The sequence below is a fragment of the Wenzhouxiangella sp. XN79A genome, from assembly GCF_012272825.1.
GTDB lineage: Bacteria > Pseudomonadota > Gammaproteobacteria > Xanthomonadales > Wenzhouxiangellaceae.
Genome location: NZ_JAAWWS010000122.1, coordinates 1 through 57,671 on the forward strand (window position 1 = coordinate 1; position 57,671 = coordinate 57,671).

Sequence of the window (57,671 nt, forward strand, 5' to 3'; positions counted from 1 at the left end):
CAACGCTGCCGATGCGCCCGCGTCGCCAGGCGCACGATTCGAACCGCCGACCATCAACAATGGGTTCGAACCGAGCGGCGCAGCCGCGAGCTCGCGTGAGTGCAGCGAACGCCATCCCTCCGTCGGCACCATTTCCGGACCCGTCGGTCCGTCGAGGTCAGCGACTGCGGCCTTCCGAAGGTGCATGGTTCTCGGTATCCGCTCCCGTCAGGGACCGCGCCAGCGATCGAACATCGCTCCCGTTCGGCGCCTGGTGCAGTCGAAGTCCGAACCCCGGCAGGACGGCGTAGACGTGGTCGAAGATCTCGGACTGGACGTTCTCGTAGGGAATCCAGCTCGTTTCGTGGCTGAAGGCGTAGAGTTCGAGCGGGATGCCGTCGTCGCCGGCCTGGAGCTGGCGGACCATGTGGGTCAGGTCGGTGTTGATTGCCTTGCGCGAACCGAGATAGCGCGTCAGGTAGGCACGCAGCAGGCCGATGTTGGTCAGGCGGCGGGCATCGGTCGGGGAGTCGGGGTCGATTCCGCGCCGCTCGTTCTCCTCGCGAATGCTGGCGAGCTTCTCTTCGATGTGTTCGGTCAGCAGTTCGGCCTCGCGCAGCCGTTCGATCAGTTGCTCGGAGGCGAACCCGACGCTGCTGGCCTCGATCCGGATCGAACGCTTGATCCGGCGGCCGCCCACGGTTTCGATGTTGCGCCAGTTCTTGAACGAGTTCGAGACCAGCGCGTAGTTCGGAACCGAGGTGATGGTCTTGTCCCAGTTCCGGACCTTGACGGTGGTCAGACTGATGTCGACGACATCGCCGTCGGCGCCGTAGTCCGGCATTTCCAGCCAGTCGCCGACCGACAGCATGTCGTTGGCCGACAGCTGGATGCCGGCGACCAGGCCGAGAATCGGGTCGCGGAAGACGAGCAGGACCACGGCGGTCATCGCGCCCAGGCCGCTGAACAGGATCAGCGGCGATTTTCCGATCAGGAACCCCACCGCAAAGATCAGTCCGATGATGCTTCCGGCCAGCTTCATCCCCTGGAACAGGCCGCGCAGCGGCAGTCGCCGGCTGGATCGTGCGTCTCGGCTCAAGCGCTCGACGCCGTCGAGCAGGGCGAACAGCGCCAGCACGGTGAACAACACGATCCAGAGATGGGTGACGGTTTCGAGCAGGGCGAGCGCCCAGTGATCGGGGTCGAGAAAGGCGCTGCCCATGACCCAGACGACCACGCCCTGGGCGGCCAGAGCCAGTCGTGAAGCCAGCCTGGCATCGAACATGCGGACTTGCGAGTGGCGGCTGGCTTCGGTCATTCGAGTCAGCGCGCGCAGCAGCACGCGATGCACGGCCAGGTGAACCAGTGCGGTCACGAGCGCGATCAGGCCGATGACCGTCAGCGAGTAGATCAGCGAATCGTCGGCCACTCCCCAGTCGGCAAGAAGCGCTTTCAGTGCGTCCTTCATGAATCATCCCGGAGCGGAGCGAACGTCCACCCTAACAAGGATGGCGTGCGTGCTTCCGGAATGTCGTTCAGGCCGTGAAGTCGCTCCAGACGTCGCGGAGGTCGTTCAGCGCGGTTTCGAAGAAGCGCTGGCCGTGTTCGACACAGGCCAGGGTCGGGTCGGACCCGCAGCGGCCGTCGGAGTAGCGCCGTCGGAAGTCGGCCGCGTCGCGGATCGGTCCATCGGGCGCGATCCGCGGCTCGAGCCGTGCCTGGCGCTGCGCTTCCGGATGGGCGAACCAGGTCAGCGAAATCTCCGACGGCGTGGCGTGGCTGCCCTCGGCACTGCCATAGAGTTCGCGGGACAGGGCGCGAACGCCTGGCAGGGTGAACCAGTTGACCAGTTTCAGCGACAGCGGCGAGACCGCTCCGGCATGGCTGGATCGGGCCCAGATCTCCGAGAACGCGGCCTGGACGGTCGCGATGTTTCCGCCGTGGCCGTTCAGGAACAGGATGCGCCGGAAGCCGGTGGCGGCCAGCGATGAAACGACGTCGTCGATGACGGCGATCAGGGTGCTCGGCCGCAGCGCGATCGAGCCCGGGAAGCCGAGATGATGCTGCGCCATTCCGATGCTCAAGGTGGGTGCGACCAGGACGCCTTCGTCGGCCATGCCTTCGGCGATTCGCTGCGGACACAGTGCGTCGGTGCCGATCAGCCCGGTCGGCCCGTGCTGCTCGGTCGAGCCGATCGGCACGAGGATGGCGTCGCTTCGTTCCAGGTAGTTCTGGATGTCGGGCCAGGTCGAAAGCTGGAGTTTCATCGTGGTGTTCCTGTCTTGATCGATTCGTCAGTGGGGTCGTCGAGGGTCAGCGCCTGGCGGAACACGCGCTCGCCTGCCGCCAGCCGCTCGCGGGTGGTCGGATCGTCGAGCGCCTCGGCCAGCGCGCTCACCAGTTCGTATTGCCGGGCGTCCCGTCCGGCCTCGGACAGGGCCGCGACCAGCCCGGCCTGGACGCCGGCATGGACCCGGGCCAGCGGGGCCAGTTGCGGGTGGCCGAGGTGCAGGTCTTCGGGGTGATCGTAGGAGTCTCGACAGGCATCGACCGACAGCGAATGGTAGGCGCGGCAGTTCAGCGGTCGGCCGGCATAGCCGCTGCAACGGCCGTCGACCAGTGCGGGGCAGGGCAGGTTGACGGTCAGCACCTTGTCGACCGGCAGTGCGCGCAGCCGCGACTCGGTCCGGTGGACGCGCTCGACGAAGCTTTCGAAGGCCTCGGCGTCCAGGCGCTGCTCGAGAAAATCGAGCAATGCGAAGACCTCGACCGGCGTGGCCATGACCCGCAGGTGACAGCAGAAGGCGCAGCCGCTTCGGCAGGCCACCGGGCCGCGATCGGCGCGGGGCAGGGCGGCAAGCTCGGCCTCGAGCGCCCGCTGGGTTCCACGCAAAGCGTTCGAGGCCGAGGTCCGCAGGCCACGGCTGCCCGCCTCGCGCCCGGCTTCGGCCGCCCGGATCCGCAGGGCGTCGAGACGACTCATCGGTTCGCTCCGTCGGGTCCCTGCTCGTTTCGATGCGCTTCCAGGTAGGCGCGCAACTCCGCGGCCGCTGGCGCGGACTGCGCGAGCACGCTTTCGATCCGGTTGAAGTGGAGCAAACGGACGTCGTGAATCTCGGGCTTGATGTAGAGGTCGGGTGGATCGCGGAATCGCGCATCGGCGATCAGTGCCTGCTGCATCAGCTCGAAACTCCCGAACAGCAGGTCGGAGAATTCGGCGGCGGCCTGGTCGCCGGGGCGGGGCCGGGCGCCGGAGACATCGACGGCGATGACGCGGGCGCACCCCGCTCGGAGGCGGTCCAGCGGCAAGGGCCGGGTGGTGCCGCCGTCGATCAGCATGTGCGCACCGCGACGAACCGGAGAGAACAGCCCGGGCACCGCCATGCTGGCTTCAACGGCTTCGAACAGCGGGCCTTCGTCGAGGACGACCGTCTCGCCGGTCCAGTAATCGGTGGCGATGACCTCGAGCGGAATTCTCAGGTCGCCGAAGTCGCGTGCTTCCGTGTGCGTGGCCAGGAACTCGATGAACCCCTCGGGATCGATCAGTCCACCGTGCTCGAGGTCGAGGTTCAGGACATCCCGCAGGCCCAGTCCATTGTCGCCATCGATCATTCGGGACAGCGCATCGAGCCCGGAGCCGCCGAATTCGGCGAACAGCGTTTCGATCGAATCGGCATCGAGACCGGCGGCGTACAGTGCGCCGATCACGGCACCGATGCTGGTGCCAGCGATCCTCGAGGGTCGCAGCCCCAGTTCATCGAACACGTTCAGCATCGCGATGTGGGCAAGCCCGGCCGCGCCGCCGGAGCCCAGGGCCAGCCCGATCTCGCAGTCGGTCGCCTCCGAGGCGGCCGACTCGACGGTTTCGGCGGCGACGTGGGCGTCGGGGGCCAGCACGACCAGGAGAAGCAGGGTGGCGAGGAACGGGCGGGGAGGCATCGTGGCGATCCGGTCGGGCAGAGGCACAGCATACTGATCCGCGACGGTTCGGGTCGGACGAAACTGCAGGTTCGTTCTTGCACCCGCAAGAAAAAGCCCCGGCCGATGGCCGGGGCTCGTGCGAACGTTCGGTTCGCGGATCGCGGCTTACGGGCGATCGAGGTAGAAGTCGTAGCTTCCGCTGCCGGAGTACGACCGGATGCGCCAGTAGTAGTACCCGGAGGAACCGTTGTAGCTGATGTCCTCGTCCGAGCTGGCGCTTGCGCTGTTGGCCACGCGGCTCCAGCCACGGCCGTTCCAGCGGTACAGCTCCAGGTCGAAGTCGGCACTGCCCGGCCCGCGCAGGTAGCCGTTGTGGGTGCCGGCGCTCGAGAAGTAGTAGGTGCCGTTCGGCTGCACGTCGGAGTCGCCGGTGCCGCTCAGCGAACCCGTGTACAGGTCGCAGTTGGAGCACGGAGCCCCGCCGCCGCCACCACCGCTCGGCTCGGTGAAGCCGCCGACCAGCGATACGCCCGAGTAGGACGAATAGCCGCGGATCATGACGTGCCAGGTACCGGCTGCCGGGCTGGCGAAGTCGCAGCTCTCGGTGTTGCCGCCGATGTACGGACGGCAGTCGTAGCTGGACGTGGTCGGGGCTGCGCCGAAGCGGACGTACAGGTCGGCATCGCCCGAACCACCGGCCATGTCGAAGGCCAGGTTGGTCGCGCCGGCCGGGACGTCGAGGGTGAAGAAGATTTCCGAGCCCTGTGCGCCGGACAGGTTGCCGACCGGCACGCCGTTGGTCAGCGCGGTCGGGCCGGTTCCACCACCGCCGCCACCGCCGCCGCCACCGCCGCCGCCACCGCCGCCACCGCCGAACAGCGAGTAGGCCATCAGGTTGGGCGAACCGCTTCCGACGTTGGTCAGGGTGTTGGAAATGCCGGCCGCGAAGATCGCGTTCTCGACCTGGGTCGGCGTGGCCGACGGGTTGTCGGCGAGATACAGCGCGGCGATGCCGGCCACGTGGGGCGCGGCCATCGAGGTCCCGCTGATGGTATTGGTCGACGAGTTGCTGGTCCACCAGGCCGAAGTGATCGACGAGCCCGGCGCAAAGATATCGACGCAGGAGCCGAAGTTGGAGAAGCTGGAACGCGAGTCGCTGCTGGTCGTGGAGCCGACCGTGATCGCGGCCGCGGAGCGCGCGGGCGAGACGTTGCAGGCGTTCTGGTTCTCGTTGCCGGCGGCAACGACGACGGTCACGCCGGCGTTGCGCATGTTGGCCACGGCGTTGTCGGTGGTGGTCGAGGCGCCGCCGCCCAGGCTCATGTTGGCCACGGCCGGCAGGACGCGGTTGGCCGCGATCCAGTCCATCCCGGCGATGACGCCGGAGTTGGTGCCCGAGCCGTTACAGCCCAGCACGCGGACCGGCACGATCAGCGACTGCTTGGCGACACCCCAGGTCGAACCGGCCACCGTGCCGGCGACGTGGGTACCGTGCCCGTTGCAGTCGTTCGAGCCGCGACCGTCGTTGATCGAGGTGAAGCCGCTGAGAACGCGACCGCCGAAGTCGTTGTGCGAGGCCAGCACGCCGGTGTCGACGATGTAGCTGCGCACGTTCGATGCGGTCGTGTTGTAGGTGTAGGTGCCGTCGAGCGGCAGATCGGTCTGGTCGACGCGATCCAGGCCCCAGGTGGCGTTGTTCTGCGTCGCGCGGACGGAAACGATGCCGTCTTCTTCGACGTAGGCCACGCGCGGATCCTTGATCAGATCCAGCAGCTGCTTGTCGCTGACATCGGATGCCACGAAGCCGCGCAGCACGTGCGAGTACGACCGAGCGACCCGCAGGTTGTGCGTCCGGGCCATATCGGTGGCCACGCGAGCGACTTCCGGTGCCGCGGAGCGCTCGTTGGCCAGGCGCGCTACGTCGTCTTTCAGAACGACGATGTACTGACCTTCGATCGGATCCTTCGCGATCCGCAGGGCCGCTGACTGGTCCGAACCGGCGAGCAGCTCGGAGGCGGCGACCGGTGCGGCCAGAGCGGCGGCGAGCAGGCCGGCGCTGGCAACGGTGACAGATAGTTTCTTCCAGAACATCGAGTTTTCTCCCATGTGAACTGCTTTTTTCGAGTCCCCTTGCTACTTTCCCCTTTGTGCGACCTCCGATTTGCGTCGGAAGTGGGTTTCGAGGTTGCAACCCGCTCTTTCCTGGCCGCAGTTCCCACGCTGCGACAATTCAGGTTCGGTTTTTGGCCGGAGGCGTTGCGGCCCTCGTCCCCAACAAGCACCCATTGGTTATACGGGAGCCAGCGCGTGAAAATCCAGCGATTTTCCGACCGAATTTACGGAAATGTGACGAATATCACGCAAAAAAGTGACATTTTTTGTCACTTCATGACCATTCGGGCGCGTACGGCGGGGTCCGGAGCGTGCCGGAGTCGAGGTGCTGTCAGGGGGAGATCAGGTCCCGGTGCGCCGCCACCGGAATCCTCGTGCGTGCTCGCCAGCCAGGGCAGGCCGGTCGGCGTGTCGGTCGCGTCGATGAACAGCACCCCTTCGGGTGCGTTCACGCCCGGCGGCTCTGCACCAGCGCCTGCAGACGGCGTCGGGTCGTGGACGAACAAGCTGTCGGCCCGCTCCAGGCCGATGAACGCGAAACGGGGGGTCGACCAGACCGGTCGCGATGCCCTCGGGTTCCGGGTCGGCTCCCGGACATCGGCCCGGTCAATCGGGACGACGAATCCGGAGGTCCGGCCGGCTCATGCGCTCGGCGAGACGGTCGGGATAGTCGGGAGGAACCGCCCAGAGGATCGAGGTGGCTTGCCGCTGCAGTGCGCGCTCGTCGGCATCGAGGTCGCTGCGGATCGCCAGCACCAGGTCACTGCTGGCCCAGGGGTGATCGAACCAGTAGCGGTGGCCGGTGATGTCGAAGCCGCGCTGGTCGGCACCGTAGGACATGTCGATCACCTCCAGCCGCTCGGCGCCCCGCACCGTATCGAGCTGCTCGTCGTTCAGCGGTCGTTGGCGCAGCTGTCCGATCCGATCGTCGCCGCCCATGAATCGACGCGCCATCCGCAGCGCACCGTCGTTCGACGACGACGTGACAACGATCCGTCGAGCGAGTCGATCGATCTTCGGCAGGGCATCGATGAACTCGTTGCCGGGGACGTCCGCGGCGGCAAAGTAGATGGTTCCGAGGCGGAATCGCTCGCGCAGGTCCACGCCGTCGGCGGCGTGACGTGCGTAGAGATCCGAAAGCGCCCGGGTGACCAGGCGACCCCCGGCGCTCCAGGTCACGATGTGGATCCGCCGTGCGATGGAGTCCTGCGCCAGCTGCTCGAGCAGCGCGAGCAGCGCCGAACTGCTGCGGTAGGCACGACGCACGTCGCCGCCCGTGCCATAGGCGATGATGTTCTGCCGGGTCGGCCAGGAAAAGGCCATCGAGGTCATGTCGCGGCCCATGAAGTGGTCGAGCTGGGCGGCGAAGGCGTTGGCGTTGTAGAAGTTCACCTTCGCCCCGTGGACGTAGATCAACAGGTCGCGATCCCGGGCCGCCTCGATCGAGGCATTCAGGTCGGCCATCAGCCAGGACGCCGAGCCGCTCGGATCGACCGCCCGGCCGTGTTCGTCGAGCGTGAAGTGTCCGGCCTCGACCAGGCCGGCGATCGACAGGTCGACGTTCCGTTCGCGCTCGGCGCTGCGCGAGAATTCGTTGAGCTCGGACCAGCTGATGTCGGGACCGCCGAAGCCGATCAGCGACATCCCGACCGAAACCCGATCGCTCTCGTTGTTGTTGTAGTCGATCCGCTGCAGGTCCGGTTCGCGTTCGCGGGTGGTCGCGTAGTACACCCGCCGCGGTTTCCAGCGCTGGTCGGCCGGAACGTGATCGAGCGGCCCGACCTCGAGTTCGGAAAACAGCACCGGCGTGGGCATCAGGGGCTGGACGCGAGGCCCGGCACAGCCCGCGAGGACCAGGCCTGCGACGAGGATCGCGATGCCCTGGAAGAAGCGGTGACGATCAGGCATGGGAGCGAGGGCGAGGGATGGGCCGCCGTCGACTATACCAGCGGCACCGGCGGACGCACGCCGGACGGGACCCGCCCCGGGTCGTTCAGTCCTCGAGGATGGGGCGCAGGTACTTCTGCGCCCGCTCCAGCGGGATTTCCTTGCGCCGGGCGTAGTCTTCCAGCTGGTCGCGGCCGATCTTTCCGACCACGAAGTACTTCGATTCCGGATGTCCGAAGTAGTAGCCGCTGACCGCGGCAGCCGGATGCATGGCGAAGGATTCGGTCAGCTCCAGGCCGATGTTGCCGGGCGCATCGAGCAGGTCGAACAGCTTGGTCTTCTCGCTGTGGTCGGGGCAGGCCGGGTAGCCGGGCGCCGGTCGGATGCCGCGGTAGGTTTCCTTGATCAGTTCCTGGTTGGACAGGTTCTCGTCGGGGGCGTAGCCCCAGAGCTCGCGTCGGACCTTCGCATGCAGTGCTTCGGCCAGTGCCTCGGCCAGGCGGTCGGCCAGGGCCTGGAGCAGGATGCCGGCGTAGTCGTCGTTGTCGGGCAGCTTCTGCCTGGCCTCCTCGATGCCGTGGCCGGTGGTCACGGCGAACAGCCCGGCCCAGTCCTCGACGCCCGAGTCGGCCGGCGCGACATAATCGGCCAGGCACAGGTTGGCCGAAGGCTTGTCGGCCTGCTGGCGCAGACAGACCATGCGTTCCAGCACCGTTTCGCGGGATTCGTCGGTGTAGAGCAGGATATCGTCACCGTCTCGCGCGGCCGGCAGCAGGGCGCAGACCGCCTTCGGCTGCAGCCATTTCTCGTCGACGATCCGTTTCAGCATGTCCTGGGCATCGTCGAACAGGCTGGTCGCGGCTTCGCCGACGACCTCGTCGTCGAGGATGTCGGGATAGCGGCCGGCCAGTTCCCAGGTCTGGAAGAACGGCGTCCAGTCGATGACCTCCACCAGGTCCTCCAGCGGCCAGTCGTCGATGACGTTGAGACCCGGCTTCAGGGGCCTGTTCGGCGTGTAGGCGCTCCAGTCGATCTCGAACGCCTTGTCGCGCGCCGCTTCGATCGGGATCAGCGGCTTGCGCTTCTTCCGGTTGGCGTGCCGCTCGCGGAATTCTTCGTAGTCGGCCGCGATGTCCGCGGCGTAGTTGGGCCGATGGGTCCGACTGGCCAGCTTGCGGACCACGTCCACGGCTCTGGACGCGTCCTTGACCCAGACCACCGGCGCCTCGTAGGCCGGGTCGATCTTCAGCGCGGTATGGGCGCGCGAGGTCGTCGCACCGCCGATCAGCAGCGGCAGGTCCATGCCGCGCTTCCTCATGGCTTCGGCCACGGTCACCATCTCGTCCAGCGACGGGGTGATCAGCCCCGAGAGGCCGACCATGTCGACGTCGTGCTTTTCGGCTTCGTCGAGGATCCGGTCGGCCGGTACCATGACGCCGAGATCGTGCACATCGAAGCCGTTGCAGGCCAGCACGACGCCGACGATGTTCTTGCCGATGTCGTGCACATCGCCCTTGACGGTGGCCAGCAGCACGCTGCCCTTCTTCTCGCCGACCTTCTTTTCCTTCTCGAGGTAGGGCACGAGGTGGGCGACGGCCTTCTTCATCACGCGGGCCGACTTGACGACCTGGGGCAGGAACATCTTGCCGGCGCCGAACAGGTCGCCGACGTAGTTCATGCCGTCCATCAACGGGCCTTCGATGACCTCCAGCGCGGTGTCGTGCTGCTGACGCGCTTCCTCGGTGTCGTCGATGACGTACTTGTCGATGCCCTTGACCAGGGCGTACTTCAGCCGCTCGGCCACCGGTTTCTCGCGCCAGGCTTCATCCTTTTCCTGTTTCTGCCCGTCGCCCTTGTACTTGTCGGCGGCCTCCAGCAGCCGCTCGGTGGCATCGTCGCGGCGGTTGAGCACGACGTCCTCGACCAGCTCGCGCAGCTCGGGGTCGATGTCGTCGTAGACGGCCAGCTGGCCGGCGTTGACGATGCCCATGTCCATCCCGGCCTGCATGGCGTGGTACAGGAACACCGAGTGCATGGCCTCGCGCACCGGGTTGTTGCCGCGAAACGAGAACGACATGTTCGATACGCCGCCGGAGATGTGGCAGTGCGGGAAGCGTTTCTTGAGTTCCCGGGTGGCCTCGATGAACTCCATGGAGTAGTTGTTGTGCTCCTCCATGCCGGTGGCGACGGGAAAGATGTTGGGGTCGAAGATGATGTCTTCGGGCGGAAAGCCGATCTCGTCGACCAGCAGCCGGTGGGCGCGCGACAGGCATTCCACCATGCGCTCGGCATTGTCGGCCTGACCGGTTTCGTCGAAGGCCATGACGATCACCGCCGCGCCGTAGCGGCGGATCTTGCGTGCCTGGTCCAGGAACTGTTCTTCCCCTTCCTTCAGGCTGATCGAATTGACGATGCCCTTGCCCTGCAGGCACTTCAGCCCGGCCTCGATCACCGACCACTTCGAGGAGTCGACCATGATCGGTACCCGAGCGATGTCCGGCTCGGCCATGATCAGATTCAGGAAATCGGTCATGGCCTGTTCCGAATCCAGCAGGCCCTCGTCCATGTTGACGTCGATGATCTGGGCGCCGTTCTCGACCTGCTCGAGCGCGACCTCGACCGCCTCGTCGTACTTCTCCTCGGCGATCAGGCGCTTGAAGCGCGCCGAGCCGGTCACGTTGGTCCGCTCGCCGACGTTGACGAAGCCGAGCTCGGGGGTGATGGTCAGCGGCTCCAGGCCGCTCAGCCGGGTGTAGCGTCGTTCGGGTTGCGATTGGCTCATGCTGCCTTCTTGGTTTCGAGTTTGCGCGGCGGGAACGGCTCGACGGCCTCGCGGATGGCGTCGAGGTGGGCGGGCGTGGTGCCGCAGCAGCCGCCGATGATGTTGATCAGGCCGTCTTCGGCGTAGGTCCTGACGATTTCGGCCATTTGCGCCGGGGTCTGGTCGTACTCGCCGAATTCGTTCGGCAGGCCTGCGTTCGGGTGCGCGCTGACCAGGCATTCGGCGACGCGCGCCAGGTCCTCGATGTGCTTCTTGAGCTGATCGGCGCCGAGCGCGCAGTTGAAGCCGACGCCGAACGGTTCGGCGTGGCGCACCGAGTGATAGAAGGCCTCGGGCGTCTGGCCGGACAGCGTGCGGCCGCTGGCGTCGGTGATCGTGCCGGAGATCAGCACCGGCCAGCGCGCGCCGCGACGATCGAACTCCTGCTCGATCGCGAAGATCGCTGCCTTTGCGTTGAGCGTGTCGAAGATCGTTTCGACCATCAACAGGTCGGCGCCACCGTCGAGGAGTCCGCGGATCGCTTCGCTGTAGGTCGATACCAGGTCGTCGAAGGTCACGGCCCGATAGCCGGGGTTGGACACGTCCGGCGAAATCGACGCGGTGCGGTTGGTCGGGCCGAGGGTGCCGACGACGAAACGCGGTCGCGTCGGCGTTGCGGCTTCGGCCTCGTCACAGGCCGCCCGGGCCAGTTTCGCGGCTTCGAAGTTCAGTTCTTCGGCCAGTTCTTCGAGCGAATAGTCGGCCTGGCTGATGCGGTTGGCGTTGAAGGTGTTGGTCTCGATGAAATCGCAACCGACCTCGAGGAACTCCTTGTGGATCCGCTTGATCAGTTCCGGACGGGTCAGCACCAGCAGGTCGTTGTTGCCCTTGAGATCGTCTTCGTGGTCGGCGAAGCGCTCGCCGCGGAAGTCGTCCTCGTCGAGCACTTCGGCCTGGATCATGGTGCCCATGGCACCGTCCAGCAGCAGGATGCGTTCGGCCAGCGCGTCGCGCAGGGCATCCACGCGCTTCGGGTCGTGCCAGGTGTCTCGGGTCATGTTCGTCTCGCCAGTAGCGTGATGATTTCGAAATTCGGGGGTTTCTTCTCGACCGAGGTGACTTCGCAGAAACCCACCTCGAGCCCGGCGTCGCCGAACAATCGTTCCAGCGCGCGGGGCGAGAAACCGTTGTTGACGTGGCCGTAGGCCTCCACCTGCCGGGTGTGGCGGTGCGACTTCAGCGCAGCGGCGATCAGCGTGCCGCCGTCGCGGAGGACCCGGGCCGCCTCGCGCGCGGCCACGTCCGGCCGGTCGCTGTAGGTCAGGGCGTGAAGCAGCAGCACGGTGTCGAACGTCGCGTCGTCGAACGGCAGGGCATGCATGTCGCCCTGGTGGAAGCGGACGTTGGCGAGGGATTCGACCCGTGCCTGGCCGGCATCGACCACGCGCGTCGACAGATCGATGCAGTCGACCGACTCGGCCCGTCCTCCCAGCAGTTCGCCCATCACGCCGTCGCCGGAGGCGATGTCGAGCACCCGACCCGGCGTGATCAGCTGGACCAGCGCCCGCGCGGTGGACTCCCAGCTGCGACCCGGCGAATAGTGGCGTTCCATGTCGCCGGCCACCGCATCGGGCCAGTTGCGGCCGCGGGCACGCTGCGCGAGCACGTCGGGCAGACGTTCGGCGTCGGCCGCGATGACCGGGTCGTCGAGTCGGCCACGGACCATTGCCCACAGCTGGCAAAGCGCCGTGTCCCGACCATCGGTCATCGAGCGGTAGTAGACCGACACGCCCTCGCGGCGATCGGCCACCAGGCCGGCATCGCGCAGCTTTGCCAGGTGCGTCGACACGCGCGGCTGAGCCAGCCGCATGGTTTCGGCAAGCTCCGCGACGGTCAGTTCCTCGGTGTCCAGCAGTGCCAGCAGGCGCAGTCGGGTGGGGTCCCCGAGCAGCGAGCAGTGGCGGCCTACGCGTTCCAGTTCGATGACCTTATCCTTTTATCTCGATCGAAAGATATATTCGCAAGGATAAAGCCTGGAGGGCCGCTTCGCAACCGCCGGAGCGATTCGGCGCGCGGTCCGGAAGAGGCGGTCGAGCGCGCGGGGAGTCCCGTCAGAACCGGTCCTTCCAGCGTCTCAGCGTGGCGAACACGGCCTCCGGCGTGCCGTCGCAGCCAGCGTCGTGGGCCCGGGCCGCCGCGATCACGGCGGGCGCGCGGGTGCGCAGGAACGGGTTGCAGCGCTTTTCCTGCTCCAGCCGGCTGGGTACGGTCCGATGGCCCTGTTCGCGCAGTTGCTCGACCTCACGGCAGCGGGCGAGCAGGTCGCGGTTTTCGGGCTCGACCGTACGCGCGAACGCGCAGTTGGCGCGGGTGTACTCGTGGGCGCAGTGAACGAGGGTGTCGTCGGGCAGGGCCGCAAGCGCGTCCAGCGAGGCCAGCATCTGGGCCGGCCGACCCTCGAACATCCGGCCGCAGCCGATCGAGAACAGGGTGTCGCCGCAGAACACTCGCCCATGGCCGTGGAAGGCGATGTGGCTGGTGGTATGGCCCGGGGTTTCGAGCACCCTGAAGGCCAGCGACGGGGCATCGACCCGAACGTGCTCGCCCTCGCGGCAGGGACGGTCGACGGCCGGAATCCTCGGGTCGGCCGGGCCGAAGACCGGGCAGGGCGCCTCGGCGAGAAGGGCCTCGACGCCGCCGATGTGGTCGGCATGGTGATGCGTCAGCAGGATCGCGCCCAGCTCGAGGCGCTTCCTGGCCAGGTATTCGATCACCGGCCCGGACTGGCCGGGATCGACGACCGCGGCGTGCCGACCGTCGTCGATGATCCAGATGTAGTTGTCGTCGAAGGCCTCGACGGCCTCGATCCCGAGCTTGGTCATGGCGTCGTCTGCTTTTGTTCCGAAAGCGGGTCCGAAGATGTCCGCGACACCCTACTGTACCCCCGCCATTCATTGTGTAACGCCTCGTGGGCCATCCGACAAATGCAGGTAACACGCCGCCGTCGCACCCGCACCGTAGGCTGCGTTCCGCTCGCTCGACGGCCCGGCAAGGACGCCTGCACTCGCGCGCCTTGCATACGAAGCGGGTGCGACGGCGGCGTGTCACCTGATTTGCCGCATGGCCCACTGGCGAGTCGGAGAGCGTTTGGCTGCAAGGCCGGTCCCGCGGGGAATGGCAGCGTCCTTTCCAGGCGACAGAACGCCGCAGATGAAGGCGCTCCGGCTCGCCCTTCGAGGAGCGCGCCTGAACCGACATCGCGGCCTTGCGTCCCTTGTACAGGGCGGGCCCTTCACTGCGGGCCGCGCCGTGCACTGTCGATTCAGGCGCACTCGATAAGTCACACAATGAGTGGCGGGGTACACTACCGCCGACACCGTACCCGAAGAGTCGTCGATCGCCGTCATGTCCGTTGGCTTCGCATCGCTGCAGCACGCCGAGAACGCCGTGATTCCCGAGCTGCTGCGCGGAGCCGGGGTGGACTGGCTGGTGGAATTCGCGCCGGCCTCGAGCCCGTCGCCGGCCATCGATGTGCCCCGTCACCGGGTCCTGCACGACTCCAGCGGCTGGATCTGGCCGTTCCGGGCGGACGGACACACATTGCCATTCGCCGACGAGTCGCTGCCTGCGGTGCTGGTTCGCCACCTGTTCTGGGATGATCTTGCCCTGGAGCGCTTCGCCGAAGCGCTGCGGGTGCTCGCGCCGGGCGGACTGATCGTTTCGGTCACGGCCAATCCCTGGCATCGCGGCAGCTGGCGTGAGCTGGGCCGCGATACGTTCCGGCTGCCGGCCTGGCCGCGCTTTCTCTATCTGCATGCTCGCCACGACCTGCTGTTGCAGATTCCGACCCGTCGCTACTGGACCAGCGTGCTGCCGGGTCTTTCGCCGCTGCTGCTGGTGGTCGGCCGCAAGCCGCCGCGGGCGGCAACGGTCCGCCGCCTGGACCTGCGCCGCGGTTTCGCGTCGGCGGCACGGGCTGCGCCGACCACCACCTGCCGAGCCGCATGAGAGGGAGAGGCCGGAATGACTGACGAGACGGTCGAGATCTGGACCGATGGGGCCTGCAGCGGCAACCCCGGTCCGGGCGGCTGGGGCGCGGTGCTCCGGTTCCGGGGCGTCGAGAAGGAACTGTCCGGCGGCGAGCGGGACACGACCAACAACCGGATGGAGCTGATGGCCGCGATTCGCGCGCTGGAGTCGTTGAACCGCCCCTGTCGTGTCCACCTGACGACCGACTCGAACTACGTGCGTCAGGGCATTACCGAGTGGCTGCCGCGCTGGAAGGCCAACGGCTGGAAGACGGCGGCCCGCAAGCCGGTCAAGAACGCCGATCTCTGGCAGCGCCTCGAAGCCGCGGCGAACGAGCACCGGGTCCGCTGGTCCTGGGTGCGCGGACACTCGGGGCACCCGGAGAACGAGCGGGCCGACCGCCTCGCCACGAGCGCCGCCCAGCGCGCGGCCTGAACCCCGACCCGAGGAGCACTGCGAACCCGATGCGACAGATCGTCCTGGACACCGAAACCACCGGCCTGGAACCCGAGGAAGGTCATCGGATCATCGAGATCGGCGCACTGGAACTGATCGATCGGTCACTGACCGGACGGCAGTTCCACAAGTACATCAATCCCGAGCGCGAGGTCGACGCCGGCGCGGTCGAAGTCCATGGGTTGAGCGACGAGTTTCTCGACGACAAGCCGCGCTTCGCCGAGATCGCCGAAGAATTCATCGAGTTCATCCGCGGCGCCGAACTGATCATCCACAACGCGGCCTTCGATGTCGGCTTCCTGGACGCCGAGCTGGCCCGCTTGCCGGAGCCGACGCGCGTGATCGAGCTGGCCCGGGTGCTGGACACCCTGGAACTGGCGCGCGAGCTTCACCCCGGCCAGCGCAACAGCCTCGACGCGCTGTGTCGGCGCTACGAGGTCGACAACTCCAACCGCACGCTGCACGGCGCGCTGCTCGACTCGGAGCTGCTGGCCGATGTCTACCTGCTGATGACCGGCGGTCAGGTCGATCTCGGGCTCGATCTCTCACCGGCGGGTTCGACGACGCAGTCGCTCGGAGCGGTCGATTACGACCCTTCGCGTCTGCGGGTCCGGGCCGCGAACGCCGACGAATGCGCCGCCCACGAGCAGCGTCTGCAGGCCATCGAGCAGGCCGCCGGCGAGTCCGGCTGTCTGTGGCGGACGCTGGCCGGCCGGGCTTCTTGAGCGAACCGATGCCGCGGCCGGTCCGGGTACGATCGGCGGTGCCGCCGTGCATCGTCGTGACCGGGCCGACCGCAGCCGGCAAGACGACGCTGGCCTTCGCGCTGGCCGAGCGGTTTCCGTGCCGCCTGATCAGCGTCGACTCCGCCCAGGTCTATCGCGGCCTCGACGTCGGTACGGCCAAGCCGACTGCCGAAGAGCTGCGTGCGCATCCCCACGACCTGATCGATATCCGCGAACCGGAAGATGTGTACTCGGCCGCCGAGTTCGTCGCCGACGCCCAACGCTGCATCGCCGGGGCGCACGCGGCGGGGCGCCTGCCGGTGCTGGTCGGAGGGACGACCATGTATCTGAACGCACTTCGCTACGGGCTCGATCCGCTGCCACCGGCCGATCCCGCGCTGCGCGCTGCGCTGACCGCGGAGGCCGAGCGGATCGGTTGGGCGGCGATGCACGCCCGGCTGGCCGAGCTCGATGCCGAGGCCGCCCGCCGGATCCGTGCCAGCGATCCGCAGCGGATCCTGCGGGCATTGGAAATCCACGGCCTGACGGGTCGGCCGCCGACACAGCTGTGGACCGGACGGGGGCCCGATCGGATGCAGGACAGCCTGATGCTGATCGTGAGCCCGGCCGACCGTTCGGAACTTCATGCACGGATCGATCGGCGCTGGTCGACGATGCTCGCTCAGGGACTGCTCGACGAGGTCGCCGCGCTGCTCGAACGCCCCGGCCTCGATCCCGACGGTCCGGTGATGCGCGCGGTCGGTTATCGCCAGTCGCTGGAGTGCCTGCGCGGCGAGTACGATCGGTCGACGCTGGTGGCGCGGGGGGCTGCGGCCACTCGGCGGCTGGCCAAGCGGCAGCTGACTGCACTGCGCCAATGGGCGGGTGGCCGATGGTACGACCCGTTGAATGCATCGTCGATCGACCGCATAATCAGGCGTACAGGGCGGTTTGCGGAGCGCGTCGGGGGCTGATCCGAGCGCACGGCCCGCAGCCGGCGGCCGCGGAAGTTCGTAGCGCGCGTGGCGTTCACGAATCCGCCGGCATACTGCCTGCGACCCAGAATAACGATACGCCAAAAGGAGAACTCCAATGTCCGGCAAGGGTCAATCGCTGCAGGATCCGTTTCTCAATGCTCTGCGCAAGGAGCGGATTCCCGTGTCCATCTTCCTGGTCAACGGAATCAAGCTGCAGGGCCAGATCGAGTCATTCGACAATTTCGTCGTGTTGCTGAAGAATTCCGTCAGCCAGATGATCTACAAGCACGCCATTTCGACCGTGGTGCCTGCGCGCAACGTCCGGCTCGCGCCGAGCGGGGAGTCGGACGGCGATTGATCGGCTCGGAACCGGCACATCGGCCCGCGGCGAACCGACAGCGGGCCGTTCTGCTCCAACCCACGTTCGGCGCCCCCCTGACCGCGCGTGAACAGGAGGAGTTCTGCCTGCTGGCCGAATCGGCCGGCTGCGACATCGTCGCATCGCTGACGGCGCGTCGTGATCAGCCCGACGCGCGCACCCTGGTCGGCCGCGGCAAGGTCGACGAGATTCGGGACGCCGTGGAGCAGCACGACGCCGGGCTGGTGCTGGTCAATCACCGGCTCAGCCCGATCCAGGAGCGCAACCTGTCGCGAGACGTCGGCGTCGCGGTGCTCGATCGCACCACCTTGATCCTCGACATCTTCGCCCAGCGCGCGCGCTCGCACGAAGGCAAGCTGCAGGTCGAACTGGCTCAGCTCGAGCACCTGGCCACCCGACTGGTCCGCGGCTGGACCCACCTCGAACGTCAGCGTGGCGGGATCGGCATGCGCGGGCCAGGCGAAACCCAGCTCGAAACCGACCGTCGGCTGTTGGCAGGACGCATTCGCCAGCTCAAGCGAAGGCTCGATCGGGTCGAGCGCCACCGCGCACGCGGCCGGCAGGCGCGTGAGCGCAATGCGCTGCCGCTCGCTGCCCTGGTCGGCTACACCAACGCCGGCAAGTCCAGCCTGTTCAATCGCTTGACGGCCGGTGAGGTGGTGGCCCGCGACCAGCTGTTCGCGACGCTGGATCCCACGGTGCGCCGGATCGACGACCTCGACGGCGGCGCGGTCCTGGCCAGTGATACCGTGGGCTTCATCCAGGACCTTCCGCACGAGCTCGTCGCCGCGTTTCACGCCACCCTGGAAGAAACGCTCAGCGCCTCGCTGGTGGTCCACGTCATCGATGCCTCCGACCCGGATCGCGACGTCCAGATCGCTACCGTCGAGGATGTGCTCGACCGGATCGGCGCCGGGGAGCTGCCGCGCCTGCGGGTCTACAACAAGATCGATCTGACCGATGCCGGGCCCGGCGTCGAGCGCGACGAAGCCGGCGACGTGATCCAGGTGCGCTGTTCGGCGCAGACCGGTGCCGGTCTCGCCGAGCTTCGAACCGCGCTGGCCGAGCGCGTCGGCGGCGGTCGGATCCGGGCCCGGGTTGTCCTGCCCGCGTCGCTGCAGCGCTTGCGCTCGAAGCTGTTCGAGCTCGGCGCGATCGCCGACGAGCGCGTTGCCGACGACGGTTCGAGCCGGCTGGTGGTCGATCTGGCGCGTCGCGATGCGCGCGAACTGGGCCGATTGAGCGGTCGGGATGGATCGTGGGTCCACGAACACCTGTTAAAATGATCAATTGTGTCTTTCGAGTCGTTCGGCAGCCTTCGGTGGCCGCCGGATTCACCCAACAGAAACGCAACGGAGAGCGGAATGCCCTGGAATGAACCGGGCCGCGGTGGCGGTAACGGACAGGACCCGTGGAAGGGCGGTGACGGCCAACGGCCACCCGATCTGGACGAAGTCTTTGCCAATGTCCAGAAACGATTGAAGAAGATCATCGGCGGTGGCGGCGACGGCGGCAACGAACCGTCGGGCGGCAACAAGGACATGGGGCCGGGCTTCGGCGGCATCCTGGCCTTGTTGCTGGTGCTGGCCGGCATCTGGGCGGTCTGGAACTCGATCCACATCATCGACGAGTCCGAGCGTGGCGTCGTGCTGCGCTTCGGTTCCTACGACCGCACGCTGATGCCGGGCCTGAACCTGACCCTGCCGGCGCCGATCGAAGCGGTCCGCACCGTCAACGTCGAGCAGGTCCGCTCGATCGAGAGCAGCTCCCGGATGCTGACCGGCGACGAGAACCTGATCGATCTCGGCTATGCCGTCCAGTACCGCGTGGTCGATCCGGAGAAGTTCCTGTTCCAGGTCCAGGAGCCGGAGATCTCGCTGCAGGAGGCGACCGACAGTGCCATACGCGAAGTCGTCGGCACCAACAACATGGATTTCATCCTGGAAGTCGGCCGTGGCCTGATCGCGACGTCGGCCGGCGAGCTGCTGCAGCAGATCGTCGATCGCTACGATTCCGGAATCGAAGTCACCCAGTTCAACCTGCAGCAGGTCCGGCCGCCGAACCAGGTGCAGTCGGCCTTCGACGACGTGGTGCGGGCCCGCGAGGACCAGATCCGCTTCGCCAACGAGGCCCAGGCCTACGCCAACCAGGTCGTCCCGGAGGCGCGCGGTCGCGCCGCCCGTGTTCTCGAAGAAGCGCAGGGGTACCGAGACTCGCTGATCGCCCAGGCCGAAGGTGAGGCCGACCGCTTCATCGCCGTCTACGACGAGTACATCCGGGCCCCGGAGGTCACCCGTCAGCGCCTGTACCTGCAGACCCTGCAGGACCTGTATTCGACCGTGCCGAAGGTGTTGCTCGACGTCGAGAACGGCAACAACATCATGTACCTGCCGCTTGACGGGCTGCTCAACGGGGGTGCCGCTCCGGCGTCCTCCGGCCGCTCGATTCCGCCGCCTCCGCTGATGAACAGCGAAGAGCAGGCACGTTCGACTTCCACCCAGACGCGCGGCCGGCCCGGCCGCGAGGGGCGCTGATCCATGAGAATCCTGATTCCGATCCTGGTCGTGGTCGCCGTCGTGGTCGGCCTGCAGAGCGTGTTCATCGTCGACGAGACCGAGACGGCGCTGAAGTTCCGTCTCGGTGAAATCATCCGCGATGACTACCAACCCGGCCTTCATTTCAAGACGCCGTTCATCAACAACGTGGTCAAGTTCGACAGGCGGCTGATCACGCTGGACATGCCGCCGGAGCAGATGAACACGGCCGAACAGAAGTTCGTCGAGGTCGACTACTACGTGAAATGGCGGATTGCCGACCCGTCGCGGTTCTATACCTCGACCTCGGGCGGTGACTTCGCGATCGCCCGGTCGCGCCTGGCCCAGCTGCTTCGCAACGACCTGCGCGACGAGTTCGCCCAGCGCACGCTCTCGGAGGTCGTCTCCGAGCAGCGCCGCAACATGATGAACACCATCCAGACCCGGGCCAACGAGCGGGTCGGTGATTTCGGCATCGTGGTCAACGATGTCCGGATCAAGAAGATCGAGCTGACCGAAGAGGTGCTGGACTCGGTGTTCGACCGGATGGAAACCCAGCGGACGGAGTTCGCCAACGAGCTGCGCTCGCTGGGTCGCGAACGGTCCGAGGAAATCCAGGCCGAGGCCGATCGCCAGGTCCGGGTGCTGCTGGCCGAGGCCGAGCGTGATGCCGCGCGCATCCGCGGTGAAGGGGATGCGCGCGCGACCGAAATCTACGCCAACGCCTACCAGCGTGATCCGGAGTTCTACGCCTTCCTGCGCAGCCTGGAGGCCTATCAGGCGAGCTTCGGCGGTAACCAGGACGTCCTGCTGCTCGACACCGGCTCGGACTTCTTCCGCTACTTCGACCAGAAGGACTGAGCCGGCCGCGATGTGGAACGATCTGCTGCTGGCGTTCGGCCTCGTGATGATTCTCGAGGGCCTGATGCCGGCAATCAGTCCGCACGGCTGGCGGGAGGCGGTCGACCAGCTCGGCCGCCTGCCGGATCGATCGGTGCGACGCGTCGGCGTGGCGTTGATCCTGCTCGGTGCGCTGGTCTTCCACCTCGCGCGGTGAGCGAAGCACCGCGCCGGGTTGCTTCGAACCGAACTGTTTTCGAACCGAACGTTTAGGGAGTCGATCGATGGCACGATCCGTGGTGATCCTCGGAACCCAGTGGGGTGACGAGGGCAAGGGCAAGATCGTGGACCTGCTGGCCCACGACGCCGATGCCGTGGTGCGTTTCCAGGGCGGACACAACGCGGGCCACACGCTGGTGGTCGATGGACGCAAGACCGTCCTGCACCTGATTCCGTCCGGCATCCTCACCGACCGGGCCCGTTGCCTGGTCGGCAACGGTGTGGTGGTCGCGCCGGACGCACTGCTCGGGGAGATCGCAGGCCTGGAGTCGGCCGGCATCGAAGTGAAGGGCCGGCTCGGCCTGTCGAGCGCCTGCCCGGTGATCCTGGCCTGCCACGAAGCGCTCGACCGGGCGCGCGAGAAGGCGCGCGGCAAGAAGGCCATCGGTACCACCGGGCGGGGCATCGGCCCGGTCTACGAGGACAAGGCGTCCCGCCACGGCATCCGGCTGGCCGACCTGGCCGATCCGGCGCGGCTGGCCGACAAGCTCGGCGGCGTACTGGATTATCACAACTTCCTGCTCCGGCACTATTACGAAGCCGAGCCGCTGGACGTCGCCCGGGTCGCCGATGACGCCGCCCGGCAGGGCGAGGCACTGAAGCCGATGCTGTGCGACGTCACCGACGAACTGCACACGCTCCGACGCCAGGGCCGGGCCCTGTTGTTCGAAGGCGCACAGGGCGCGCTGCTGGACATCGACCACGGCACCTATCCGTTCGTGACGTCATCGAACACCACCGTCGGCGGGGTGATGACCGGTGCCGGGGTCGGGCCGGGCGACATCGACTACGTGCTCGGCATCACCAAGGCCTACACCACGCGCGTGGGGTCGGGGCCGTTTCCGACCGAGCTGGACGACGAGAACGGCCGCAGGATGGCCGAACGCGGCGTGGAGTTCGGCGCGACCACCGGCCGTCCGCGCCGCTGCGGCTGGCTGGACGCGGTCGCGCTGCGGCGCATGGTCCGGATCAACGGGGTCACCGGCCTGTGCCTGACCAAGCTGGATGTGCTCGACGGATTCGCCAGCGTCAAGGTCTGCGTCGACTACGAAGGCGTCGACGCCTTCCCGCTCGGGGCCGAGGAGTGGGCCCGCGCCCGGCCGGTCTACGAGACCATTCCGGGCTGGGAAGGCGATACCCGCGGGATCACCGATGCGGCCGATCTGCCGTCGGGCGCACGCGCCTACCTGGATCGGATCGAGACGCTGGTCGAAGCGCCGATCCACATGCTCTCGACCGGTCCGGAGCGCGAAGCCAACGTCATCTTCCAGCACCCGTACGGCTGACCCGCACCGCTAGAATCAGACCGAACGCCCACGACCACGGACTCCGTCATGCTCGATCCGCAGCTGCTGCGCAATCACCTCGAAGACGTCGCCACCGGGCTGGCCCGGCGCGGCTATCCGCTCGACCGCGAGCAGTACGCGTCGCTGGAGACCCAGCGCAAGCAGCTGCAGACGCGCCAGCAGGAGCTGCAGAACCAGCGCAACACGCGCTCGAAGTCGATCGGGCAGGCCAAGGCCCGCGGCGAGGACATCGAGCCGCTGAAGGACGAGGTCGCGAAGATCGGCGATGAACTGAAGGAGGTCGCCGAGGCCCTGGATCAAGTGCGTGCCGCGCTCGATCACCTGCTGCTCGACCTGCCGAACCTGCCGGCCGACGATGTTCCGGACGGGCGCGACGAGTCGGCCAATGCCGAGATCCGGCGCCACGGCGAGCCGGGCCGCTTCGATTTCGAACCGCGCGACCACGTCGAGCTCGGCGAGCGGATCGGCGGGCTGGATTTCGAACGGGCCGCGCGCCTGTCGGGCAGCCGCTTCACCGTGCTCAGCGGCCCGCTGGCCCGGCTTCACCGTGGGCTGGCGCAGTTCATGATCGACCTGCACGTGCGCCAGCACGGCTATCGCGAGGTCTACGTGCCGTACCTGGTCGGCGCCGAGGCGATGCAGGGCACCGGCCAGCTGCCGAAATTCGAGGACGACGCGTTCCGGATCGACGACGATCCGCCGCGCTACCTGATTCCGACGGCCGAAGTCCCGGTGACCAACCTGGTCGCCGGCGAAATCATCGAGGCCGGCGACCTGCCGCTGCGCTTCGTCGCCCACACGCCGTGTTTCCGGCGCGAGGCGGGTTCCTACGGCAAGGACACCCGCGGCATGATCCGTCAGCACCAGTTCGACAAGGTGGAACTGGTCCAGATCGCGCTGCCCGACGAGGCCGAAGACGCCCTCGAACAGCTCACCGGACACGCCGAAGCCGTTCTGCAGGCGCTCGAACTTCCCTACCGGACCATGCTGCTGTGCGCTGGCGACATGGGGTTCTCGGCGCGGAAGACCTACGACCTCGAGGTCTGGATGCCGGGTCAGAAGGCCTGGCGGGAAATCTCCTCGTGCAGCCATTTCGGCGATTTCCAGGCCCGCCGGATGCAGGCCCGCTGGCGCAACCCCGAGACCGGCAAGCCGGAGCTGCTGCATACGCTCAACGGCTCCGGTCTGGCGGTCGGCCGTACGCTGGTCGCGATGCTCGAAAATCACCAGCAGAAGGACGGCTCGGTCGTGGTGCCCGAGGCGCTGCGGCCCTACCTCGGCGGTATCGAGCGGATCGAACCGACCGGCTGATCGCGCCGGTCGATCGACATCGCGATCAGGTCGTGAAGCGGGCCGGCCCGAGCGCCAGCCGGGCTACCGTCACGACCCGGTCCCGGCCGCTGTCCTTGGCGTCGTAGAGGGCCTGGTCGGCGCGCGCGTACAGCGCATCGAGGTCAGGCTCTCGGACCCGCTCGGCCACCCCGAAGCTCAGCGTGAACTCCGGCTCGTCGCGCGGCCTGTCGCGTCGGATCAAGGCCCGCAGGTGTTCGATTCGGGCGACCGCGGCGTCGGTCCCTTCGTTCGGCAGCGCGACGCCGAATTCCTCACCGCCCAGGCGACCGAGCAGGGCGCCCTCACCGAAGGCCTCGCGCAGACAGGCGCCGGTGCGCCGCAGGATCGCATCGCCGGTCAGGTGGCCGTGCTGGTCGTTGATCTGTTTGAACAGGTCGATGTCGGTGATCACGATGGTGAACGTACGGTCGAGCTGCTGGCTGCGCTGGAACGCCTGGTGGGCCAGCTGGAAGAAACGCGTGTGGTTCAGCAGTCCGGTCAGCCCGTCGCGCTCCGACATCCGCTGGAAGCGCCTGCGGTCACGGGCCGTCTGGACCAGCAGCGCGATGACCAGCGCCGCGGCGATCACAGCGCCGACACCGCCGTAGAGCAGCCCGAGATCGGCTTGCTGGCGTCGTTCCGATTCAAGCTCCAGCGCCCGATTCCGGTCGCGCAGCAGTTCCAGTTCCTGCGCGCGGGCCTCGGTGTCCTGCTCGTTGATCAGCAGGGCGATTCGCATCGCCCGTTCCCGCCGGGAGCGATCGCGGCGCAGGGCGACCGCGCGCTGCAGCCGGTCCAGCGCCAGCCTGCGGTTGCCGTCCCGTTCGGCCAGCTCGGCCAGGACCTGCCAGGCCGCGGCCCTCGCGGCCCGGTCGCCCGGCGCGTCCAGGCGGTCGATGATCGGATCGAGGACGGCCTTGGCGGCCTCGGGCCGGCCTGCGATCAGTGCCCGCTCGGCCAGCACCGTGCGGGTTTCCAGCACGCCCTCGGGAAATCCGGCCCGTTCGAACACCGCCAACGCGTTCCGCAGTTCCGCGTCGGCGCCCGGGTCCTGCTGCGCGCCCAGGGCGCGGCCGAGACCGAGCCGGGCCTGGCCTTCGAACACACGCTCCCCGGCCTCGATACAGGCCCGGGTCGCGGCAGCGAAGCGTTCCTCGGCCTCGTCGGTGCGGCCGGAATTGAGCAGCGCCCGGCCACCGCGCTCCAGCGCGATGCACGCGGTTCGCCCGAGATCGAATTCGCGGGCCAGGGCCAGCGCCTGGTCGGCATAGGTCAGTGCGGTTGCCGTCTCACCGATCCGGTCGTAGAACTCCGCCGCCACGCTGTAGGTGCCGGCGCGCATGCGCGGGTCGGCCACGCTCGGCGCACGGTTCAGTGCGCGGCGGAAATAGCGGAAGCCGGCGTCGAACCGATCGTTGACGACGAGCACGTTGGTGGCCAGGTTCAGCGCACGCTGGGCCAGGTCCGGATCCATCCGTTCGAGTTCGCCGATCAGGGCGACGATGGCGTCGCTGGCGCCGTCCAGGTCGCCGGCACGCGCGGTGTGGCGGATCCGGATCAGCTCGAAGCGGTCGCGCTGATCGGGGGTGGCCGAGGCGACCCGGAGTTCGATTTCCCCGATCAGCCGCTCCACGTCCTCGCCGCTGGAGGCCACGCTGAGCGCATCGGCCCGGTCGAGCAGCGTGTCCAGCGAGTCGTTTCCGTCCTGGCCGGTGACAGGAACGGTGGCGACAGCGAACAGGAGTGGCAGGAACCGGACGTTGAACTGCGGCATGCGAAGCGGGACCGGGTGGGAAGCAGGACACCTTCGAGCATAGCGAGTGCGACGCGGATTGGAAAGCGGCCCGGTGCGACAGCCGGTGTCCGGACACGGCGGCCGGCATGCACGGGTCGTGGCGCGGCGATCAGATGTTCGCTGCTGGGCCGCACGGCAGCGGGAGAGCTTGCGCTATCATCGCAACGATGCCGATCCTCTCATTCCGATGCCGCGGTCCGTCATGACGACCTCTTCGCCGAAGTCGCTGGTCGTCGCGATCTCCTCGCGCGCACTGTTCGATCTGGATTCGACCCACCAGATCTACGAAGAACAGGGCCTGCAGGCCTACATGGATTACCAGCGCGAGCGGGAGGACGAGATTCTCCAGCCCGGCGTGGCCTTCCCGCTGGTCACCAAGCTGCTGGGTCTCAACGCCGACGACATGGACCACCCGGGCGTCGAGGTCCTGTTGCTGTCGCGCAACAGCGCCGATACGGGCCTGAGGATCTTCAATTCGATCGAACATTACGATCTGAACATCGAGCGCGCGGTGTTCACCAACGGCGCCAGCCCGGCCAACTACATCGAGCCGGTCGGCGCCGACCTGTTTCTATCGGCGAATGCCGAAGACGTCCGAAAGGTGCTGATGGCCGGCTATGCCGCCGCGACCATCCTGCCGCAGGCCACCCGCGAGAATCGCTCCGGGCAGCTGCGCATCGCCTTCGACGGCGACGCGGTGATCTTCAGCGACGAAGCCGAACGCGTCTACAAGACCCAGGGTCTGGCCGCGTTCTCGTCGAGCGAGCGCGAGGCGGCGATGAAGCCGCTGCGCGCAGGCCCGTTCAAGGCCGTTCTCGAGGCCATCCATCGCATCCAGTCGGCCTATCCGGCCGACGAAACCCCGATTCGCACGGCGCTGGTCACGGCCCGCTCGGCACCGGCGCACAAACGGGTCATCATGACGCTTCGTGCCTGGGGGATCCGGATCGACGAGTCGATGTTCCTCGGCGGCCGCGACAAGGCGGCATTCCTGCGCGCCTTCGGCGCCGACATCTTCTTCGACGACCAGCAGCTCCATTGCGAGGCCGCCAGCCGGATCATCGCCACCGGGCACGTCCCGCACGGTGTGGCCAACGAGTCGACCGACGACTGATCGCGGTCGCGGTTTCATTTCGTTTCTTTCCTTCCCATCCTGTTGCTCCGTTCATTCCTTTCCCGATGAGGTTTCCATGCGCCTTCGTTCGCTGATCCTGCTGATTTCCGTGCTGTACATTTCCGGCCCGCTACCTGCCCGGGAGGCCTCGCCCGGCGTCGATGCGCCCGGCGGATGCGAACCCGGAGAAGACGCCGCCACCGAGTGCGAGGACCGCGAATGGTCGGTGCAGGACCCACCCGGTGAGTGGACCGAGATCGAGATCGACACCGACCGGGTCACCTGGTCGACGGTGACGGTCAGCCCGGACGGCCGAACCGTCGTGTTCGACCTGCTCGGCGACCTGTACCGGGTGCCGATCGACGGTGGCGATGCCGTGTCGCTGACTTCGGGCATCGCATGGGATTTCCAGCCGACCTTCAGCCCGGACGGATCGCGGATTGCCTTCATCAGCGATCGCGGCGGTGCGGAGAACCTCTGGACCATGGCTGCCGACGGCAGCGATCCGCGCCCGGTGACGGACGAATCCGACCAGCTGCTGCACAACCCGGCCTGGTCGCCGGACGGCGAATTCATTGCCGCGCGCAAGGCCTATGTATCGGCGCGCTCGATTCCGGCCGGTTCGATCTGGATGTACCACCGCTCCGGCGGCGCCGGCGTCGAGCTGGTCGAGCGCCTGCACGGAGCGCAGTCGCAGAAGAACATTGCCGAGCCGGCCTTCTCGCCGGACGGCCGCTACGTCTATTTCAGTCAGGACACCACGTCCGGCACGGTCTGGCAGTACAACAAGGACGCCAACACCGGCCTCTTCGCGATCCGCAGGCTGGACCGCGAAGCCGGTGGCATCGAGACGGTGGTGGCGGGCCCCGGCGGTGCCATCCGCCCGGTGCCGTCGCCCGACGGCCGATACCTGGCGTTCGTCCGGCGCAACCCGACCGAGTTGAGCAGCCGGCTGATGATCAAGGACCTCGACTCGGGCGTCGAGACCACGCTGGTCGAGCGGATCTCGCGCGACATGCAGGAAACCAGCGGCGACCGCGGAAACTACCCCGGCTTCGCCTGGCTGCCCGACGGACAAGGCCTGGTGCTGTGGTCGGACGGTGGCCTGCACCGGGTCGGCCTGGACGGCGACCGGGCGGATATCGAATTCCGTGTCCGCGACCGTCGCGCGGTTCACCCGGCGCTGAAGCTGACCGTGCCGGTCGCGCCGGACCGGGTCGCGGTCCGCATGCTGCGCTGGAATCAGTACAGCCCCGACGGGTCGAGTGCGCTGTACCAGGCGCTCGGCCACGTCTGGCTTCACGACCTCGAAACCGATCGGCGCCGCCGGCTGACCGACCAGGACGAGCACTGGGAGTTCTACCCGCGTTTCTCGCCGGATGGCCGTTCGGTGGTCTATACGACCTTCGACGACGAAGCGCTGGGCAGCGTGCAGATCAAGCGAGTCGGGCGCGGCCGGGCCCGGGTGCTGACCGACGAGCCGGGCCATTACGTCGAGCCGTCGTTCTCGCCGGACGGTGAGCAGGTGGTCTTTCGCAAGACCACCGGCGGCTACCTGACCTCACCGACCTGGTCGGAACGGCCCGGCATCTATCGGGTGTCGGTCGATGGCGGGGAGCCGGTCCGGGTTCTCGACCGCGGCAGCAACCCGCAGTTCTCGGCCGACGCGACCCGCATCCTGTTCAGCGAACGCACCGACACCACCACGCTGGCCCTGAAGAGCGTGAACCTCGACGGCGAGGACGAGCGCACCCACCTGACCGGCAGCTGGGTCACCGACTACCGGGTCTCGCCGGACGGTCGCTGGGTCGCGTTCACCCAGGAGTACAACGTTCATGTCGCGCCCTTCTTCGCGGCCGGGAAGCCGGTTTCGATCAGCGCGTCGAGCTCGGCCTATCCGGTTCGCCAGGTCTCGGCCCGGGCCGGCGAAGTGCTGCACTGGCTGGAGGACAGCTCGGTGCTGGGCTGGTCCTACGGGTCCTACCTGTACCAGCGCCCGCTGAGCGATGCCTTCGCCTTTCTCGAGGGTGCGCCGGAGGAGCTGCCGGCGCCGGCGACCGAGGGTCGCAACCTGGCCTTCGAGGTGGCCGCCGACGTTCCCGAGGGTCGCATCGCGCTGGTCGGCGGCCGGGTCGTGACGATGCGCGATGCCTATTCGCGTGAAGAAGTCATCGAAAACGCCGTGGTGCTGGTCCGAGGCCACCGGATCGAGGCGGTCGGGTCGGCCGACGAGGTCGCGGTGCCGGACGGCTACCGGGTGGTCGACGTGTCCGGTCATACGGTGCTGCCCGGCCTGATCGACGCCCACGCGCACGGCGCGATGAGCAACGAGCAGCTGCAGCCGGTGCAGAACTGGATGCAGTATGCCAACCTCGCGTTCGGCGTGACCACGATCCACGATCCGTCCAACGACAACTGGGGCATCTTTTCGGTCGCCGAGCTCCAGCGCACCGGCCAGACCCTGGCGCCGCGCATCTTCTCGACCGGTCGGATTCTCTATGCCGGGCTGTTCCCCGGGGTGACGGCGAAGATCGACGACTACGAGGACGCGCTGTTCCATGTCCGTCGTCAGCAGCAGCAGGGCGCGATCTCGGTCAAGAGCTACAACTACCTGCGCCGCGATCAGCGCCAGCAGGTGCTGCATGCCGGTCGCGAGCTCGGCATGCTGGTCGTGCCCGAAGGCGGAATGCGGCTGGAGCAGAACCTGACCCAGATCGTCGACGGCCACACCGGCATCGAGCACAATCTGTCGGTCCACCGGATCCGCTCCGACATCGAGCAGCTGTGGAGCCAGACCGAGGTGGTCTACTCGCCGACCTTCGTCGTTGCCTACGGCGGCCTGATGGGCGAAGAGTACTGGTACGACCGCACCGAGGTCTGGAAGAACCAGCGCCTGATGAACTTCGTGCCGAAGTCGGTCGTGTACCCGCGCTCGATCCGCCGGCCGACCGCACCCGACGCGCACTACAACCATTTCTCGGTTGCCGAGGAGGCCCGGGAGCTGAACGCGTTGGGGGTACCGGTGGTCATCGGCGCGCACGGTCAGTTGGCCGGGCTTGGCGCGCACTGGGAATTCTGGATGATGGCCCAGGGCGGGTTCACGCCGTTCCAGGCCCTGCGCGGCGCGACCATCGACGGCGCGCGGTATTTCGGAATGGAGCGCGAAATCGGCTCGATCGAGGCCGGCAAGCTGGCCGACCTGGTGATTATCGACGGCAACCCGCTCGACGATATCCGGGTCAGTCAGAACGTGGCCTATACGATGTTGAACGGCCGGCTGTACGACGCCGACACGATGAACCAGGTCGCCCCGGATGCCGTGGAACGCGAGCCGTTCTTCTTCGAGCGACCCGGCGGAGACGCCTGGCAGGCCGAGACCCATCGCCGCTTCGAGGCCATGGCCCGCAACCTGGGCTGGACGCACGACGATCATTGATCGGTGGCGTGATCCGCGGCACTCCAGTGCGCGCGGCGATCCGTGACCACGCCGGGGCCTTTCCCGGCCTTGTCGTCGTTCGCGCCCGCAGCGCAGGCCGCTCGGCTATCCTCGGACCGGGAAACCAAGGAACGGGGCAGGAATGAGCTGGATCGTCCACAAGTTCGGCGGCAGCAGCCTGGCCGATGCCGACGCCTTCGAGCACGTCGGTCGCCTGCTACTCGAGCGCGCTGCCGACGGGCGCTCGCAGGCGGTCGTGGTCTCGGCAATGCAGGGCACCACCGACGCCCTGATCGACATGGCCCGGGCGGCCGGGCGCGATGCCGGCCACTGGCGCGACGGGCTCGGCGTGCTGCGCCAGCGCCATCGCGACTGCGCCGTTGCGCTGGCGTTGCCGGAACAGACCTGGGCGGCGATCGAGTTGTCGTTCCGCCGTCTCGAGCACCTGTTGGAGAGTTTCGGCCTGCTCGGGAGCGTCCCGGACGAGGCGATGGACCTGGTCTCGGCGCTCGGCGAGCAATGGTCGGCGCGGCTGTTGTCGGGCTGGTTCGAGGCCGTCGCGCAGCCCGGCCGGTTCGTCGATGCCCGCGAGGTGATCCGGATCCGGCGCGGCGAACTCGGTCCGATCGCCTGCATCGAGGACAGTCGCCTGCGGCTGGAGACGCTGTTCGACGGGCGATCGCCGGCGCGGTTCGTGATCACCGGGTTCTGCTGCCGCGACGAGCAGGGCCGGGTGGCCACGCTGGGTCGCGACGGCAGCGACTTCACCGCAACGATCGTCGCTGCGCTGCTCGAGGCCGACGAGGTCGAGATCTGGACCGACGTCGACGGCGTGCTGAACGCCGATCCCGGGCGCGTGCCGCGGGCCGAGGTGGTCGAGCGACTGTCCTACCGCGAGGCCTTCGAACTGGCCTACTTCGGCGCGCGGGTGCTGCATCCGCAGACCCTCTCGCCGCTGCTCGAGCGCGACGTGCCGGTCCGGATCCGTTCGACCCGGCACCCGGACCGTCCCGGAACCGGGATCGACCGCGCAGGCGTCGCGCAGCCGCCGGTCAAGGGCCTGACCTGCATCCGTGAGCTGGCCCTGGTCAACGTCGAGGGCGCCGGCATGCTCGGCGTGCCCGGAACCGCCGAACGGGTGTTCGCCACGCTGCACCGGGCAGGCATCTCGGTGACGATGATTTCCCAGGGCAGCTCGGAGCACTCGATCTGCTGCGTCGTTCCGGCGAAGGAGGCCGAACGCGCCGAGCGGGTGCTGGGCGACGCCTTCGCGCGCGAGATCGATGCCGGTCAGCTGCAGTCGATCCGGCGCCAGGACGGCATCGAGGTGCTCGCCGCGGTCGGCGACGGCATGGCCGGGGCGCCGGGTGTGGCCGGCCGGATGTTCACCGCGCTCGGCCGGGCCGGCGTCAACATCCGCGCCATCGCCCAGGGCAGTTCCGAACGCAACATCTCGGTCGCGGTCGACGCGGCCCAGGCCGAGCGGGCGATGCGGGCGGTGCACTCGGCGTTCTACCTGTCGGAACAGACCTTGTCGATCGGCGTCATCGGTCCCGGCCAGGTCGGCCGCGCGCTGCTGGCCCAGCTGCGCGACGCCGCGCCGCGGCTGGCTGCCGCCTCGGGCATCGACCTGCGGATTCGCGCGGTCGCGAATTCCAGTCGCATGGTGCTGGCCGAGGAACGGATCGACCACGCTTCGCTGGACGGCGACCTGGCCGGCGGCCTGGCGCTGGATTTCGACCGCCTGGCCGGCCACGTGCACGCCGAACGGCTGCCGCACGCGGTGTTGATCGACTGCACCGCCAGCGCGGTCCCGCCCGGGCACTATGCCGAATGGCTGGACGCCGGCATCCACGTGATCACGCCGAACAAGCAGGCCGGCGCCGGCGACCTGGCGCGCTATCGAGCGCTGCGCGCGCTCGATGCACGGGGTCCGGCGCGCTGGCGCTACGAGGCCACGGTCGGGGCCGGCCTGCCGGTCATCCAGACGCTGCGCGATCTGATCGACAGCGGCGACCGGGTCGACATGATCGAAGGCATCTTCTCCGGCACGCTGGCCTGGTTGTTCAATCGCTTCGAACCGGGCACGGCATTCTCCGCGCTGGTCCGCGAAGCCCACGCGGCCGGTTACACCGAGCCCGATCCGGCCGATGACCTTTCCGGGCTGGACGTGGCGCGCAAGCTGGTGATCCTCGGCCGCGAGCTCGGGCTGGACCTTGCGATCGACGATGTCGAGATCGAGCCGCTGTTGCCGGACGCCGATCTGCGTGGCGCCGACGCGGTGTTCGAAGCACTGCCGTCGCTCGACGCCGGAATGGCCGCACGGCGGGAGCGAGCCGCCGAGCAGGGCGCCTGCCTTCGCTATACGGCGCGACTGACCGCCGACGGCACGGCCCGCGTGGGGCTGGAGGAGCTGCCGGGCGACCATCCCTTCGCGCATCTCGCGCTGACCGACAACGTGGTCGCGTTCCGGACCGCCCGGTATTGCGACAATCCGCTGATCGTCCAGGGGCCGGGCGCCGGCCCGGCCGTGACCGCCGCCGGCGTGTTCTCCGACCTGCTGCGGATCGCCCAGTCGCTGGGTTGACGGCGCCGGTCGGTCCGTTCAGCGGCAGTGCCAGCAGCCCTCGGCGCTGCCGATCGGGCTGCCCGGCGGGATCGCCGGTCCGTCCGGGACGGGTTCGGCCGGCGGGGCGGGGCGCTCGAGGTGGCCGACGATCTGCGCACGCAGCAGCGCGGCGAAGGCCGGATCGGTCGGCCGAGGCAGGCGCTTGCCGAGCGAAACCAGTCCGGCCCGCGCAGCGGCCCGCACCTCCATCGACGCCGAGCCGGCGTCCAGCCCGGTCAGGGCCGAGGCATAGCGCGCCGCCACGCGCTGCGCCAGCACCCGGGCCCGGTCATCGTCCGGACGCCGCAGCGCGTCGGTCACACGCTCCTCGATGGCATCGATCACCTGCTCCAGCGACGGAAGATCGGCCTGCAGGGCGTGCTGGCGGACCAGTCGTTCGGCTCGCCGGGGATCGAGCAGCGCGGCCAGCGTGATGTCGGCGGCGGTCTCGGCGGCCGTGAAGGGATCGAAGGCCGGTTCGGTCCGCGAGGCCAGTGTTTCCGGCGATGCCTCGTCGAAGCCGAACCCGCGCGTGCCGGGCGGCAGCAGCTCGAACAGCCGGTCCGGCAGGTCGAGGACCTTCGGCGACAGCGTGTCGAGCAGCGCGTCGAGCGCGCGCAGCTGGTCGGCGGCGGCAACCGGCGCCGGCGGCGGCGTGAACCGTCCGCGCCGGGCGTAGCGGAAGCGGACGCCGCCGAGGGACTTGGCAGCCGCATCGACCTGGTAGCGGTGATAGAGGTAGATCGGAACGAGCACTTCGCCGAGCTCGTTCAGCGGACGGCCGTCGGCGATCCGGTCCGGGCCGAAGCGCGCCAGGGCATGGGCGCGGACCTCGAGCACCCGACGCAGTTCGTCGACGGCGTCGGCGCCGTTGTCCCAGACCGACGCCTCCGGATGCGCGCTGCCGACCGCGCGGCCGTGTTCGTCGGCGATGTACCACAGGCCACGCTCGAAGGCCTCGGCCAGGATCGCGTCCAGCGCGGCGGACTCGTCGACGTCCGGCGCGAACTCGGAGTACAGCCAGCGCGTGGTCACGATGTCCCACTCGCCGATTCCCTGGTCGTAGGCCCGGCTGAAGTCCAGCCGGCCGCCGCGCAGGTCCACCCACGGTGCGGGATAGTCCATGACCGAGGCGCGGTCGTTGCTGGAGGCGGCGAAGTTGTGGCCGAAGCCCAGCGCATGGCCGATTTCATGGGCCGACAGCTGACGGATGCGATCCAGCGACAGCTCGACCGGGTCGTCGTCACGGCCGGTGCCGGTGGCCTCGACGCCGGCCAGGCCCTCGAAGATCATCCGGTCCTGGCGGACGCGCTGCGAGCCGAGAATCACGTGACCCTTGATGATCTCGCCGGTGCGCGGATCGATGACGCCGCCACCGTAGGACCAACCTCGGGTCTGGCGGTGGACCCACTGGACCACGTTGTAGCGGATGTCGAGCGGATGGGCATCCTCGGGCAGCAGTTCGACCCGGAAGCCGTCCGCGAATCCGGCGGCCTCGAAGGCCTCGGCCCACCAGCCTGCGCCGTCGAGCAGCGCCTCGCGAATCCGCTCGGGCGCGCCGGGGTCGATGTAGAACACGATCGGCTCATCGATGCCCGAGGCCGGGTTGCCGGGTTCGACGTACTGCAGCCGCTGGCGGGCCGCGTAGCTGCGAACGATCGCTTCGTCCAGCGGCGCGGCGAAGTCGCGGAAGGCCCGTTCGAAACTGCCCGAGCGCGGATCGGCCTCGCGCACTCGATAGCCGGCATCGGGCAGTCGGACGAAGCTGTGGTGCTGGATCAGCGTGACGCTGTTCGGGTCGGCCGCCGTGGCCCGGACCTGGGCGCCGGGTTCGTCACCGCTGAACGTCATCCAGACGTCGATCTCGACATTGTCCGGAAACACCAGCAGCGAGCTCGTGTCCGGCAGCGAGCGGTCGTCGGCCCGCTTGAACGCGCCGCCGTCCGCCGACAGCCGCCGGGCCAGGCCCAGTTCGTCCAGGGTCAGGAAGCCGCCCAGATCGATCAGCACCCGGCCATCGTCGGCTTCGGCCAGCACCTCGGTGGCCCACACGAAGGAACGGGCGAACGACTCGGCCACGGCCTCGCGCTCCAGGCCGTTGGCGGTCTCTGCGCGGTAGCGGTGGTTCTCCGCCTCGAACACCACTCGGTCGCCGATCCGGCGGGCATTCAGGATCCGCCCGCTGTTGCCCCAGCCCCGATCGAGACCGAGCGGGTTGGAGCCGAGGCCGCGGGTCAGGCGAAGGGCGTGGATGAACCGGATCCGCGGACCGTCATCGGTGACCGGCGGCAGGGCAAGCAGCACAAGGCCGCGGTCTTCGTCGACGTAGGTTTCGAGGAACCCGGCGGTCCGTTCGAGCCCGTCGATGCGATCGTCGAACGACGCACTGCCGTCGCCGGGCTCGGCGGCCCGGGTCGGCGACGGTGTTGCGAGAGCCATGATGCCCAGCAGGGCCAGCGGGAGCAGGAGAGTGCGCAGCATGCGGGATCCGGTGAAAAAAGCCTGGCCGGAGTATGCCCCAGCTGGCCCGCGGCGCGTTTTTGCGGTGGATTCCGTTTGCTTTGCTGGAGGACGCCACCACGACCAGTGTGCGCGACACGCGAGGCGATGACCATGGATCGAAACAGCAGCCGGTCCCGGCGGATCGCCGGGCTGATGATCCTGACCCTGCTGAGTCCGCCGTCGTTCGGCTCGGGGCTGAGCTGGATGCCGCTCGGTCCGGCGGGCGGCAGGATCGATGCCTTGACCGCCTCGCCGTTCGCTGCCGGACGGCAGTGGGCGCTGGCCTCCGGCGGGATCTTCGCCAGCGCCGACGGCGGTGCGACGTGGTCGGAGCGAAGCAGCGGCCTGGCCGAGCCCTGGTTCGGCCCCTCGGTGCGACGCCCGTTACTGGCCAGCCCGACCGGCCCCGACGCACTCTACCTGGTCGGCTGGTGGCGTCTGCATGCATCGATGGACGGCGGCCTGAGCTGGCAGGATCGGACCCCGCCGGCGGCCCTGCTTCCGTCGGACACCGTGCTGTACCGTGCCGTTGCCTCGAGGACCGTGCCGGGCCGCGTTCACGTGGCGTTGTTCAACGGCGACCTGTTGACCAGCAGCGACGCCGGCCGGACCTGGACGAGGACGCCCGGCTCGGGCCTTGCGTTTCCCTGGGTCATCAATGCGATCGACAGCCACCCGATCCGGCCGGACGAGTTGTTCGTCGCCTACCGGGATTTCCTGGGCTCCCGCGCCGATCATCGCCTGTACCGGGTCACCGGCGGTGGCACGCGCTGGAGCCTGATCGGCTGTGCATCCGGCTGTCCATGGGAGAGCGATCCGATCGAGGATCTGGGCTTCTCACCCGGCGGCCGGCTCTGGCTCGTGACCGAGCAGGGCGCCGCACGCAGCGATGACGACGGCACCAGCTGGACGCCGGTTGCCGGGGGTGCAGGGCAATGGATCGAACCGCACCCCAGCGATCCCGACCGCGCTGCGGTCGGCGGCCGGGTGGGCCTGTCGGAGACCTCCGACGGCGGGGCGGTCTGGGCCGACGTGGTTGCCGGCATTCCCGGCAACAGCCTCGGCGAACCGGCCGAGACCACGCAGCCGGCCTGGGATCGTGGTGCGCCGGATCGGGTTCTGATCGGCACCGAGGGCAATGGCGTCATGCAGCGCAGTGCTGCCGGCAGCTCGACGTTCGTGCGGGTCGGGGTCGGTCTGAACGCGCTCGATACCGGTGCTGTCGTTGCCGTCGGGTCGGCGCTGCTGGCCGGTGTGCGGCGTGGCGATCTCGGTGCTGCCGAGGTTCTGTATCGAAGCAGCGACGGCGGATCGAGCTGGCGTCCGGCCGGCAACGGCATCGGGCCGGACGAGATTCTGGATTTCGCGCTCGATCCGGATGATTCGCTCCGCGTCCATGCCGCGGGCACCAACCGGACGTCGCCGGACGGCTTCGGTAGCGCCGGTGGGGCCGACGGTGGCGTGTACCGCAGCAACGACGCGGGGGCAACCTGGACGGTGACCGACGGCGGTCTGCCGGACGATTCGGCCGATGGCGGGCTCGGGAATCCGCGCTTCGCGCCGGTCAACGCGCTGGCCGCCTCACCGCGGATCGGCTCCAACGAACTGTGGGCCGGCGGGGTCGGCAGTTTCGTCCCGGATGGTTCCGGCGGCTTTACCCAACAAGCGGCGCGAATCTATTCCACGATCGACCTCGGCACGAACTGGAGCGGCGCCGACGCTGGCCTCGGCGGGGTCGAGATCGTGCCGGATCCCGATGGATTCGGCCTTTTCTCGGCGCGGGCCTCGGTGGTGGACCTGGTCGTCGATGTCGCCGATCCGCTGGGCCGGACCCTGTATGCGGCCGCTCGTGTGGACGGCCTGTTCGACGACCTCGACGATCCGACCCCGCTGAGCACGCCGAACGGCGTCTTCCGCAGCAGCGACGGCGGGCTGAGCTGGAGCGCGGCCTCGACCGGTCTGCCCGGGTTCAATGATGATCCCGCAGCCGCCACGGCCGACGTCTCGGCGCTGGCCCAGGACCCGACCGATCCGACCGGTCTGACGCTGTACGCGGCGGTCTACGACGACGATGTCGCGGCCTCGGTGTATCGCAGCGTCGACGGCGCGGTCAGCTGGGCCCGGGCCGATGTCGGGCTGGTCGGCCGCGAGGTCCGCGACCTCCTCGTGCACCCGATGAGCGGCGATGTCTATGCCGCTGTCGACGCCCCGGGACCTGGCGGCGTCTTCGTACGTCCTGCCGGCGCCACTGGCTGGAGCGCGCTCGGGTCGGGCCTCCCGCGCCTGCTCGGCGCACACCGACTGTGGCTGGACGCGTCGGCCGACCGACTCTACGCCGGTACCGATCGCAGTGTCTGGGCGCTGTCGTTGGCGCCCGACGAGGACATCGACGGCGCGCCGGACGCGGTCGAGCAGGCGGCGCCGAACTCCGGCGACGGCAACGGCGATTCCGTGCCGGACGCCGCCCAGTCCTCGGTGGCCAGCCTGCTCGTCGACGTGGCAGGCCTGCGCGGCGGCGATGACTACCGGACCCTCGCCGTGGTTCCGCTGGCTGGCGATTGTTCGAGGATCGAACAGGTCGATACGTTGGCGGCCTGGCCGGACGTGCCCGCCGAGCGCAGTCACGACGACCCGTTCGGCGGCCTGGGCTGGCGGTTGCCGGACTGTACCGAGGCCCAGCTGACCTGGATTCATCACGGCCGTGCCTTTCCGGACCCCGCCACGGCGGTGCGGGCATGGCAATTCGACCCCTCTGGTTCGCAGCGGCTCGGCTGGCAGGCCGTGCACGCGGTGGTCAGCGGCGACCGTTGGACGCTGACGGTGCGGGATGGCGGGGCCGGGGACGCCGACGAGGAACCGGGCGCGATCACCGTCCGCGCCGCGGTGAAGGTGCTGGCCGAACGGTTCTTTCGCGACGGGATGGAGCCGGAATGATCCCGTCGGTCGAACGGATCTTCGCCCGTGAGCCGGGCGCACTGGCTGGTTCTGCCCGCCGTTTGCGTCTTTAATGAAAGCAACGTACCTTTTGGGGCGCGGCGGTCGCTGTGTTCGAGCCGATCGTGCGCGCGTCCGCCGTCTCGAGGAGAGTTCGATGAAATCCAGACTTCTGTTCTGCCTGCCGCTTGCACTGATCCTTCTGGCCTGGTCCGACCCGTCCTCGGCGGGGCCCGGCGTGTGGACGTCCAGCGGGCCCGCGGGCGGCCGCGCTGACGTGCTGGTGGCCTCGCCGTTCACCGCCGACGAGTTCTACGCGCTCGGCAACGGCACCGTCTTCAAGAGCATCGACGGGGGCACCACCTGGTCGGAGGCCAGCGCCGGCATCAATCGTCGCGTGTTCCAGCTGGTCCACGGCGGGACCGCGGCCAACCGGCTGCTGGCGTCCAATTCCTCGAAGATCTGGTACAGCAACGACGGCGCCATGACCTGGCAGGATCGTTCGCCGCCAGCGGCCCTGCTCGGCACCGAATCGATCGGCCGCATTGCCGCCTCCTCGGCCTTGCCGGGGACCTACTACGCCGCGGCGTCCGATGGTCGTGTCCTGATCACGGAGGATTCCGGCCTGACCTGGCGGGCCTCGGCACCGATCGTTCAACCGGACGATCTGTTCATCCAGGCGATCGCAGCCGACCCGGCCGTTCCGCATCGCGTGCTGGTTGCGACCGCAACGGACTTCGGGGTTTCGGATCATCGGATCTGGGTCGGTGACCTCAGCGACCCGCCGCCGCCCACGGTCTGGACGACCGTGCCGTGCGCGGTCGATTGTCCCTGGGACCAGGCGCCCATCGCGGAATTCGAATTCGGCAGCATGGGGCGGGTCTGGGCGATCCCGTCCTTCGGCGGTCCCGTGACGCGCAGCGACGACGGCGGCCTGACCTGGACGGCGACCAGCGTCGTCAGTGGCAACCGGATTTCGGTGAACCCGGTCGACAACACCGAGGCCTACGTGGCCGGTGACGAGGGCCTGCACTACACCACCGACGACGGCGCAACCTGGACCCAGGTCCTGTCCGGTTTCGTCGGCAACGACCTGCTGCAGCCGGCGCGCTCGAGCGACGTGATCTACAACCCCTTCAACCCTTCGATCCAGCTGGCGGGCTCCTTCACCAACGGCGTCTACCGCCGCAACGCGCTGCCGCCGCTCGATACCTTCGTTCCGCAGATTTCGGGCTTTACCGCGCAGCAGATCCGTGCGGTTGCGTCGAATACCCTGGATCGGGTGCATGCCGGCGTCAGCGATTCGTTCGGCGCGACCTATGTCGGCTTCCGCAGCGTCAACAACGGCGCGACCTGGTCGACGGCCAACGCGGGGCTGGACGCCGACCAGTTCCGAGCGCTGGTGGTCGATCCGAACGACAGCGACGTGATCTACGCCGGCGGTCGATTCGACCCGAAGTCCGATAACCTGGGCGTCACCGTCCCCGGCAACGGGGGGGTGTTCAAGAGCACCAACGGCGGGCTGAACTGGGTGACCATCGACAACGGCATTCCGTTGACGCCCGCGCCGTTCGCCTTCTCGCTGTTCGGGACCGTGCGCGACATCGCGATCGATCCCGGTTCGGCCGATCCGGTGAGCGGCGAGTCGCAGGTGCTCTACGCGGTCGGCAGCGGCCGGTTCCGTCAGGACTCGGCAATGCCGGGAACCGTCGTCCAGGACGCCGCCCGGATCTACAAGAGCACCGATGCCGGAACGACCTGGGTGGCTTCCGAAACGGGCATCGGCGGTGGGGAGATCACCGCCACCGGCCAGGTGATCTTCGCCTCGGGCGTCCAGATCATCGTCGATCCGACCGACCCCAGCGGTAACACGCTGTACTTCGCCGCGTTCATTTCGCGCCCCACCGCGACCGAGCCGACGATCGATAACGGGGTGTTCAAGAGCATCGACGGCGGTGCGACCTGGAGCAACGTGACCAACGGACTGCCGCGGGCGAACGGCAGCACGGCGCCGGGGGCCGTCTCGGCCGATGTTCTCTCGCTGGCGATCGATCCGACCAGTGGGCACCTGTATGCATCCATCAACGATCTCACCAACAGCGCGCTGGGGACGGTCTACACGTCGACCGACGGCGCGCTGAACTGGTCGTTCGCCGGCACCGGCCTGGACAACCGGGACGTGCGCGACCTGGCCGTCGACCCAGTGACCGGGGATGTCTATGCCGCGGTCGTCGATCCGCTCGGCAACGGCGACGGCGGGGTGTTCGTCAGCGATGACGGCGGCGCCAGCTGGGCATCGCTGAGCACCGGTTTTCCGGGCACGGCCGTCGCCCTGAAGCTCGAGCTCGACAATTCCGGGCCCGAGTTGCTGATCCATGCCGGAACCTCCCGTGGCGTGCAGAGCTTTACCGCGCTGCCCGACGGCGATACCGACGGCGCGACCGACGATACCGAGGACGCCGCACCGGCCGTCGCACGCGGCGGACTTCCCGGCGACGGCAACGGCGACGGAACGCTCGATCGACTGCAGCAGGACGTGGCCTCGCCCCAGGTGGTGACGGCGACGCGTGGCACGCCGGTCACGATCACGGCCAGCATCACGCCGATTTCCGGGACCTGCGATCGGCTCGAGAACAGCTTCGGGCTCGGCCTGCTCAGCGGCGTCCCGTCCGAAGCGACCTACGATTCCCCGTTCAGCGGGCTTCACCTGCGGATTCCGGACTGCGAAGAAGCCGAAGTGCAGCTGGTCTACCACACCCGGAGCTTCGACGACGATCCGAGCTGGCGGATCCGCGGTTACGGACTGGCGTTTCCCGATCAGGAAACCACGGCCTGGTTCGACATCGAACCGGCCAGTGTGAGCGGCAGCACCTGGAGCTTCACGGTGGCCGATGGCGCGATCGGCGATGCGACGCCGGACGACGGCATCATCGTGTTCCAGGGTGCGGCCAAGCAGCTGACCGAGGCGTTCTTCGCCGACTCGATGGAAGCCGAGTAAGGACCGATCAGAGGGCCCCGCCGACCAGGCGGGGTTCCGGCTCGAGGGTGACGCCGAAGCGCTCACCGACCGAGTCCCGGATCGCGCGGGCCAGCGCGAGCACGTCGGCGCCGGTCGCGCTGCCGTCGTTGGTCAGGACCAGCGCGTGACGGTCGTAGACCCGCGCACCGCCGATCGAGCGGCCGCGCCAGCCCAATCGATCGATCATCCAGGCGGCCGACAGCTTCCTCCGGCCGTCGATCTCCCAGCACGGCAGTTCGGGGTTGCGGGCCAGCAGCTCATCGGCCCTGGCGGCGTCGACCACCGGGTTCTTGAAGAAGCTGCCGGCGTTCGGCCGGAGGGCCGGGTCCGGGAGCTTGCTCCGGCGGATGCCCATGACTGCGTTCGCCACGTCGGCGGGTCGAAGTTCCGCCGGCGATCGGCCGGTCAGCGCCTCGGCCAGCGCCGGATAGTCGAGCCGCGGGCCGGCGCTGCGCGTCAGGACGAGCCGGACGGCGAGCAGCACGTAACGGTCCTCGTTCTTGAAGCGGCTGGTCCGGTAGCCCAGCGCGCAGTCGGCGACGCCGATCCAGCCGGTTTGCCCGGTCGCCCGATCGAACACTTCGACCGCGTCGAGCAGGTCGGCCAGCTCCACGCCGTAGGCGCCGATGTTCTGCATCGGCGCGGCGCCGACGCTGCCCGGAATCAGGGTCAGGTTCTCCAGTCCCCACAGGCCGCGCGCCACGGCGTCCTCGACCAGCTTGTGCCAGTCCTCGCCGGCGGCGGCTTCGACCAGCACGCGGTCGGCGTCGAGGTCGTGGAAACGTCGCCCGAGGAGCCGGTTCAGGACCACACGCCCGGCCGGATCGCCGACGAACAGGGTGTTGCTGCCGCCGCCGAGCAGCAGCAGTTCGCGTTCGGTATCGAGCAGGCGGGGGAGGTCGGCCACGTCGTCGAGCACGGCCAGCTCGGCCGCCCGGGCCGGCAGACGAAACGTGCTCAACGGCCCGAGATCCGCGTTGCGCTGGAGCTCAGCCGTCATCGCCGGTCTCGGCCAGGGCCTGCGCACAGGCGCGGACCAGCGCCGGACCGTGATAGATGAAACCGGTGTAGAGCTGCACCAGGTCGGCGCCGGCGGCTCGCTTGGCGACGGCGTCCTCGGCGCGGGTGATGCCGCCGAGACCGATGATCGTGCGGTCCGGGCCGAGCACGTCGCGGGCCCTGGCCAGCACATGATTCGCGGCATCGAGCAACGGTGCACCGCTGAGTCCGCCGGCTTCGGCGGCGTGCGGACTGCCGGCCACGGCGTCGCGGGCCAGCGTGGTGTTGGTCGCGATCAGGCCGTCGATCGAGGAATCGGCGATGACCTCGAGCGAGGGATGGAGCGCTTCGTCGCTCCAGTCGGGCGCGATCTTGACCAGCATCGGACGTCGCACGCCGTGCTCGGCGTCCAGGGCGTCGCGCGCGGCCGTGAGCTCCGCGAGCAGCTCGCGCAACGGCCCGGTGTCCTGCAGCGCCCGCAGGTTCGCGGTGTTCGGCGAGGAGATGTTGACGGTGATGTAGTCGCAGTGCGGGTGGACCCGTTCGAGGCAGTAGCGGTAATCCTCCGCCGCGCGCTCGACCGGGGTCTCCTTCTGCTTGCCGATGTTGGCGCCGACCGGGCCGGCGAAGCGCCGCGCCTTCAGCCGCTCGACCAGGTGATCGACGCCCTTGTTGTTGAAGCCCAGGCGATTGATCAGCGCTTCGTGCCCGGTCAGGCGGAACATCCGCGGTTTCGGGTTGCCGGGCTGCGGCTTCGGCGTCACGGTGCCGACCTCGATGAAGCCGAAGCCGAGCTGGCCGAGCGCGTCGATGAAGTCGCCGTTCTTGTCCAGCCCGGCGGCCAGGCCGACCGCGTTCGGGAAGGTCAGCCCGAGGTGGTCGACCGGTGCGGCGACCGGGCAGCCCGCGATCAGTCGCGCAGCGCCGAAGCGGCCGCCCAATCGCAGCGCGTTCAGCGCCACGTCGTGGGCAGTTTCCGGGGGCAGGGTGAACAGCCCGCGACGCAGCCAGCCGTACACGGCTCAGACCCCGCCGACGAAGAACATCGCCATCAGGCCGAGCAGGGCGGCGGCCAGTGCGACACCGAGCACGACCAGCACGATGACTCCGAGACCGGTCAACGCGCCGGCCAGCAGGGCCAGTGCAATCCAGAAGGCGGCAACCAGCACGATCAGGCCGATCTGCAGCCAACCGAGGATCAGGCCGGCGCGGGCCAGGCCCGCGCCGCCGACCTCGAAGCCTTCTCGCTTCGATTGGTTCAGGGCGGCGTGCCCGGCGACGATCGCGACCAGCGAGCCGAGGATCGGGAACGCGACCCAGGCCAGGATGCCGCAGATCAGGCTGAGCAGCGCCAACGGGTGGGTCTCTGAAGATGCGGCCATGCGACGGCTCCCGGCGGTCGTTCGGATCGGTCCCGGCCGCGCGCGGCGACCGGGACCGGAGTCGTTACAGGTCGAACTTGATGCCCTGGGCCAGCGGCAGTTCGGTGGAGTGGTTGATGGTGTTGGTCTGGCGACGCATGTAGGCCTGCCAGGCATCCGAACCCGACTCGCGACCGCCCCCGGTCTCTTTTTCGCCGCCGAACGCACCGCCGATCTCGGCGCCGGAGGTGCCGATGTTGACGTTGGCGATGCCGCAGTCCGAGCCCAGGTGGCCGAGGAAGAACTCGGCGTTGCGCAGGTCGGTGGTGAAGATCGCCGACGACAGCCCCTGGCGGACGTCGTTGTGCATGGCCATCGCGTCCTCGAGCTTCGAGTAGGTCATGACGTAGAGGATCGGCGCGAAGGTTTCTTCCTGGACGATGTCCCAGTGGTTTTCGGCACGCACGATGGCCGGCTCGACGAAGAAGCCGTCCCGGTCCAGCTGCTTGCCGCCGGTCAGCACTTCGCCGCCGGCCTCGCGAGCCCGATCGAGCGCGCTCGTGTACCGGTCGACGGCCGCCTGGTCGGTCAGCGGACCCATCAGGGTGCCTTCGTCCAGCGGATCGCCGATCCGGACCTGCTGGTAGGCGTCGACCAGCGTGGCGATGACGTCGTCGGCGATCGACTCGTGCAGGAACAGGCGTCGCGTGCTGGTGCAGCGCTGGCCGGCCGTGCCCACCGCTCCGAACACGATCGCCGGGATGGCCAGCTTCAGGTCGGCCGTTTCGTCGACGATGATCGCGTTGTTGCCGCCCAGTTCGAGCAGGCTCTTGCCCATTCGCGCGGCGACCCGCTCGCCGACCATCCGGCCGACCTTCGACGAACCGGTGAACGACATCAGATCGACGCGTTCGTCGTCGATGAACTTCTGCGAGAGCGCGTGGCCGTTTTCCATGAAGCTGGTGAAGATGGGCGGGAAATCGGTGCCCTCGAGTGCCTTGTTTGCGATGTTCTGGACCGCGGCACAGCACAGCACGCCCTTCGGTGAGGGCTTCCAGACCGTAGCGTTGCCGCAGACCGCCGACAGCAGCGCGTTCCAGGCCCAGACCGCGACCGGGAAGTTGAACGCGGTGGCCACGCCGACCACGCCCAGCGGGTGCCACTGTTCGTACATGCGGTGGCCCGGACGCTCGGAGTGCATCGTCTTGCCGTACAGCATCCGCGACTGGCCGACCGCGAAGTCGCCGATGTCGATCATTTCCTGGACCTCACCGTCGCCTTCGGGCTTGATCTTGCCCATTTCCAGCGAGACCAGGCTGCCGAGCGGGTCCTTGTACTCGCGCAGGGCTTCGGTGACGAGACGCACCGCTTCGCCGCGGATCGGCGCCGGAACCTGGCGCCAGGCCCGTGCGGTCTCGACGGCCTGCTGCATGACCCGCTCGTAGTCGTCCTCGGAGGCGGCATGGACGCGGGCGATGACCTCGCCGGTGGACGGATTGATCGATTCGATCGTGCCGGCGTCGGTGGTCGTCGACCACCGGCCGGGACCGAAGCAGGCACCGGGGTTGTCGGCCTTCAGGCCGAGGCTGTCGAGAATATGGCGATGGCCCATGCGGGTTCCTCCAGGATGCTTGAAACGGGTGCGCCGGCCATCGGAAGACCCGGCCTCGGGGGCGCGGGGTCGCGAAGACGACCGGATGATCCCGCCATTATCGCATCGAACGCCGCGGTCCGGGCGTGCACAGGGACGAGCCAGCGGCCCTCGGGTCGAACGACCACCGAGCCGGGGCCGATGGCGGGGGCGGTGTGTGCCGGGTTGTCCTGAACGCGTCCCCGGATCAGTCCGACGGCGGATTCGCGGTGCTCCGGTCGGCCGTTCGGTCGGCCAGTCGATCGGCAATCCGGCCGGCAAGGTCGGCCAACGCGGCCTCGAAGCCGGCGACCACCTCGGTCGCCCCGGCCGAGGCCAGCGGGGCCTGGTGCAGCATACGCAACCGGGCCACGGGCGCGCCGCTGTCGGCGTCGAGCAGACGCGCATCCAGCTCGATGACCGCGGCCAGTCCATCGTCGGTTTCGGCCAGCTCGAAGCGACGCAGGTCGATGAACAGGGCTCGATCGACCAGCGAAGCGCTCGGCGTGACATCGGAGAACAGCTCGGCGTCGCGAAGGTAGCGGATCAGCGTGGTCTGGAGCAGGTCGGGCGCCGGTGCGACCCAGCGCAGCTGCGGCAGCACCTGCAGGCGGCCGCCGGCGGTTCGCACCAGCACCCGGTTGGCGTCGCGGGCCGGATCGGCTTCCGGACGCGGCAGGCCCAACCGTCCGGGGCGGGTCGGCCCGTGTGCGCCGGGTACGCCGTCGATGCGCGGGTCGAGTTGTTGCACCGCGACCTTTTCCGGCAGCACCGAGCAGCCGGCAAGACCCAGCGAAACGGCCAGCGCGGCGATGAGCAAAGGCAGGCTGTTCAGTCGAACGGCCTTCGGGACGGAACGGATCATGGCGTCGAATACTCCTCTGGTCGTTCGCCGCCGAGCAGGAAGCCCGACGGGTCCTGCTCGAGTTCGCGGATCAGGCCGGACAATTGGCGAATCAACTGGCGCAGGTCATCGAGGCCGCCGCCGACCTGGCGCATGCCGACCCCGCCCAGGCGGCTGAGATCGTCCTGGTTGGCCGCGACGATCCGGTCGAGTCGGCCGGCCAGCGACTCGATCCGCGCCAGCGTGCCGGTCAGGCGCTCGCTGACTTCGGGCAGGTCGCGGACCAGGCCGCGATCGATCGCATCGACGGTCTCGGTGAAGCGCGCGGCGGCCTCGTTCAGCCGCTCGATCAGCGCCGGCAGGTCCTCGCCGGTCGCCGCGGCGCCGGCCAGTGCCCGGTTCAACGGGTGGTCGGGCCGATTGAGGCCGGTGCTGAAGGTCTCCAGCGCGGCCAGGGTCTGCTCGACGCGCTCGATGTTGTCGGCCTCCAGCAGCTGGCCGAGCTGGTTGAGCACGGAATTGGCGGTCACGACGATGCCCTCGGACGACTCCAGCAGCCTTGCCAACGGTGAGGCGTTGGACGGGATCCGCGGCAGCTGTCGGCCGGGCGCTTCGAGCATCGGCGAGCCGGGCGTGCCGCCGGTCAGCTGGATGGCCGCGGTCCCGGTCAACCCGGTCAGTCGCAGCGTCGCGACGGTGTCGGTATGAATCGGCACGTCCGACTCGATGTCGACGATGACCTGCACCTGGCGTGCGTCGCCCGGATACAGGCCGATGTCGGTCACGCGGCCGACATTGACGCCGTTGTAGAGCACTGCGCTGCCGTTGGACAGGCCCATCACCGACTCGTCGAACACGATTTCGTAGCGATCCCAGGCGCGATCGGTCGTGTAGCGGGCCGTGAACAGCCCGAACAGCACGGCGACCACGGCCACGCCGAAGGTGAAGGCGCCGATGATGACGTAGTTCGCTCGAGTTTCCATCGTGGTTCCTCAGCGCTTGGGGTGGGCGGCGCGGGCCCGGGGGCCCTGGAAATAGTCGCGCACCCACGGGTGATCGAGTCGCTCGACCTCGTCCAGCGAGGCATTGGCCAGCACCCGGTGATCGGCGAGCACGGCGATACGATCGCAGATCGCGTAGAGCGTGTCGAGGTCATGGGTGATCAGGAAGACGGTCAGTTCGAGCGCCTGCTGCAGCGTTCGCAGCAGGCGGTCGAACTCGGCCGCGCCGATCGGGTCGAGGCCGGCGGTCGGTTCGTCGAGAAACAGAAGTTCGGGTTCGAGCGCCAGCGAGCGGGCCAGCGCCACGCGCTTGCGCATGCCGCCGGAGAGTTCGGACGGCATCTTCGCGCAGGCCGAATCGGGCAGGCCGGTCAGCTGGATCTTCGAACGGGCCAGATCGCGCCGGAGCTGTCGCGGCAGGTCGGGATACTGCGTGCGCATCGGCAGTTCGACGTTCTCGATGACGCTCAGCGACGAGAACAGCGCGCCGTCCTGGAACAGCACGCCGGCGCGCCGGGCCATTCGTTGCTGGGCGATCTCGGGGTCGTCGAGGCGTTCGCCGAACACCTCGATCCGACCGCCGGTCGGCCGGCGCAGGCCTAGGATGGAGCGCATCAGCACCGATTTCCCGGTGCCCGAGCCGCCGACCACGCCGAGAATCTCGCCGCGCGGCACGTCGAGATCCAGTCCGTCGTGGACCAGGTCTGCGCCGAAGCGGTTGACCAGCCCGCGCACGCGGATGACCGGCTCGCCGCCGCTCACCAGCCGATCTCCATGAAATAGATCGCGGCCAGCGCGTCGATCACGATGACCATGGTGATGCTGCGGACCACGGCGGTCGTGGTGTGCTCGCCGACCGACTGCGCGGTGCCGCTGACGCGCAGTCCCTCGAGGCAGCCGATCAGTGCGATGACCAGCGCGAAGATCGGCGCCTTGATCATGCCGATCAGGTACTGGCGCAGGGTCAGGGTCTGCTCGACGCGCTCGATGTACAGCGACAGATTGATGTCCAGCGATACCACGGAAACGACCAGCCCGCCGAACAGGCCGGCCAGGGTGGCCAGGAACGTCAGCAGCGGCAGCGCGATCAGCAGGGCGATCAGGCGCGGCAGCACCAGCACCTCGACGGTGTCCAGGCCGAGGATGCGGATCGCGTCGATCTCCTCGCGCGATTTCATCATCCCGATCTGGGCGCAGAACGCGCTGGCGGTCCGCCCGGCCAGCAGGATCGCGGTCAGCAGCACGCCGAACTCGCGGGCGAAGGCAAAGGCCACCAGGTCGACGACGAACAACTCGGCCCCGAAGTCGGCCAGCACCGTTGCGCCGAGAAAGGCGATCACCGCGCCGACCAGGGCCGCCAGCAGGATCAGCAGCGGCACGGCGTCGAGCCCGGTCTGTTCGATGTGGTGGACGACCGAGGTCAGGCGCAGCCGCTTCGGCTGGAGCAGGGTGCGGACCAGTCGATGCAGGGTCAGGCCGAGGAAGCCGAACAGCTCGCGAGTCGAGGTCGCGATCTCGACGGTGGCCCGGCCGATTCGCTCCAGCACCTGCCGCCAGGCGGGTTCGTCGGGCGGATCGTCGGCCGGCCGGTCGTCGCAGGCCTGGTCGACGGCCTCGAACACGCGCTGCCATCGTTCGGGAAGCCCGGCATCGCGGGCGGTCTGGCCCCGGCGTTCGGTCAACCGCTCCAGCAGCAGCGCGCCGCTGGCGTCGAGCCGGGTGATGCCGCGGAAGTCCAGCCGGGCGGCGCGGCTGCCCGTCCGTTCGACCTGGTCGGCCAGCGTGATCGCATGGAGCAGCGTCCAGTCGCCGAAGGCTTCGATCCGGTCGCCGTCGTCGCCTTGCGCCCGACGCAGGCCGGGACCGCGTTCGGTGTGTGCTTCAGCCGGCATCGTCGCTCTCGAGCAGGTCGTCGCCGGTGTACCCCGGGTTGTTGACCCGCCGGGTGACGGGCTGCGCCGTCAGGGCATCGTCCGGCGGGGGGCGGAGCACGGCTTCGGCTTCGGCGGGCGGCGCGTCCAGCCAGGTGTCCAGCTGGCCGGGACCGAGCAGCACCGGAGCGCGATGGTGGCCGATCGAGCGGAGCGTCTCGTTCGGCTCGGTGGTCAGCAGCGTCAGGCTTTCGCGGGTGGTGCCGGCGGCGTCGGTGCTGCGGTCCCAGAGGCCGGCAAGCACCAGGATCGGTGCGCCGGCCGGAGCGACGCGCCACGGCTGACGCGGCTGCGAGCGCGGATCCCATTCATAGAACCAGCCGATCGGCACCGCGCAGCGCTGGTTGCGGCGCCAGGCGCTGCGGAAGGCCGGTTTTCCACCGACGGTCTCGGTGAACGAGCGGCCGGGTTCGGTCCGGCAATTGGCGGTGGCGTACTTCGGCAGTTCGTCGTCGAGCCAGTGCGGGATCAGTGGCCAGACCAGCGCATCGACCCGGCGACCGCCGTCGGCACCGGGGCGCAGCGCCGGCAGGGTTCGCCAGTCGACGCCGTCCCGGGTCCGCGTACTCGGCGCCACGTTGTAGCGCGCCTCGCCCCCGGCCGGCGGCTCGCCCGGCAGCGACAGGAAGCCCCAGACCGTTTTCCAGTCGAACGCCAGGCCGACACGACCGCACATGGTTGCTCCCTCGGGTTGCCGATGAGAAACGAACTGATTGTACCGGGCGAGCCCGAAGCGGCCGGAGTTTCGAAAAACACGCCCTTGCATGGACACGCAGCCATGCCTCGGGATATACTCAGGGGCTTGCTCAACCAACAAGCCGGACTGCAGCTCGTGGGCACGACAAGTGCGCCGGGCCGACCGGGCGGATCTCATCCGACCGGCATGCGCGACGCCGCTGCAGCGAAGGCATCGATGAAAACTGCGACCGATCTCAATTCGTAGGAGTTGCACATGCCCAAGATGAAATCCAACCGGGGCGCGGCCAAGCGCTTCCGCAAGACCGGCAGCGGGCGCATCAAGCGCAAGCACGCCTTCCACAGCCACATCCTGACCAAGAAGGACACCAAGCGCAAGCGTCGCCTGCGCTCGACGTCGATGGTCGCGAAGGCCGACGAAAAGGCCATTCGCAAGATGCTTCCCAAGCTCTAAGGAGAACGAGACATGGCACGAGTAAAACGTGGAGTGGTTGCCCGCCGCCGTCACCGCAAGGTCCTGAGCCGGGCCAAGGGCTATTACGGCGCCCGCCGCAAGGTCTATCGCGTCGCCAAGCAGGCCGTCATCAAGGCCGGTCAGTACGCGTATCGCGACCGCCGGACCCGCAAGCGCGAGTTCCGTGCGTTGTGGATCCAGCGGATCAACGCCGCGGCCCGCGAGCACGGTCTGTCGTACAGCCGCTTCATCAACGGGCTGAAGAAGGCCGAGATCGGCATCGATCGCAAGATGCTGGCCGAGCTGGCCGTCAACGACAAGGTCGCCTTCAAGGCGCTGGCCGAGAAAGCCCAGGCCCACCTGTCCTGATCGGGCGGTCCGGCAGTCATGGCCGCCCCCGACCTCGATGAAATGCGCTCGACCGCCCTGGCCGCCGTGGCCGGGGCGTCGTCGTTGCGCGACCTCGACGACGTTCGCGTTGCCTGGCTCGGCAAGAAGGGTCGGCTGACCGCCGAGCTGAAGGCGCTGGGTCAGCTTCCACCGGAGCAGCGACGCGAGACCGGGCAGGGCGTCAATGCCCTGAAGCAGGAACTGGCCGACGCCGTCGAGGCGCGCCGCCACGACCTCGAACGCGCCGCGCTGGACGAACGGCTGGCCTCCGAGACCGTCGATGTGACCCTGCCGGGGCGTGCCGTCGATCCCGGCGGTCCGCATCCGGTGTCGCGCGCGATGTCGCGCATCCTCGCGATCTTCCGCGGACTGGGGTTTGCCGTGGCCGACGGACCCGAGGTCGAGGACGATTACCACAACTTCGAGGCGCTGAACTTCCCCGAGCATCACCCGGCCCGGGCGATGCACGATACCTTCTACCTGCCGGACGGCCGGCTGTTGCGCACGCACACCTCGCCGGTCCAGATCCGGGTCATGAAGGAGCAGGCGCCGCCGGTCCGGATCGTCGCTCCGGGGCGGGTGTTTCGCAGCGATTCGGACCAGACCCATACCCCGCAGTTCCACCAGGTCGAGGGACTGCTGGTCGACGAGGACGTGACCTTCGCCGACCTCAAGGGCATGCTGGCGACCTTCGTCAACACCTATTTCGAGGACGACCTCGAAATGCGGCTGCGGCCGTCGTACTTCCCGTTCACCGAGCCATCGGCCGAGGTCGATATCCGCTGGCGCAACGCCGACGGCAGCGCCGGTCGCTGGCTGGAGGTGCTGGGTTGCGGCATGGTCCATCCGAACGTGCTCGGCAATTGCGGGATCGATCCCGAGCGCTACACCGGGTACGCCTTCGGTCTCGGGGTCGAGCGCTTCGCGATGTTGCGCTACCGGGTCGACGACCTCCGCCTGTTCTTCGACAACGATCTGCGGTTTCTGGCCCAGTTCCGCTGAGCGGGCCAGGGCCGGCACAGCGGAATCACGGGAAAAGCAATGCGTTTCAGCTATCAATGGCTCACGGAGTGGGTCGATACCGAACTGACGGCCGAGCAAGCGGCCGAGCGCCTGACCGCGGCCGGTCTCGAAGTCGATGAGCTCGTCCGCCTCGGCGGCGATCTGGACGGCGTGGTGGTCGGTCGAATCGACCGCTGCGAGCCGCACCCCGATGCCGACCGGCTCAAGGTCTGCTCGGTCGATATCGGCGCCGACCAGCCGCTCCAGATCGTCTGCGGCGCGCCGAACGCCCGCGCCGGCCTGCGCGCACCGGTCGCCACAGTCGGAAGCCGCCTGCCGGGCGGCCTGAAGATCCGTGCCGCCAGGCTGCGCGGGGTCGAATCGGCCGGCATGCTGTGTTCGGCGCCGGAACTGGAGATCGGCGAAGACGCATCGGGGCTGCTCGAGCTGGCCGACGACCTGGAAATCGGGATGCCGCTGCATCGCGCGCTGGGGCTGCCGGACCACGCGATCGAGCTCGACCTGACGCCGAACCGGGCCGATTGCCTCTCGATCCGCGGGATTGCCGGGGAATTCGCGGCGCTGGGCGCCGGCACGCTGCGCCCGCCCCGGATCGACGCGGTTGCGACCGCCGGGTCACGGATCGTTTCGATCGAGCTCGCCGAGGGTGCCGGTTGCCCGCGCTACGTCGGCCGGGTCATCGAGGGCGTCGATCCGAGCGCGCCGACGCCGCCGTGGATGGTTCAGCGCCTGGAACGCTGCGGTGTGCGCAGTCTCGGACCGATCGTCGACGTCACGAACTACGTACTGCTCGAGTTCGGTCAGCCGATGCACGCCTTCGACCTCGACCGCCTCGACGGCGGCATCCGGGTCCGTCGCGCTGTCCGAGGCGAAACGCTGGAGCTGCTCAACGACCAGACCATCGAGCTCGACGAGGAGCTGCTGGTCATCGCCGACCATGGCGGGCCGGTTGCGCTGGCCGGCATCATGGGCGGACGCCCGAGCTCGGTTCAGGACGACACCCGCGACATCCTGCTCGAATCGGCCTGGTTCGATCCGGCGGTGATCATCGGCAAGGCCCGGCGCTTCGGCCTGGCCACCGACTCCTCGCATCGCTTCGAGCGCGGCGTCGATCCCGAACTGCAGCAGCTCGCGATCGAACGCGCAACCCGGCTGATCGTCGAGATCGCCGGCGGCACGCCCGGGCCGGTGCTGGACCGCACGCACACGGAGGCCTTGCCGGCGCGTCCGCGGATCGAGCTTCGGCCGGACCGCGTCAATCGGGTGCTGGGTACTGTGCTGGACCCGGACCGGATGCGCGAGGTGCTCGAGCGCTTGGGCATGGCGGTCGATCACGGCACGGTGCCGTGGGCCGTCGTGCCGCCATCGAGACGACGCGATCTGGCCATCGAAGAGGACCTGATCGAAGAAATCGCCCGGGTCGTCGGCTACGATCGACTGCCGGTGCGGGCCCCGGGTGGCCGTCTGCGCGCGCGAGTCGCGAGCGAGTCCGAAACTCCGATCGATGCGATCGGCGCAGGACTGCAGGCCAGGGGGTTCCAGGAAATCATCAGCTGGAGCTTCGTCGGCGAGCAGCTGCTCGAGCGGTTCGGCCTTGCAGCCGGTGCCCAGCCGCTCGCCAATCCGCTCAGCCAGGACATGGGCGTGCTCCGCACCAGCCTGGTTCCCGGCCTGGTCCAGACCGTGGCCGCCAACCTGCGCAAGCAGCAGGCCCGGATCAAGCTCTACGAGACCGGCCACGTGTTCCGGGTCGGCGCCGAAGGGTTCGAGGAATCGCACCGAGTGGGCCTGGCGCTGGCCGGGCGTGCCGTTGGCGAGTCATGGACCGCGGCCCGGCGCGACTTCGATTTCTTCGACCTCAAGGGTGAAGTCGAACAGATGCTTGCGCTGGCCGGCCTGGGCCATGGGCAGGTGGTGTTCCGACCGACACGACGGGACTGGCTGCATCCGGGGCAGTCCGCCGAGGTCCTGATCGACGACGAGACGGCGGGGACCCTCGGCCAGCTCCATCCGGCGCTGGTCGATCCGCTGGGCCTGGCGCATCCGGTGTTCGTCGCCGAACTTGAACTCGCGCCGATCCGGTCCCGCGCGCTGCCGGAGTACGGCGGTCTGTCGCGGTTCCCGTCGGTCCGGCGCGATCTGGCCCTTGCGGTGCCCGAGGACGTCGCCGCGGCCGAGCTGGTCACGGTCGCGAAAAAGGTCGGCGGTGACCGGGTGCGTGAGTGTATTATTTTCGACACGTACGAAGGAAAGGGCATAGAATCAGGCTTCAAAGGAATCGCTATAGGCTTGATTCTTCGCGATGTTTCGCGCACTCTTACGGACCAGGACGCCGACCGGGTCGTCACGGACGTGATGGCGGCGCTGAACCAGACGTACGGAGTATCTTTGAGAGGGTGACCGAAATGGCGCTGACGAAAGCCGATCTGGCCAATAGTCTGTTCGAGGAAGTGGGGCTCAACAAACGCGAGGCCAAGGAATTCGTCGACGCCTGGTTCGAGTCGATCCGCGACGCGCTCGAAGCCGGTGAACACGTGAAGCTTTCCGGCTTCGGGAACTTCCAGCTGCGCGACAAGCGCCAGCGGCCGGGTCGCAACCCGAAGACCGGGGAGGAGATCCCGATTTCGGCGCGTCGAGTCGTGACCTTCAAGCCGGGACAGAAACTGCGCGGAAGAGTGGAGGCCTATGCTGGACCCAGGGAGTAATCAGGAACTTCCGCCGATCCCGGCGAAGCGATACTTCACGATCGGTGAGGTCAGCGAACTGTGCGCGGTCAAACCGCACGTCCTGCGCTACTGGGAACAGGAATTCCCGCAGCTCAAGCCGGTCAAGCGGCGTGGCAACCGTCGCTACTACCAGCGCCACGATGTCATCATGATCCGCCAGATCCGCAGCCTGCTTCACGAGCAGGGCTTCACGATCCTCGGTGCACGCCAGCGGCTGGAAGGCGAGGTGGCCCAGTCGGATGTCTCGCGCAGCCAGCAGCTGGTGCGCCAGATTCGCAGCGAGCTCGAGGATGTACTTCAGGTTCTCCGCCGCTGACGGACCCCGCCGTCAGCCGCTATAATTCCCTGTTCGACGGTCGGAGCGTAGCGCAGCCTGGTAGCGCACCACAATGGGGTTGTGGGGGTCGGGAGTTCGAATCTCCCCGCTCCGACCATTTTTTTTTTCATCGGATCTTCGGGCTTGCCGAGCTCGATCCCTGAAACCGCTGCATCACGGGCTCACCCGGTCTGGATACCGGTCGGCCGGACTTCCCGGATTCTGGCACTCGGCCGCAACGCAGCTTTCCAGGACCGCACCCATCATGAAGAACAGATCGAACGCCGCCGGCATGCCGGACATCGCCTCCCAGCCGCACACCCAGCTTGTCGGTGCGCTGGACTGGGTCGGCATGAACGAGATCGAGATCCCGATCCGCCTCGCGGTCGAGGGCGATGACCGGGAGATTCAATGCCCGGGCCGGGTCAGTGCGTTCGTCAACCTGGACCGTCCCGAAGTCCGTGGCATCCACATGTCGCGCCTGTACCTGCACCTCGACCGAGCGCTGGCCGAGCACCGCCTGACGCCGATGGCGCTGCACCACCTGCTGGGTGATTTCCTGGCCTCGCACGAGGACCTGAGCACGCGTGCGATGGTCCGGATCGATTTCGAATACCCGGTACGCCGGCCGGCCTTGTCCAGCGACAATTCGGGGTGGCGGGTCTATCCGTTCAGCATCATCGCGTCGCTGGAAGGGCGCCAGCTGGACATGGAGGTCGCCTTCCAGGTCACCTACTCCAGCACCTGCCCGTGTTCTGCCGCGCTGGCCCGCCAGCTGATCCAGCAGCAGTTCGAGCGCGATTTCTCGGCCGGCGAAACGGTCGACCGGGACGCCGTGCTGGCGTGGCTGGGAACCGAGCAGGGCATCATGGCCACCCCGCACAGTCAGCGCTCCAGCGCCGATGTCCGGGTCCGGATGGCGCCGGATTTCGAGGCATTTCCGTTCATCGACTTGATCGACACGATCGAGGATGCGCTGAAGACGCCGGTCCAGACCGCCGTCAAGCGCGAGGACGAGCAGGAATTCGCCCGCCTCAACGGCCGCAACCTGATGTTCTGCGAAGACGCCGGCCGGCGGGTGCAGCGCGCATTGAACGACCATCCACGGATCGCCGATTTCTGGGCCCGCTGTCGTCATTTCGAGAGCCTGCATCCGCACAACGCGGTCGCGATCGTGACCAAGGGCGTCGAGGACGGCTACAAGCCGATCGACGGCCATCCCGACGGTTGGCATTGAGCCGTTCCGGTCGGCGGCGAGGCCGCCTCTCTTGCCGTTCCCGCCCGGGCCGGGACGTTCATCGAATCGACGGTTGCGACATTTCCGGACCCTGGCGCGCCCCGGCGTAGGGCCTGGAACGATCCGGGCTAGCTTCGCGCGTCTTCCGCGCTTCCGCGCGGCAGCGTGATCAACCGGATATGGCTGTCGTCGGCTTCGATCACGCTGCCCTGATCGAACCAGTCGCCCAGCACGAACCGCCTGACCGGTCGATCGTCGATTCGGTCGGCATGAACCGCCGGTCGGTGGGTGTGGCCGTGGATCATGCAGCCGACCTGCTCGCGCTGAAGCGTGGCCCTGACTTCGTCCGGATTGACGTCCATGATCCGTTCCGGCGCGCTGCGCGTGCGCAGGCGGCTGGCCAGGCGAAGCAGCCGGGCCAGCCCCAGGCGCTGCCAGCGCGGACGCGCCAGCATCCGACGCTGCCAGCCCGGGTCGCGGACACGTGCACGAAAGCGCTGGTAGGCCGTATCGTCGGTGCACAGCACGTCGCCGTGCAGCAGCAGCACCGGCTCGCCACCGAGGTCCAGATGCAGCGGTTCTTCGGCGCGCCGCATCCCGGCCAGTCGACAGTATTCGTCACCGAGCAGGAAGTCGCGATTGCCGGCGATGAAGATGATCTCCACGCCGAGTGCCGCGGTGGCGGCCAGCCGGTCGGCGACCTCGCGCTCGAACGGGCCGACGGCGTCGTCGCCGACCCAGGTTTCGAACAGGTCGCCGAGAATCAGCAGCCGTCGCGCCCGGCGCGCGGGGCCGGCGAGGAACTCGAAGAACTGCCGGGTGATGTCGGGCCGTCCGGCCTGCAGGTGCAGGTCGGAAATGAGCAGCGTATGGGCGTGGGCCGCGATGGCCGGGACTCCGGGCGGCGGGTCAGTCCGAGCCGGCGGAGATCTCGACTCGCTCGATGATCACCGGCTCGACCGGTACGTTCTGGTGGGGCGGACGCGGGGCGGTTTCGACCGCGCGGATCGCGTCGACCACGTCCATGCCTTCGGTCACGCGGGCGAACACGGCATAGCCCCAGGTCCGGCCGGACTGAGTGCCTCGATGATCCAGCGCCGGGTTGTCGACCACATTGATGAAGAACTGCGCGGTGGCCGAGTGCGGCATGCCGGTGCGCGCCATGGCGACGGTGCCCCGTGCGTTCTTCAGGCCGTTGTCCGCTTCGTTGGTGATCGGGTCGCGAGTCGGCTTCTGGTCGAGATCGGCGTCGAATCCGCCCCCCTGGATCATGAAGTTGCCGATCACGCGGTGGAAGATCGTGCCGTCGTAGTGACCGTCGCGCGCGTAGGCCAGAAAATTCTCGGTCGAGATCGGCGCATCGTCTTCGAACAGTTCGAGCGTGATCGGTCCCATGGACGTATGAAGAACGACGGTGGGCAGCGCCTGTGCGAACGGGTTGTCGCCGGCCGGTGCCGCATCGTCCTGGGCCCGGGCGGCAAACGACGACAGCAAAAGCAGGGTAGGCAGCAGGGAAACGAACTTCATCCGGGGATCCTCCGGGGTCGGTCGGAATTGATTGTGGAATCGCTTGTGAGGTCAGGCACGAAAATGGATGTGGAATCGCGCAGGGCCTCTCCAGTGCCGCGAATGATACCCGATCGGTGACGATTCGCAGCAGGCCGCTCGCCCGCACCGGCCAGGAGACCGAGTAGACTCTGGCCATGGTCAGGTCCACCTCCACCGTGCGCTCCATCCGCTACGCCTCCGGTGTCCTCGAACTGCTCGATCAGCGCGAGCTGCCGGCGCGCGAACTCTGGTTGCGGATCGACGATCTCGAGCATGCCGCGCGGGCGATCCGCGACCTGGTCGTGCGCGGCGCGCCGGCCATCGGACTCACGGCGGCCTACGCCTGCGTTCTGGCTGCGCGAGCCCGTGGCAACGACCGTGAGGGCTGGCTGCGCGACCTGGATGTGCTGGCTGCGGCACGCCCGACCGCCATCAACCTTCGCGGTGCGGTCGAGCAGATGCGTGGCCTGGCCGAGGGTGCGCCCGGGGAGGCGGTCGAAACGCTCGAGCGTGCCGCGCTGGCGATGCACGAGGCCGACCTGGCCGCCAACGACACGATGGCCGGATCCGGCGCGAGCCTGATCGAACC

45 protein-coding genes, 1 tRNA gene and 1 pseudogene (1 of these 47 running past the window's edge) are annotated in these 57,671 nt (G+C 68.3%); 25 read left to right on the forward strand and 22 right to left on the reverse strand.

The annotated features are described in order from the left end of the window. Positions 1–157: 157 nt before the first annotated feature. The 9 genes and pseudogenes from HFP89_RS00615 to gloB form a co-directional block, all read right to left on the reverse strand. A complete protein-coding gene (locus HFP89_RS00615; RefSeq protein WP_168715704.1) occupies positions 158–1,447 on the reverse strand; it encodes a mechanosensitive ion channel family protein in 1,290 nt (429 codons plus the stop codon). Positions 1,448–1,514: 67 nt separating this feature from the next. Beyond that, positions 1,515–2,246 (reverse strand): creatininase family protein, encoded by a 732-nt coding sequence (locus HFP89_RS00620; protein WP_168715705.1) that lies wholly within the window; start codon positions 2,244–2,246, stop codon positions 1,515–1,517. Then, a complete protein-coding gene (locus HFP89_RS00625; protein WP_168715706.1) occupies positions 2,243–2,962 on the reverse strand; it encodes a YkgJ family cysteine cluster protein in 720 nt (239 codons plus the stop codon). The genes HFP89_RS00620 and HFP89_RS00625 overlap by 4 nt, the downstream gene beginning before the upstream one ends. After that, on the reverse strand, positions 2,959–3,918 hold the full coding sequence (locus HFP89_RS00630; RefSeq protein ID WP_168715707.1) for a patatin-like phospholipase family protein: 960 nt from the start codon (positions 3,916–3,918) through the stop codon (positions 2,959–2,961). The genes HFP89_RS00625 and HFP89_RS00630 overlap by 4 nt, the downstream gene beginning before the upstream one ends. A 147-nt stretch (positions 3,919–4,065) precedes the next feature. Further along, positions 4,066–5,991, reverse strand: a complete 1,926-nt coding sequence (locus HFP89_RS00635) for a S8 family peptidase (RefSeq protein ID WP_168715708.1) — start codon at positions 5,989–5,991, stop codon at positions 4,066–4,068. 627 nt (positions 5,992–6,618) lie between these two features. Continuing rightward, positions 6,619–7,920: an alpha/beta hydrolase gene (locus HFP89_RS00640; protein ID WP_206212163.1), complete on the reverse strand. Its 1,302-nt coding sequence runs from the start codon at positions 7,918–7,920 to the stop codon at positions 6,619–6,621. An 85-nt stretch (positions 7,921–8,005) separates the two neighbouring features. After that, positions 8,006–11,718, reverse strand: a pseudogene (gene metH, locus HFP89_RS00645) (methionine synthase). Further along, the gene (locus tag HFP89_RS15900; protein ID WP_346775173.1) at positions 11,715–12,644 is read right to left on the reverse strand and encodes a metalloregulator ArsR/SmtB family transcription factor; all 930 of its coding nucleotides are present in this window, start codon (positions 12,642–12,644) and stop codon (positions 11,715–11,717) included. The pseudogene metH and the gene HFP89_RS15900 overlap by 4 nt, the downstream one beginning before the upstream one ends. Positions 12,645–12,771: 127 nt before the next feature. Beyond that, a complete protein-coding gene (gene gloB / locus HFP89_RS00660) occupies positions 12,772–13,542 on the reverse strand; it encodes a hydroxyacylglutathione hydrolase (protein ID WP_168715711.1) in 771 nt (256 codons plus the stop codon). Positions 13,543–14,065: 523 nt separating this feature from the next. Here gloB and HFP89_RS00665 point away from each other — a divergent pair. The 11 genes from HFP89_RS00665 (at position 14,066) to serS (ending at position 23,497) form a co-directional block, all read left to right on the forward strand. Then, positions 14,066–14,668 (forward strand): class I SAM-dependent methyltransferase, encoded by a 603-nt coding sequence (locus HFP89_RS00665; protein WP_168715712.1) that lies wholly within the window; start codon positions 14,066–14,068, stop codon positions 14,666–14,668. A 15-nt stretch (positions 14,669–14,683) separates the two neighbouring features. Next, entirely contained in the window at positions 14,684–15,124 is a 441-nt protein-coding gene (gene rnhA / locus HFP89_RS00670) for a ribonuclease HI (protein WP_168715713.1), read from the forward strand. Positions 15,125–15,153: 29 nt separating this feature from the next. After that, entirely contained in the window at positions 15,154–15,870 is a 717-nt protein-coding gene (dnaQ, locus tag HFP89_RS00675; protein WP_168715714.1) for a DNA polymerase III subunit epsilon, read from the forward strand. Continuing rightward, complete coding sequence (miaA, locus tag HFP89_RS00680) at positions 15,867–16,844, forward strand: tRNA (adenosine(37)-N6)-dimethylallyltransferase MiaA (protein WP_240955779.1); 978 nt, start codon at positions 15,867–15,869, stop codon at positions 16,842–16,844. Before dnaQ ends, miaA begins: the two co-directional genes overlap by 4 nt. A 118-nt stretch (positions 16,845–16,962) precedes the next feature. Continuing rightward, complete coding sequence (gene hfq / locus HFP89_RS00685; RefSeq protein ID WP_168715715.1) at positions 16,963–17,205, forward strand: RNA chaperone Hfq; 243 nt, start codon at positions 16,963–16,965, stop codon at positions 17,203–17,205. Beyond that, entirely contained in the window at positions 17,202–18,512 is a 1,311-nt protein-coding gene (gene hflX / locus HFP89_RS00690; protein ID WP_240955782.1) for a ribosome rescue GTPase HflX, read from the forward strand. Before hfq ends, hflX begins: the two co-directional genes overlap by 4 nt. A gap of 78 nt (positions 18,513–18,590) precedes the next feature. Beyond that, positions 18,591–19,760, forward strand: a complete 1,170-nt coding sequence (gene hflK, locus HFP89_RS00695; RefSeq protein ID WP_168715716.1) for an FtsH protease activity modulator HflK — start codon at positions 18,591–18,593, stop codon at positions 19,758–19,760. A gap of 3 nt (positions 19,761–19,763) precedes the next feature. Further along, positions 19,764–20,621, forward strand: a complete 858-nt coding sequence (gene hflC / locus HFP89_RS00700) for a protease modulator HflC (RefSeq protein ID WP_168715717.1) — start codon at positions 19,764–19,766, stop codon at positions 20,619–20,621. A 10-nt stretch (positions 20,622–20,631) separates the two neighbouring features. After that, entirely contained in the window at positions 20,632–20,817 is a 186-nt protein-coding gene (locus tag HFP89_RS00705) for a DUF2065 family protein (protein WP_168715718.1), read from the forward strand. A gap of 67 nt (positions 20,818–20,884) precedes the next feature. After that, a complete protein-coding gene (locus HFP89_RS00710) occupies positions 20,885–22,165 on the forward strand; it encodes an adenylosuccinate synthase (protein ID WP_168715719.1) in 1,281 nt (426 codons plus the stop codon). Between the two features lie 48 nt (positions 22,166–22,213). Next, a complete protein-coding gene (gene serS / locus HFP89_RS00715) occupies positions 22,214–23,497 on the forward strand; it encodes a serine--tRNA ligase (protein WP_168715720.1) in 1,284 nt (427 codons plus the stop codon). Positions 23,498–23,522: 25 nt separating this feature from the next. Here serS and HFP89_RS00720 read toward each other — a convergent pair whose 3' ends face one another. After that, positions 23,523–25,292, reverse strand: a complete 1,770-nt coding sequence (locus HFP89_RS00720) for a GGDEF domain-containing protein (RefSeq protein WP_168715721.1) — start codon at positions 25,290–25,292, stop codon at positions 23,523–23,525. A gap of 223 nt (positions 25,293–25,515) precedes the next feature. On the opposite strand from HFP89_RS00720, the gene HFP89_RS00725 reads away from it, so the two are divergent. The 3 genes from HFP89_RS00725 to thrA all read left to right on the forward strand — a co-directional run bounded on the left by HFP89_RS00725 (position 25,516) and on the right by thrA (position 32,450). Next, a complete protein-coding gene (locus HFP89_RS00725) occupies positions 25,516–26,427 on the forward strand; it encodes a 5'-nucleotidase (protein ID WP_168715722.1) in 912 nt (303 codons plus the stop codon). A 76-nt stretch (positions 26,428–26,503) separates the two neighbouring features. Continuing rightward, positions 26,504–29,863, forward strand: a complete 3,360-nt coding sequence (locus tag HFP89_RS00730; protein ID WP_168715723.1) for an amidohydrolase family protein — start codon at positions 26,504–26,506, stop codon at positions 29,861–29,863. Between the two features lie 142 nt (positions 29,864–30,005). Beyond that, positions 30,006–32,450 carry a bifunctional aspartate kinase/homoserine dehydrogenase I gene (gene thrA, locus HFP89_RS00735; RefSeq protein WP_168715724.1) on the forward strand — a complete coding sequence of 815 codons (2,445 nt, stop codon included), beginning with the start codon at positions 30,006–30,008 and terminating at the stop codon, positions 32,448–32,450. Between the two features lie 18 nt (positions 32,451–32,468). Here thrA and HFP89_RS00740 read toward each other — a convergent pair whose 3' ends face one another. After that, entirely contained in the window at positions 32,469–34,952 is a 2,484-nt protein-coding gene (locus HFP89_RS00740) for a zinc-dependent metalloprotease (protein WP_168715725.1), read from the reverse strand. Between the two features lie 132 nt (positions 34,953–35,084). Between HFP89_RS00740 and HFP89_RS00745 the strand changes: the two genes are divergently transcribed. Together HFP89_RS00745 and HFP89_RS00750 are read left to right on the forward strand one after the other, a co-directional pair. Then, complete coding sequence (locus HFP89_RS00745; RefSeq protein ID WP_168715726.1) at positions 35,085–37,907, forward strand: hypothetical protein; 2,823 nt, start codon at positions 35,085–35,087, stop codon at positions 37,905–37,907. Between the two features lie 157 nt (positions 37,908–38,064). Continuing rightward, positions 38,065–40,905: a sialidase family protein gene (locus HFP89_RS00750; RefSeq protein WP_168715727.1), complete on the forward strand. Its 2,841-nt coding sequence runs from the start codon at positions 38,065–38,067 to the stop codon at positions 40,903–40,905. Positions 40,906–40,912: 7 nt separating this feature from the next. Here the strand turns inward: HFP89_RS00750 and murB are convergent, their stop codons facing one another. From murB to HFP89_RS00795, 9 genes are all read right to left on the reverse strand, one after another. Beyond that, positions 40,913–41,926 (reverse strand): UDP-N-acetylmuramate dehydrogenase, encoded by a 1,014-nt coding sequence (gene murB, locus HFP89_RS00755; RefSeq protein ID WP_168715728.1) that lies wholly within the window; start codon positions 41,924–41,926, stop codon positions 40,913–40,915. Continuing rightward, on the reverse strand, positions 41,916–42,944 hold the full coding sequence (locus HFP89_RS00760; protein ID WP_168715729.1) for a quinone-dependent dihydroorotate dehydrogenase: 1,029 nt from the start codon (positions 42,942–42,944) through the stop codon (positions 41,916–41,918). The genes murB and HFP89_RS00760 overlap by 11 nt, the downstream gene beginning before the upstream one ends. Positions 42,945–42,947: 3 nt before the next feature. Then, positions 42,948–43,307 carry a DUF4190 domain-containing protein gene (locus tag HFP89_RS00765; RefSeq protein WP_168715730.1) on the reverse strand — a complete coding sequence of 120 codons (360 nt, stop codon included), beginning with the start codon at positions 43,305–43,307 and terminating at the stop codon, positions 42,948–42,950. A 64-nt stretch (positions 43,308–43,371) separates the two neighbouring features. Further along, a complete protein-coding gene (locus HFP89_RS00770; RefSeq protein WP_168715731.1) occupies positions 43,372–44,898 on the reverse strand; it encodes an aldehyde dehydrogenase family protein in 1,527 nt (508 codons plus the stop codon). Positions 44,899–45,124: 226 nt separating this feature from the next. Then, positions 45,125–45,781: an ABC-type transport auxiliary lipoprotein family protein gene (locus tag HFP89_RS00775; RefSeq protein ID WP_168715732.1), complete on the reverse strand. Its 657-nt coding sequence runs from the start codon at positions 45,779–45,781 to the stop codon at positions 45,125–45,127. Beyond that, positions 45,778–46,743, reverse strand: a complete 966-nt coding sequence (locus HFP89_RS00780; protein ID WP_168715733.1) for an MlaD family protein — start codon at positions 46,741–46,743, stop codon at positions 45,778–45,780. The genes HFP89_RS00775 and HFP89_RS00780 overlap by 4 nt, the downstream gene beginning before the upstream one ends. Positions 46,744–46,752: 9 nt before the next feature. Beyond that, entirely contained in the window at positions 46,753–47,523 is a 771-nt protein-coding gene (locus HFP89_RS00785; RefSeq protein WP_346775171.1) for an ATP-binding cassette domain-containing protein, read from the reverse strand. Beyond that, complete coding sequence (locus tag HFP89_RS00790; RefSeq protein WP_168715734.1) at positions 47,520–48,653, reverse strand: ABC transporter permease; 1,134 nt, start codon at positions 48,651–48,653, stop codon at positions 47,520–47,522. Before HFP89_RS00790 ends, HFP89_RS00785 begins: the two co-directional genes overlap by 4 nt. Continuing rightward, entirely contained in the window at positions 48,643–49,368 is a 726-nt protein-coding gene (locus tag HFP89_RS00795; RefSeq protein ID WP_168715735.1) for an SOS response-associated peptidase, read from the reverse strand. Before HFP89_RS00795 ends, HFP89_RS00790 begins: the two co-directional genes overlap by 11 nt. A 276-nt stretch (positions 49,369–49,644) precedes the next feature. Between HFP89_RS00795 and rpmI the strand changes: the two genes are divergently transcribed. From rpmI to folE2, 8 genes are all read left to right on the forward strand, one after another. Further along, a complete protein-coding gene (rpmI, locus tag HFP89_RS00800; protein WP_168715736.1) occupies positions 49,645–49,842 on the forward strand; it encodes a 50S ribosomal protein L35 in 198 nt (65 codons plus the stop codon). A 12-nt stretch (positions 49,843–49,854) separates the two neighbouring features. Then, complete coding sequence (gene rplT / locus HFP89_RS00805; RefSeq protein ID WP_168715737.1) at positions 49,855–50,211, forward strand: 50S ribosomal protein L20; 357 nt, start codon at positions 49,855–49,857, stop codon at positions 50,209–50,211. A gap of 18 nt (positions 50,212–50,229) precedes the next feature. Beyond that, the gene (gene pheS, locus HFP89_RS00810; protein ID WP_168715738.1) at positions 50,230–51,234 is read left to right on the forward strand and encodes a phenylalanine--tRNA ligase subunit alpha; all 1,005 of its coding nucleotides are present in this window, start codon (positions 50,230–50,232) and stop codon (positions 51,232–51,234) included. A gap of 39 nt (positions 51,235–51,273) precedes the next feature. Beyond that, entirely contained in the window at positions 51,274–53,655 is a 2,382-nt protein-coding gene (gene pheT, locus HFP89_RS00815; RefSeq protein WP_168715739.1) for a phenylalanine--tRNA ligase subunit beta, read from the forward strand. A 5-nt stretch (positions 53,656–53,660) separates the two neighbouring features. Continuing rightward, on the forward strand, positions 53,661–53,960 hold the full coding sequence (locus HFP89_RS00820; RefSeq protein ID WP_168715781.1) for an integration host factor subunit alpha: 300 nt from the start codon (positions 53,661–53,663) through the stop codon (positions 53,958–53,960). After that, positions 53,941–54,297, forward strand: coding sequence for a MerR family transcriptional regulator (locus tag HFP89_RS00825; RefSeq protein ID WP_168715740.1), 357 nt, complete (start codon positions 53,941–53,943; stop codon positions 54,295–54,297). Before HFP89_RS00820 ends, HFP89_RS00825 begins: the two co-directional genes overlap by 20 nt. A gap of 41 nt (positions 54,298–54,338) precedes the next feature. After that, positions 54,339–54,415 (forward strand) — tRNA-Pro (locus HFP89_RS00830). Between the two features lie 147 nt (positions 54,416–54,562). Further along, positions 54,563–55,534, forward strand: a complete 972-nt coding sequence (gene folE2, locus HFP89_RS00835; RefSeq protein WP_168715741.1) for a GTP cyclohydrolase FolE2 — start codon at positions 54,563–54,565, stop codon at positions 55,532–55,534. Between the two features lie 128 nt (positions 55,535–55,662). On the opposite strand, the gene HFP89_RS00840 is transcribed toward folE2, so the two are convergent. Together HFP89_RS00840 and HFP89_RS00845 are read right to left on the reverse strand one after the other, a co-directional pair. After that, the gene (locus tag HFP89_RS00840; RefSeq protein WP_168715782.1) at positions 55,663–56,421 is read right to left on the reverse strand and encodes a UDP-2,3-diacylglucosamine diphosphatase; all 759 of its coding nucleotides are present in this window, start codon (positions 56,419–56,421) and stop codon (positions 55,663–55,665) included. A 22-nt stretch (positions 56,422–56,443) separates the two neighbouring features. Continuing rightward, complete coding sequence (locus tag HFP89_RS00845; protein WP_168715742.1) at positions 56,444–57,061, reverse strand: peptidylprolyl isomerase; 618 nt, start codon at positions 57,059–57,061, stop codon at positions 56,444–56,446. Positions 57,062–57,237: 176 nt separating this feature from the next. On the opposite strand from HFP89_RS00845, the gene mtnA reads away from it, so the two are divergent. After that, a protein-coding gene (mtnA, locus tag HFP89_RS00850; protein ID WP_168715743.1) for an S-methyl-5-thioribose-1-phosphate isomerase crosses the window boundary here: on the forward strand, positions 57,238–57,671 show its start. The gene runs 598 nt beyond the window's last position; 434 of the gene's 1,032 nt are visible here — the first part of the coding sequence; it begins with the start codon at positions 57,238–57,240; the stop codon falls past the right edge of the window.

What these genes read in the sequence shown, in the direction of transcription:
- HFP89_RS00640 (WP_206212163.1), bottom strand. Translation starts at nt 7,920, where the DNA reads ATGCCTGATCGTCACCGCTTCTTCCAGGGCATCGCGATCCTCGTCGCA.
- HFP89_RS00795 (WP_168715735.1), bottom strand. Translation starts at nt 49,368, where the DNA reads ATGTGCGGTCGTGTCGGCCTGGCGTTCGACTGGAAAACGGTCTGGGGC.
- HFP89_RS00750 (WP_168715727.1), top strand. Translation starts at nt 38,065, where the DNA reads ATGAAATCCAGACTTCTGTTCTGCCTGCCGCTTGCACTGATCCTTCTG.
- hfq (WP_168715715.1), top strand. Translation starts at nt 16,963, where the DNA reads ATGTCCGGCAAGGGTCAATCGCTGCAGGATCCGTTTCTCAATGCTCTG.
- pheT (WP_168715739.1), top strand. Translation starts at nt 51,274, where the DNA reads ATGCGTTTCAGCTATCAATGGCTCACGGAGTGGGTCGATACCGAACTG.
- gloB (WP_168715711.1), bottom strand. Translation starts at nt 13,542, where the DNA reads ATGACCAAGCTCGGGATCGAGGCCGTCGAGGCCTTCGACGACAACTAC.
- HFP89_RS00665 (WP_168715712.1), top strand. Translation starts at nt 14,066, where the DNA reads ATGTCCGTTGGCTTCGCATCGCTGCAGCACGCCGAGAACGCCGTGATT.
- HFP89_RS00790 (WP_168715734.1), bottom strand. Translation starts at nt 48,653, where the DNA reads ATGCCGGCTGAAGCACACACCGAACGCGGTCCCGGCCTGCGTCGGGCG.
- HFP89_RS00740 (WP_168715725.1), bottom strand. Translation starts at nt 34,952, where the DNA reads ATGCTGCGCACTCTCCTGCTCCCGCTGGCCCTGCTGGGCATCATGGCT.
- HFP89_RS00775 (WP_168715732.1), bottom strand. Translation starts at nt 45,781, where the DNA reads ATGATCCGTTCCGTCCCGAAGGCCGTTCGACTGAACAGCCTGCCTTTG.
- HFP89_RS00710 (WP_168715719.1), top strand. Translation starts at nt 20,885, where the DNA reads ATGGCACGATCCGTGGTGATCCTCGGAACCCAGTGGGGTGACGAGGGC.
- HFP89_RS00725 (WP_168715722.1), top strand. Translation starts at nt 25,516, where the DNA reads ATGACGACCTCTTCGCCGAAGTCGCTGGTCGTCGCGATCTCCTCGCGC.
- HFP89_RS00620 (WP_168715705.1), bottom strand. Translation starts at nt 2,246, where the DNA reads ATGAAACTCCAGCTTTCGACCTGGCCCGACATCCAGAACTACCTGGAA.
- HFP89_RS00705 (WP_168715718.1), top strand. Translation starts at nt 20,632, where the DNA reads ATGTGGAACGATCTGCTGCTGGCGTTCGGCCTCGTGATGATTCTCGAG.
- pheS (WP_168715738.1), top strand. Translation starts at nt 50,230, where the DNA reads ATGGCCGCCCCCGACCTCGATGAAATGCGCTCGACCGCCCTGGCCGCC.
- HFP89_RS00820 (WP_168715781.1), top strand. Translation starts at nt 53,661, where the DNA reads ATGGCGCTGACGAAAGCCGATCTGGCCAATAGTCTGTTCGAGGAAGTG.
- hflK (WP_168715716.1), top strand. Translation starts at nt 18,591, where the DNA reads ATGCCCTGGAATGAACCGGGCCGCGGTGGCGGTAACGGACAGGACCCG.
- HFP89_RS00765 (WP_168715730.1), bottom strand. Translation starts at nt 43,307, where the DNA reads ATGGCCGCATCTTCAGAGACCCACCCGTTGGCGCTGCTCAGCCTGATC.
- murB (WP_168715728.1), bottom strand. Translation starts at nt 41,926, where the DNA reads ATGACGGCTGAGCTCCAGCGCAACGCGGATCTCGGGCCGTTGAGCACG.
- HFP89_RS00630 (WP_168715707.1), bottom strand. Translation starts at nt 3,918, where the DNA reads ATGCCTCCCCGCCCGTTCCTCGCCACCCTGCTTCTCCTGGTCGTGCTG.
- HFP89_RS00730 (WP_168715723.1), top strand. Translation starts at nt 26,504, where the DNA reads ATGCGCCTTCGTTCGCTGATCCTGCTGATTTCCGTGCTGTACATTTCC.
- dnaQ (WP_168715714.1), top strand. Translation starts at nt 15,154, where the DNA reads ATGCGACAGATCGTCCTGGACACCGAAACCACCGGCCTGGAACCCGAG.
- HFP89_RS00635 (WP_168715708.1), bottom strand. Translation starts at nt 5,991, where the DNA reads ATGTTCTGGAAGAAACTATCTGTCACCGTTGCCAGCGCCGGCCTGCTC.
- folE2 (WP_168715741.1), top strand. Translation starts at nt 54,563, where the DNA reads ATGAAGAACAGATCGAACGCCGCCGGCATGCCGGACATCGCCTCCCAG.
- HFP89_RS00780 (WP_168715733.1), bottom strand. Translation starts at nt 46,743, where the DNA reads ATGGAAACTCGAGCGAACTACGTCATCATCGGCGCCTTCACCTTCGGC.
- HFP89_RS00720 (WP_168715721.1), bottom strand. Translation starts at nt 25,292, where the DNA reads ATGCCGCAGTTCAACGTCCGGTTCCTGCCACTCCTGTTCGCTGTCGCC.
- rpmI (WP_168715736.1), top strand. Translation starts at nt 49,645, where the DNA reads ATGCCCAAGATGAAATCCAACCGGGGCGCGGCCAAGCGCTTCCGCAAG.
- HFP89_RS00625 (WP_168715706.1), bottom strand. Translation starts at nt 2,962, where the DNA reads ATGAGTCGTCTCGACGCCCTGCGGATCCGGGCGGCCGAAGCCGGGCGC.
- rplT (WP_168715737.1), top strand. Translation starts at nt 49,855, where the DNA reads ATGGCACGAGTAAAACGTGGAGTGGTTGCCCGCCGCCGTCACCGCAAG.
- hflC (WP_168715717.1), top strand. Translation starts at nt 19,764, where the DNA reads ATGAGAATCCTGATTCCGATCCTGGTCGTGGTCGCCGTCGTGGTCGGC.
- serS (WP_168715720.1), top strand. Translation starts at nt 22,214, where the DNA reads ATGCTCGATCCGCAGCTGCTGCGCAATCACCTCGAAGACGTCGCCACC.
- thrA (WP_168715724.1), top strand. Translation starts at nt 30,006, where the DNA reads ATGAGCTGGATCGTCCACAAGTTCGGCGGCAGCAGCCTGGCCGATGCC.
- HFP89_RS00770 (WP_168715731.1), bottom strand. Translation starts at nt 44,898, where the DNA reads ATGGGCCATCGCCATATTCTCGACAGCCTCGGCCTGAAGGCCGACAAC.
- HFP89_RS00845 (WP_168715742.1), bottom strand. Translation starts at nt 57,061, where the DNA reads ATGAAGTTCGTTTCCCTGCTGCCTACCCTGCTTTTGCTGTCGTCGTTT.
- HFP89_RS00825 (WP_168715740.1), top strand. Translation starts at nt 53,941, where the DNA reads ATGCTGGACCCAGGGAGTAATCAGGAACTTCCGCCGATCCCGGCGAAG.
- rnhA (WP_168715713.1), top strand. Translation starts at nt 14,684, where the DNA reads ATGACTGACGAGACGGTCGAGATCTGGACCGATGGGGCCTGCAGCGGC.
- HFP89_RS00615 (WP_168715704.1), bottom strand. Translation starts at nt 1,447, where the DNA reads ATGAAGGACGCACTGAAAGCGCTTCTTGCCGACTGGGGAGTGGCCGAC.
- HFP89_RS00745 (WP_168715726.1), top strand. Translation starts at nt 35,085, where the DNA reads ATGGATCGAAACAGCAGCCGGTCCCGGCGGATCGCCGGGCTGATGATC.